Below are 57,058 nucleotides of genomic sequence, written 5' to 3'. Positions count from 1 at the left end.
GCCCGACACGCCTGCGCCGAGGATCACCACCTTGGCCCCCTTGCCGCCGCCGCCCTTGGCCAGGTCGGGCGGGGCGCCAGCGAAGGCCGTGGACGGCGCCAGCAGACCCAGGGCCTGCATGGCGGTAAAGGCGGCGCCGTAGCCGCCGGCCGCACCAACGGCGTGAATGAAGCTGCGACGGCTGACCGGCATGCGTGACCCCTCGTTTGCCTGTTGTTGCGGCTATGCGAGACGGCGACTTTCCACGGGTCAATCAAACACGACAGGGCCGCGCATTTGGGGACGCGGCGCCGCTGGAGCTTGCGGCCGGCGCCGCATTTCGCGGCGGCGGGCGCTTGTCCGTGCGCGCCCGTGCAAGGGCTGATGCGCGCACGGACAAGCGACTCGGGGATCTCAGACCGGCGGCGGATTGACCGCCTTGAAGCCGCCCTCGCGCCAATAGGGATAGTGCGGATAGGCCGGGGTCACGGCGCTGGCGGCGTCGAGACGCGCCACCTGCTCGGGCGTCAGCGCCCAGCCGACGGCGCCGAGGTTCTGGCGCAACTGCGCCTCGTTGCGGGCCCCGACGATCACGCTGGACACGGTGGGCCGGCACAGCAGCCAGTTGATGGCGATCTGCGGCAGGGTCTTGCCGGTCTCGGCGGCGACCGCGTCCAGGGCGTCGACCACCGCGTAGAGCCGCTCGTCATCGACCGGCGGGCCGAAGTCGGCGGTGTCGTGCAGGCGGCTGACCTCGGGCAGGGGCTGGTCGCGGCGAATCCTGCCGGTCAGCCTACCCCAGCCCAGCGGGCTCCAGACCATCGCCCCGACGCCTTGATCCAGGCCCAGCGGCATCAGCTCGTGCTCGTAGTCGCGGCCGACCAGCGAGTAGTAGGCCTGGTTGGCGGCGTAGCGCGGCCAGCCGTGCTTGTCGGCGACGGCCAGCGACTTCATCAGCTGCCAGCCCGAGAAGTTGGAGGCGCCGACATACAGCACCTTGCCGGCCCGCACGAGGTCGTCGAGGGCCAACAGCACCTCCTCCACCGGGGTGAAGGCGTCGAAGGCGTGCAGTTGCAGCAGGTCGACGCGGTCGGTGCGCAGGCGCTTGAGGGCCGCTTCGACGCCGCGCACCAGTCGCAGGCGCGAGGTCCCGCGATCCAGCGGCCCGTCGCCCATCGGCAGGCCCAGCTTGGTCGAGATCAGCGCCTGGTCGCGCACGCCCTGCAGGGCCGCGCCGAGGATCTCTTCCGAGGCGCCGTTGGAATAGACGTCGGCGGTGTCGAACAGGGTCACCCCGGCCTCGAGGCAGATCTCGATGAGCCGGCGGGCCTGGGCGGCGTCGGCGTCGCCCCAGGCGCTGAACAGCGGACCCTGGCCGCCGAAGGTGCCGGCGCCGAAGCTGAGGGCCGGGACACGCAGGCCCGATTTTCCGAGTTGGCGATATTCCATGGTCGGGGGGTCTTTGATCAGAGGGCGGCGACGCGCGGGGCGCGGCGTTCGAGCGAAAGGCTGAAGGCGGCCAGGGCCAGGGCCGACAGGGGCACGGCGGCGGCGACCAGCGGAACGGACGCCAGGCCCGGGCCATGGGCGATCACCGCCCCGCCCAGCCAGGCGCCGAACGCGTTGCCGAGGTTGAAGGCGGCGATGTTCAGGCTGGAGGCCAGGCCCTGCCCGACCCCGCCGGCCTGCGACAGCACCCGCATCTGCAGCGGCGCGACCGTGGCGAAGGCCGCCGCGCCCAGGCCGAAGGCGGCGACCACCGCCCCGATCCTGTCGTGGAAGCCGAACGCCGAGGCGACCAGCATCAGGGTCAAAATGGCCAGGCTTCCCAGCAGGGCCGGAGCCAGGGCTCTGTCGGCCCAGCGGCCGCCGACCAGGTTGCCGCCGACCAGGCCGGCCCCGAACACCAGCAGGATCGGCGAGACCGCCGCCTTCGAATAGCCGGCCAGCTCGGTCAGGATCGGCTGGATGTAGGTGAACACCGCGAACACGCCGCCGAAACCCAGCACGGTCATCGCCAGGCCCATCTGCACCTGCGGCCGGGCCAGGACGGCGAACTCCTCGCGCAGCGGGACGGGTTCGACGGCGTCCTTTTCGCGCGGGACCAGGACGGCCAGCACCGCGAAGGCGACCAGGCCGATCGCGCCGACGGCCCAGAAGGTCGAGCGCCAGCCGAAGGCCAGGCCCAGCCAGGAACCGAACGGCACGCCCAGCAGGGTGGCCAGGGTCAGGCCGGTGAACATGACGGCGATGGCCGAGGCCTTGCGCTGCGGCGGCACCAGGCTGACGGCGACCAGCGAACCGACGCCGAAGAAGGTGCCGTGGGCCAGGGCGGTGACGATCCGCGCGGCCATCAGCAGACCATAGGTCGGGGCCAGGGCCGCGGCGATGTTGCCGATCGTGAAGATCGCCATCAGCACCAGCAGGGTGGTCTTGCGCGGCAGGCGGCGGGTGGCGACCGTCAGGATCGGCGCGCCGACGAACACGCCCAGGGCGTAGCCGGTCATCAGCAGGCCGGCCCGCGGGATCGAGACGCCAAGGTCGGCCGAGACCTGCAGCAGCAGGCCCATGATCACGAACTCGGTGACGCCGATCCCGAAGGCGCCGACGGTCAGGGCGTAGAGGGCGAGGGGCACGGGCGGGACCTCCGGAAGGATTTCGAACCGTTGAGGTAGTCCCCGTCCGCCCCATGAATTAGACTGGCGCAAAGACATGCATCTGTGAGTTCAAGTCAAAGATGGCCAGGCTGGAGATCAACCGCTCGGGCGAGATGGAGGTGTTCGCCCGGGCCGTGGAGCTGGGCGGCTTCTCGCCGGCGGCGCGGGCGCTGAGGATGACCCCCTCGGCGGTCAGCAAGCTGGTCAGCCGGATGGAGGCGCGGCTGGGCGCGCGGCTGATCAACCGCTCGACCCGCAAGCTGACCCTGACAGCCGAGGGCGAACTGTTCCACGAACGGGCGTTGCGGGTCCTGGCCGACCTGGACGAGGCCGAAAGCGCGGTCGCCGCCAGCCAGGCGCCACGAGGCCGTGTACGGATCAATTCCAGCGTCCCGTTCGGCCTGCACCATCTGCTGCCGCTGGTCCCGCGGTTCTCGGCGCTCTATCCGAAGGTGATCCTCGACATCGTGCTCAGCGACACGGTCATCGACCTGATGGACGCCCGCACCGACCTGGCCATCCGGGTCGGTCCCCTGCGCGCCTCGCAACTGATCGCCCGCAAGCTGGGCGAAAGCCCGATGGCTGTGGTCGCCTCGCCGGCTTACCTGGCCCGCCACGGCGCCCCGGAGACGCCGCGCGACCTGGCCGCCCACAATTGCATCGGCTTCAACTTCACCCGCCATTGCGACAAGTGGCCGTTCGTCGATGGCGGCGAGCGGCTGTCCCTGCCAGTCCACGGCGACGCCACCTCGGGCGACGGCGAGACCTCGCGCCAGTTGGCCCTGGTCGGCCAGGGCCTGGCCCGGCTGGCCCACTACCACGTCGGCGGCGACATCGCGGCCGGCCGGCTGGTCCCGGTGCTGGAGACCTACAATCCCGGCGACGTCGAGGAGATCCACGCCGTCTATGTCGGCCACGGCGGCCATCTGCCCAGCCGCGTGCGGGCGCTGATCGACTTCCTGGTGGCGGAAGTGGACCTTCACGCGGCCGACGCGACCGCGATCTAAAGCGGCTTGTCCGGGAACGAGCAGGGCCTTGTCGTTGACGGCGTCCTGGTCGAAGGCCGCGAACCGCGAAAAGCCGACGCGCAGGGCGGCGGGCGACGTCCCCGCTCGCTTCTCGTCGGTCAGGCCAGGGCCTTCTTGTACAGCGCCAGCAGCTCGGCCCAGGCCTTCTCGGCGGCGGGCTCGTCATAGACCTGGCCGCCCTTGACGGTCCAACCGTGGGCCGCGCCGGCATAGACCTCGACCTTGGCCGGCCGCTTGGCGGCGGCGAAGGCGGCCTTCAGCTTGTCCTTCACGGTCGGGTCCTGCTTGTCGTCGTTGTCGGCGACGGCGATCAGGTAGTCGGCGTGGGTCCTGGGGATCAGCAGGTGCGGGCTGGTCGGCTGGTCGGTGACCAGGCCGGCGCCGTGGAAGGTGGCCACCGCCGCGATGCGGCCGGGGGCGCTGGCCGCCGTGCGGAAGGCCAGGGGACCGCCCATGCAATAGCCCTGGACGCCGACCTTCCTGCCCTTGTCGGTCTGGGGCTGGGCGTCGAGGAAGGCGACATAGGCCACCGCGTCGCGATCCGTGCCCTCGGGCGTCACCGTCGCGCGCAGCGGGGTCAGCTTGGCCCGGTCGTCGGGATTGGCGAAGTTGAACGTTCCCTCGATGACCGGCGCCTTCTTGGCCCGGTAATAGAGGTTGGGGACCAGCACCACGTAGCCGGCGGCGGCCAGCCGCCGGCCCATGTCGCGGAACACCGGCCGCAGGCTCATTACGTCGGGCCAGACCAGGACGGCCGGCCACTTGCCCTTGCGCTCGGGATAGAACAGGGCGGCGTCGGCCACGCCGTCGGGCGTCTTGATCTCGACGTCCTTCTCGACCACCGGGCTCTGGGCGCCGGCGGCGGTCGCGGCCAGCCCGCCCAGGGCGGCCGCGGCCAGGCCGAACGTCCGTCGCGACAGGCGGGGATCGTGGACCAGACCCGGGTGGATATCGTCGTCACACATGCGAGCAGTCTCCGTCAGACGGGCGCGGGCCCTTGTGGTCAGCCGCATTACCGCACCAGACCGGGGAATGTTTCAACGGCGAACCGCGCGGCTAGCCGGCGAACACCCTCCGTCCGCGTTCGACCTGAAGGCGGTGCGAACCGGCGAGGGCGGTGTCGCGAGCCTTGATCGTCCGCAGGAACAGCCACTCGCCGGTCAGGCGGTTGGGCGTCACCTCGATCATCATGTAGCCGCGCTGGCTGGTGTCGGCCCATTTCAGCTCGGGATTGGCGGCCATGAACCCCTGGGCGACCTGCTTGGGATCGACGCCGAAATCGCCCTCGGCGCCGCTGGAGGTGACGCTATGACCGGCGAACTCGACCCCGGCGGGCCGGCCGTCCTCGCACAGCGCATAGGCCCAGGCGTTGTGGCTGTCGCCCGACAGCATGACCAGGTCGGCGTCGGCGGCCTGGGCGGCCCGCAGCAGCCGCGAGCGCGCCGCCGGATAGCCGTCCCAGCGGTCCATCCACATCGGCAGGCCCAGCTTGGCGGCGCGGATGTTGTCGCGATAGCCGTTGACCTTGCGCTCGCTGACCTCCGGCCGCAGCCAGTCGAGCGCGTCTTGCGGCATCACCGTCCGTCCCAGGATCGTGCCCATGCCGACCATCTGCCAGGCCGTGGCCCGGGCGTTGGTCTTCAGCTGGTGGGCCAGCCAGCTCTCCTGGGTCGAGCCCAGCATGGTCGCCGACGGATCGCGCCAGGGGCCGTCGCGGAACGCCTTCAGCGCGGCGTCCGGATCTTCCGCCTTGAACGCCGCCCCGATGTCGGCCGGCCGGGTGCGGCCTAGGAGGCGCGATTCGGTGCGGTAGAGCGTGGCCAGCGTGCCGATCGGATAAGCCTTCCACGGTTCGTCCGAGACGGGCATCCACTCGCGATAGACCTGCATCGCCGCCGCGCGCCGGAGGTTCCAGTCGCCCTCGGTCGCCGGCTGGTGGTTCTGCGCGCCGCCCTCCCAGCTGTCGTTGGCCGACTCGTGGTCGTCCCAGAAGGCGACCATCGGCGCCATCTGGTGCAAGCGCTGGAGATCGGGATCGGCGCGATAGCAGGCGTAGCGCAGGCGGTAGTCGGCGACGGTCAGGATCTCGTTGGCCGGCTCCAACGACCGTCCAGCGGCCCAGTCGCCCTGGCGGATCGAGGCGGGCCCATACTCGTAGATGTAGTCGCCGGTATGCAGCCACAGGTCCAGGTCAGGCCGGGCGGCGGCGTGGCCATAGGCGTTGAAGAGGCCGACCGGCAGGTTCGAGCAGGAGAACACGCCCAGGCCGAAGCGGGCGACGTCGCCGACGGGAAGGGTCTTGGTGCGGCCGACCGGCGACTTGCTCCCATCGGGCGCCACGAACCGGTACCAGTGGACGGTTCCGGGTTTCAGCCCGTCGACAGTGACCTTGGCGGTCCAGTCGCGATAGGCGCCGGTGCGCACGACGCCCCCCGCGACGACCTTGGAGAAACCCGGATCGAGCGCCACCTCGACCTCCAGCCGGACCACGTCGTCGTTCGTCGCCGGCGCGTAGCGCGTCCATAGCAGCATGGAGTCGGGGCCCGGCTCGCCGCTGGCCACGCCGTGCGTGAAGCCCTTGGCGCCGACAAGCTCGGCGGCCAGCGCCCGGCCCGCGGGCAGCAGCAGCGCGCCCAGGCCGAGGCCGGCGCCCAGGACGACGCCGCGACGATCGATGTTCAGGACCATGACGGTCTCCACGATGGAATTTGGAAGGAAACGGCCGCGCGCGTCGCGCTCTTGGACGCGCGCGGCCAGCCGGATCCCGCGGCAGGGGGAGGCCGCGGGACGCCGGCGTTCGAGCCTAGAAGGAGCCCTTGACGCCGATGTTCCACATCGAGCCGTAGATGCTGTACTGCTGCACCCGGTCGCGGACGTTGGAGTAGATGACGTCGGGCGCGTTGAAGATGTTGCGGCCGGCCAGCATCACCTCGAAGTTCCTGTTGATCTTGTAGCTGGCGCTGACGTTCCAGAGCTCGCGGGCGGTGTGGTAGAGGATGCCATTGGTGGGGCTGTCGGGCTTGGCGCTAAGGGCGCTGGTGCGATATTTCCCCTGCGCATTGCCGCTCAGCTGGACATCGAACTTGCCGTAGCTGTAGCGAACGCCCCAGTTGCCCACGGTCTTGGGCATGTTCACCCGCACGCCGTCGGGGTCGATCTTGGTGATCGAGCCGCGCAGGCCTAGGCCACGCAGCGCGCCGGGCAGGAAGGTCAGCTGCTGGTCGTATTCCAGCGTCACGCCCCGGTTGATGCTGACGCCCGGCAGGTTCGTGGCGCTGCGGTATGTATAGCCCGGGTAGTCGTCGGGGCTGTAGCCGACATCCGTGGGATCCTTGTACTCGTAGCCGGTCACCTGCATGTCCTTCACCTCCAGCTGGTAGGCGGACAGGCCGATGATCCCCGACGGCTCCAGGAAGTACTGCAGGCCGGCGAAGTACTTCGTCGAATGCTCGGGCTTCAGCAGCGGGTTCGGCACGGTGACGGTCTGGTTCGTGTCGTTCACGACGGCGACGCCGCCGAGGTTGCCGTAGTCGGGACGCAGGATCGATTGGCTGAAGGCCAGTTGGCCGACCAGCTTCTTGGTGAAGTCGTACTTGGCCCCGCCGCTGAGGAACCAGTCGTCATACTCGCCGTGACGTGTGGTGTAGGTCCCGTTGCGGTATTGGTAGGTAAGACTGGCGACGGTCGCCGGCTTGGTCGTGTCGAAGCCGGCGGCCTTCATTTCGTCGGTCGTACGGACGTCGGCGACCCGGGCGTCGGTCTCGGTGTTTTCGTAACGTAGGCCGAGGTCGAATTGAGCCTTGCCGACGCGCGGCTGGACTTCGAAATAGGCGGCCTTGACCGTCTCCCCGACCTTCTTGTTGTTGTCGAGCTGGCGCTTCAGGTTGCCCGCGAGGTCGGGCAAGAAATAGTCGGGATGCTGCTTGTAGATGTCGTAGACGGCGTAGTTGCTGTCCGCGCGCCAATCCTGGGCGTTCAGATTGCCCGCATCGAAGCCCTGGATCTGAAAGTTGTAGTTCCGGGTCCACGGAATGACGGCCTCGGGGGCCATCTGGTTCTTGTCGTGCGTCGGACCGATGTACTCGAACTGCCGGTACGAGCCCTCGTCGGTCTTCCAGACGTTGGTCCGATAGGTCGCGCCCGCCAGGAATTTGAGCTGGACGGGACCGAGGTCCAGCTTCTTCTTCAGGTCCAGGTTGAGGCCGTACATCTGGTTCTGGGCGTCGGACTCGGACGTGCGGATATTATAGCCGATGTCGCTGTCGCGGTTGAAGCTGGTGGGATCGCTCCAGGAGCGGCCGGCGGTCTGCTGCAGGGTCCATTCGTTGGAGTCCTGCGACGCGCGGTCCAGCGTGAAGCCGATCTTGGTCAGATAACTGTCCGTACGCTGAAAGAATCCCTTGGAGTTGTCCCGGAAGTTGAACTCCGAGCTGGAATAGCTGCCGCGCAGCAGGGCCTCCCAGGTATCGCCGCGATATTCCAGCTTCGGCGCGAACAGCCACGACGGGGTGCCGGCGTAGCGGTGCGAGTACTGGGTGTGCAGGCGGGTGTTGGTCCCGTTCGGATTGACGACGATGTGGGTGGGCGTGGAGTCGGCCGTCGCCTGGGTCACCGCGTTCGTGCCGAAGATCAGGTAGGTGTACTGATTGAAGTACTCGACATCGTAGAACGAATAGGTGCTGCGCAGGGACAGGGCCAGCTTGTCGGTGATCTTGTAATCGACGCTGAGGTTGGCGGCCTTGCGGTGGGTCAGCTTCGGACCCGGGCGCCACATGACCTGGTAAGGCAAGATCCGGCCGCTGGTGGGATAGGACCAGTCGGTCTGGATGCGGTCCTGCTCGACGAAGTTGGCGTTGTAGCTGGCGTTGAAGGCGACCCCCAGGCGGCCGTCCAGGAAGACGTCGGCATAGCCCAGCTGGGCCGAGGGAAAGATCGAGGCGTGCTTCCGGTCGTCCGGCAGGTACTTGCGCGACAGGCCGGAGTCCGAGGTGGCGACGCCGCCCAACTGAAAGCGCAGCAGGCGGCCGTTGCGCTGGAAGGCGTACTTGCTGCGCAGGTTGATGGCGCCGCCGGGCGAGTCGGCGTCCATGCTGGCCTGCAGCGTGTTGTTCAGCTCGATGGAGTCGACGCCGGTGATCGACATCTGCTCGAACGAGTTCTGGCGGCCGTTGTTGTTGTTGGACGTCGCCGTCGCCATCCTGGCGCCGTCGGTGGTGAAGGTCGAGTATTTCGGGTCCAGGCCGCCAATGCGCACGGCGGTGGCGTCCACCTCGGTGTAGTCGAGCGAGATGCCCGGCATGTTCTTCATGAACTCGCCGACGTCGCCCATGGTCAGGGCGCCGAAGTTGTCGGCGGCGACGACGGTCTTGGCGTTGGTCGAGGCGCGGCGCTCCATGATGGCGCTGGCCTGGCCCTCGCGCCGGGCGACGATCGTGATCGCCTCCACCTCGCCGTCCTGGGCGGCGTAGGACAGCGGGTTCAGCGCCACGTCCAGGGTCGCCGCCTGGCCCGGCGCGACGGTGACCACCGCCCGGCCCTCCCGCAGGCCGGTATATTTGACCACGACCGTGACCTCGCCGGCCGGCACGCCGGTCAGGCGAAAGTCGCCGCCGTCCTCGGAGAAGGCGGCGATCGTCGTGCCCTCGACGCGGATCTCGGCGTTGCGCACATATTCGCCGGTGGCGGTGTTGAGGACCCGGCCGCGCACCACGCCGGCGCCGCTCTGGGCCAGGGCCGGGCCGCCGTTCGACGCCCCCGGGCCGGCGGCGCGCAGGGTGATGACCTGGCCGTCGTCGGAATCGATCCGCAGCGGGGTGCCGGCGATCAGCTGGCGCAGGGCGGCGCGGACATCCATCCGGCCCTTGACGGCCGGCGTCCAGACGCCCTCGAGGTTGCGGGCCGGCGCCACGATCTGCACCTGCCCCTGGCGCGCCAGTTCTGGAATGGCGCGCACCGCGGGCTGGGCGGGGATGTCGAAGATCCGGTCCTGCGCGAGAGCCGGCACGGCGGTCGCCAGCGCGATCACGGCGGCGCCGCAGGCGAGGACGGAATAGCGGGAATTCATTGGCAGGCAGCCCCCAATCGCCGCGTGGGTCGCGACGTTCGCGGTTGAGAGCCGTCAGCGGGGGGCTTCCGCTATCGTGTAACAAAAACTTCTTGGTGCGGCGGTCAGGGCGCCCCCGCGCCGCGGGGCGCGCCGCGGGTCAGGACGACCCTATCGCCGTCCTGTTCGACCCGCGCCTGGAACACGCGGGCGATGGCGCGGCTGAAGCCGGCGGGATCGTTGGCGGCGAACAGGCCGGTCACCGGCTCGCGCGCCAGGGCCGGATCGCGGATCTGGATCCGGGTGTCGCTGTAGCGGGCGAAGGCCGTCGCCGCCTGGCCCAGGGTCTCGCCCTCGAACGCCAGCTTGCCGTCGCGCCAGGCCAGGTCGCGGGTGACCGCCTCGGGCCCGACCGGCTGCGGCTCGGCGGAGCCGGACAGGACCAGCCGCGTATTGGATTTGAGCGCCACGCTGCTGGCGAAGGGGATCGCGACGTCGACCTGACCCTGGTTCACCAGGACGTCGACGGGATCCGCCTCGAGCTTGCGGACCCGAAACCCGGCCTGGGCCGTGCTCAGGCGACGGCCGTCCACTTCGACGACGAACGGCCGCGCCTCGTCGCGGGCCACGGCGAAATAGGCCTCGCCCTTGAGCAGGGTGACCCGGCGCTCGCCCCGGCTGTAGCGCACCCGGATCCGGGTCTCGGTGTTCAGCAGCACCGTCGAGCCGTCCTTGAGCGGGGCCAGGCGGATCTCGCCCCGCGCGGTGCTGATGACGGCGCCCGCCGCGGACACGCCGACGCCCAACGCCGCCACGGCGGCGGCGGCGGCCACGCCGCCCGTCCAGGTCAGCGCCTCGCGGCGGGACAGGCCGGCCGACCGCGACCGCCCGGGCGCCTCGAACGCGATGGGATCGAAGCCAGGCCCCAGCGCCTGGGCGGACTCGCTCATCAGCGACACGGCCCGGGCGCGCAGCAAGGCGCCCCGACGTCGGGGATCGCCGCGCAGCCAGGCCTGGAAGGCGTCGTCCCCGTCGGGAGTCAGCGGCCCACGATCCAGCCGCGCCGTCCAGTCGGACGCCGCCCGGTCAATGTCTCGACTGGTTTCTCGTTCGGCCATCTATCGAGGCGATCTCCGCTTCCAAAGTCCTAGAGGTTTGGGACCGCCTGTTTCCGCCACGGCCGAACCAATCAATCAAGAAGAGGACGCCTCGGGAAATATGGGTCTCGACCGTATTTTCCGAGATGCGCATGCGCGCGGCGATTTCGCGCTGCGACATGTCCCGAACACGGCGCAGGACAAAGGCCTCGCGGGTCTTGCGCGGCATGGCCGCGATCGCATGGGCCAATTGGCGCAACTCGTCCCGGTCAATCGTATGTTGCTCGGGCGAGGCGGCGTTCTCGGGCTGCTCCAGCCGTTCCAAGTCATCGACGGTGTGGATGGGCACGATTCGCGCCCGGCGGACGTGGCGCATGATCACCGAGCGCGCGACCTGGAACAGATAGGCGCGCGGATGACGAATGGCGTCCACGGTCTCCAGTTCGGCCAGGATCGTGTAGGACTCCTGGATCACGTCGTCGGGATCGACGCCCGCCGGCGCCACCCGCGAAAGCCACCCCCTGAGCGCCGCTTCGTGCGGCAGGATGGTCCGCAGGAACCATCGTGTTCTTTCCCGGTCGGCGGCGCTCATCCGTTATCCGCTGGCTGGAGATTGAGTCGCCGACCAGCGGCCCGCGTTGAACCCGCGGGACCGGTGCGTCGGCCAGCCTCCTGCCTAGGGGCCGATTGTGACATTCGAGCCTTGCCGCACGCGGCTGGAGCGCCGCGGCTAGATATTAACCTGTGGTTGCGCCTCCGGACCTCGTCCCGCTTGGCTGCTTGCCCGTTCGCCAGACTCGATCTCCGGGGAGCGACGTCGAGCGCCGGGCGTGGGCCAATGCGTCGAAGACCGAGCCTGGCGGGGAAACCCGCTTCCTGTCGCTCCACGGCCTCCGCGCCTCTCGACAGCGGCGCCCGCGGCCAAATCAGCCTTCGCTTCAGGAGACGATCGAAACACTCAAGCTCAGCGATTGGCTCGCTGTGAGGTCAGGACCCGTAGTTTTGTGTTGCCCTTGACGACGTAGGACATGCACGGCGCGCTTGTGCGCGCTATACCGAAAGCCGTGCCGTCGTCACCGTGCGGTCGAGGAGATGCTGTTTATGCCTGATGGCTCGGTCAAGGTCTTGCGCGATACGTCCGAACGCCGCCGCGAGATCACGGCCATGCTCCGGTCCCGCGGCAGCGTGCAGGTCACCCCGCTGTCCGAACAGTTCGGCGTGTCGATGCAGACCATCCGCAAGGACCTGCACTATCTGGAGGAACACGGCGTGGCCACGCGCGCCTATGGCGGCGCCATCTCCTCCGAGGTGGTCAACGCCGGCGCCGAGCCGGCGATCGAGACCAAGCGGGTCAGCCACACCGAGGAGAAGGAACGGATCGGCAGGCTGGCCGCCGGCATGGTCAAGGCCGGCGACTCCATCATGCTCGATTCCGGCACCACGACCCTGCAGATCGCGCGGTTCCTGCCGGACGAGGAAGACATCACCGTCGTCACCAACGATTTCGATGTCCTGGGCGTCCTCAACCAGAAGCGAAAGATCAAGATCGTCATGCTGGGCGGCGAGCTGCGCCGCCGGAACATGGCCTTCTACGGCGCGCAGACCGTGGCGGCGCTGGACGACCTGCTGCTGGACAAGCTGTTCCTGGGCGTGGACGGCTTCGACGTCGAACGCGGCATCACCACGCATCACGAACCCGAGGCGCAGCTGAACCGCAAGATGGTCGAGACGGCGCGCGAGGTCATCGCGGTCACCGACGCCTCCAAGTTCGGCAAGGTCTGCCTGCACCGGATCATCGATGTCGGCGACCTCGACAGCCTGATCACCGACGCCGGCGCGCCGGACTATATCGACCAGGCGGCGGAGCGCCTGGGGATCAGCCTCTACAAGGCCTGACGCCGTCAGCGGCGCAGGGCCGTATCCCCCCAGGCGACGACCAGCGGCAGGTCGCTGGCCTGGGTCTCAGATCGGGCGACGATCTCGACCAGGCGCACGCCCTTGATGTCGGCGGCCAGCAGGCGGGGCGCCTGGCCCAGGCCCATGGGCGGGGTCTGGGCCAGCAGCTTGCCGTCGCCATAGACCGCGAAGCGCACCTTGTCCCTGGTGTTGCGCGTGGAATCGTCCACCCCGACCTTCGCTTCGAAGCGCGTGTTCCCGGCGTTTCGAATCTCGATGCGCGAGTTGGCCAGCACCCCGATGCCGGTGTCGAAACCCTGGCCGCCGATCCTCAGCGCCTGGTCGTAGGGCGTCGCATCGGCCTGGGCGCCGCCCCAGCCGGCATAAACCGGGCGCTCGCCCGACCCGCGGGTCTCGCCCCAGGCGTTGCGCATGCGGTGGACCACCGGATCGGGCTCGGGCGCGACCACCCCGTCGACCGCCACGTTCACCTCGCCCGGAATTTCCGACAGATAGACGCCGTCGCGCAGCTGCCGCGTCCCCGTGGCCTCGAAGATCAGGGTCTGGCGCGGTTCCAGCGTGAAGCGGGTCTCGCCGGTGAAGGGCGGCGGGGTGGTCTTGTCCCAAAGGTTCTTCAGTTGGACCGGCGCATCGACGGCGAACTTCAGCTGCGCGGCCGTCAGGGTCACGTCGGTCTTGCCCAGGCCCCGGTTGAACAGGGCGACGGCCTTGCGGCCGCCAGCCAGGGTCTTGACGATGATCTGCACGTCGTCGGAGGCGTAAGCGATCACGCCCTGGTGGCCGCCGGGATCCTGGTTGAGCCGCACGATGTCGGCGTTGCCCCAGATGTCCATCAGGCTCGGCGGCGCCTGGCGCAGGTCGTAGCTGATCAGCAGCGGCGCGTTGATCATGGCCCACAGCACAAAGTGCGAACGCGCCTCGGTCAGGTGGTTCTGATCGAACTCGCCGTGGCCGATGAACAGGATGTCCGGATCGTTCCAGGCGCCGGGCTTGGCGTAGAGCGCACGGGTCGAAGCGCTGTCGAAATTGTGCAGCATGCGGGTCCAGGTCGGGGTGATGTCGCCGCTGGTGCGCCACAGGTGACCGACGTCCTTGCCCCAGGATCGGACGTCGGCCGAGCCCCAGTTGCAAATGGCCAGGACGTAGTCGCCGTCCGGATTGTGGGTCTTCAGCGCCTGGGCCACTTCGGCGTAGCGGGCCCGCACGGCCGGCACGTCGGTGCGGTTGATCGACGCCTGGTCGATCAACGGCGGCACGGCCCTGTAGCCGTGCTCGCGGACGATGTGGGTCCCGGGGCCGTAGACATTGATGCCGCAGGCGTCGACCTTGATGTAGTCGAAGCCCCACTCCGTGAAATAGAGGGCGATGTCCTGGTCGACATGGCCCTGGAGCCCGACCTCGCGTTCGGCCGTCGTGCCTTCGGGCAGGTTGGGCGAGTGCAGGTCATAGGCCTGCGAGCAGGCGTTGCGGCCGATGTCGGTATAGATGCCGGCCTTCAGGCCCATCCTGTGCAGGGCGTCCGTGTAGGGCCGGAAGCTGGTGTCCCCGCCCTTGACCTTGGCCGACGGGAAGATCGCCGTGCGGATCTCCAGGCGCCCTTCCGATTGCCGGCGCTTGAGCCACCAGCCGTCGTCGATATTCACGTAGGTGTAGCCCAGCTTGGCCAGGCCGCTGTCGACCAGGACCTTGGCCGCGCCCACGACCTTGGCCTCGTCGACCTCGGTGCGGAAGGCGTTCCACGAGTTCCAGCCCATCGGCGGGGTGCGGGCCTGGGCGCGCTCGGGGATGGACCATCGGCCCGTCGCCGCCAGAGGGTCAGTCCCGGGGGCGCCCTGGGCCAAGGCCGGCGTGGAGAAGGCCACGAAGCCGGAGAGCGCGGCCGAGGCCAGCAGGGAACGGACGGTCATGGAGCCCTTCTCGATCAGTGGCCGCGCCTGGCGAAGAACTCGCGCCGGGCGTTGCTGTAATAGATCTTGTCGATCACCGACTTGGGAAGGGCTAGGCCCCGCGCATCGGCGTCGATATCGTCGACGCGCTGGGTCTCGCCGGTCGCCAGATAGGTCCAGTCCGACAGCCAGTAGTCGTGCGCGATCTTCCTGAACCCCTGGGCGTCATCGCCGGGATTGAGGGTCAGGTCGGTGCCGTAGAGGATGCGGTCCTGGTACTTGACGAAGAAGGCCCGCACTTTCGCGTAGTCGCGCACCGACTGGTACTGGATCTGCGCCATGCGGGCGGCCAGTTCGATCACCGCGTTCGGATGCGCGTCCAGGAACTTGGCCGCCTCGTCGGTGCTCCATTCCAGGCTGGCCATGTGCGCGCCGACGAAGGCGAGCTTGGGGTGGTTGGCGACCATGGCGTCGCGCCGGGCCATCAGGGTTTCGTAGCGCGGCATCTCCGGGTGGAGATACATGTGATATTCCGGATGCTCGCTAAAATAGGTCCTGTCGTTCTTGGTGGTCATCTGCTCGATCGGCAGCCAGCAGTTGTACGGCTCGCCCTGGTGCGCGATCAGCGGAACGCCCTTCGCCGCCAGGTGATCGAAGACCGGATCGAAGCCCTTGTCGTCGATGAAGATGAGCCGGCCGGCCGTGTCGCGCTCGACCATGCCGACATTCTTCCAGACCTTGACCGCCAGCGCCCCCTGTTCGAATTCGGAGTCGAGATAGGCGTTGGTCCTGTCCGCCCAGCCGTCCGTCCCGAAGCCCTTCATCGAGAAGGTGGCGGCGTAGTGGAAGCGCTTCGGATCGACCTTGGAGAAGTGGTGGGCCGCGTCGGACTGAAGGGCGATCGACGGGAAGGCCGGATAGTCGACATTGATCGACAGGACCTCGAAGTTGTCGGCCGCCGCCTGGTCGAGGAAGGCCGGGTCCTTGACGTTGATATGGACGTGGGCGTCGAACTTCCGCACCCGGGCGAAATCCGCGACGCTGTAGGTCCCGGCGTCCGGGGCGGCCTGGGCCGAAAGCGGCGCGCAGGCTAGCAGCGCCAGGGGCGCGGCCAGGGTGAGCAGCAAGCGCCGGCAAAGTCTCATGGCCGTTCCCTCCAGAAGCGCATCATAAACAACGAAATCGAAACTTAATCTTTCGGTTTCGTCCCTTTTTGTTTGCCTTTTAAAAACGACCTATGCAAGATCGTTTTTGTAGGCACGGAGAGGCTGCGCGTGATCACCAAACCGCTTGTGAACAGGCGCGGCCTGCTGGCCCTTTTCGGCGGGAGCGTGCTGGCCACGGGCGCGCTCGGCGCGAGCCGGGCCTGGGCGGCGGCGGTGGCGCGAGCGGGCGACTCGGTTCTGACCCTGGAGTTCGACGCCGCCCTGAATAGCCGCCTGATCTCGAGCCTGGCCGGCCAGGCCGGACCCCTGACCGATTTCGCGCCGTCCGAAACGGTGACGCTCAAGGGCGGCCGCGTGATCGACCGCTTCCTGTTCGCCGAACACCGCCAGGCGCCCGTCAGCGACATCCACGGCCCCGGCGTCCGCCACCTCGTGCGCGGCGTTTCGGCCGAGGGGCTGGAGAAGACCGTCAGCCTGACCTTCTACGCGCGCTATCCCGGCTTTCCGCTGATGACGGTCAGCTGGCGGGCCACGGGCGGCCAGCCGCTCGACGTCGAACGCTACCGGATCGGCGCGCACACCCTGAAGTCGTCGGGCGCGGGCTTCTGGTCCTGGTCGGGCTCGACCCACGCCGACCGCCGCGACTGGGTGCAGCCGGTGAAGGACGGCTTCGAGCAGGCCAACTTCATGGGCATGAACGCCTCCGACTACGGATCGGGCACGCCGGTCGCCGACGTCTGGCGGCCGGACGCCGGCCTCGCCGTCGGCCATGTCGAGCGGACGCCGAAGCTGGTCTCGCTGCCGATCGTCGCCTCGTCGGCCGGCGCGTCGGTGGCGCTGGAGGAAGAGCGGGCGGTGACCCTGAAGCCCGGCGACACCCTGGTCTCGCTGGACGCCTTCGTCGCCGTCCATCAGCGCGATTACTACGCTACGCTCGACGCCTACCGCCGGGTGATGGCCGACCGCGGCCTGGCCGCGCCCAAGGCCCCCGAAGGCGCCTACGAGCCGATCTGGTGCGCCTGGGGCTATGATCGCGACTTCAACGTCGCCGAGATCGAGGGCACGTTCGGCAAGGTCAGGGACCTGGGCTTCAAGTGGGCCGTCCTCGACGACGGCTGGCAGACCAACGAGGGCGACTGGGCGCTGGATCCGCGCAAGTTCCGCACCGAGGCGGACATGGTCGCCTTCGTCAGGACGATCCGCGCGGCCGGCCTCAAGCCCAAGCTGTGGCTGGCGCCCCTGGCCGTCGACCCGGGCTCGGACCTGCTGCACGACCACACCGATATGCTGCTGCTCGACGCCGACGGCGCGGTGCAGAACGTGACCTGGTGGAACGCCTTCTATCTCTGCCCGGCCTACCCGCCGACGCGGGACTATACCCGCAAGCTGGTGCGGAAGATCATCGGCGAGTGGGGCTATGAAGGCCTGAAGCTGGACGGCCAGCACATGAACGGCGTCGCGCCCTGCTACAATCCGGCCCACAACCATGCGCGTCCCGAGGAGTCCGTCGAAAGGCTCCAGGACTTCTGGAAGCTGGTCTACGACACCGCGCGCGAGGCCAACCCCAACGCCGTCGTCGAGTTCTGCCCGTGCGGCACGTCCTACGCGTTCCATAACCTGCCCTACACCAACCAGGTCCCGGCCTCGGACCCCTTGTCATCCTGGCAGGTGCGCCTGAAGGGCAAGTCGCTGAAGGCGCTGATGGGCGGTGACGCGGCCTATGCCGGCGACCATGTCGAACTGAGCGACGGCGGAAATGACTTCGCCTCGAGCGTCGGCATCGGCGCGGTGATCTCGACCAAGTTCACCTGGCCCAACGAGGGCCGAGGCAAGGACGCCAATTTCCGCCTGACGCCCGAACGCGAGGCGGTGTGGCGCAGGTGGGCCGACCTCTACAGCGTCAAGATGCTGCCCAAGGGCCAGTACCGGGGCGAGCTCTACGACATCGGCTTCGACAAGCCCGAGGCCCATGCGATCGAGAAGGACGGCCGGCTCTACTACGCCTTCTACGCCCCGCGATGGGACGGACAGGTCGAGCTGCGCGGCCTGGGCGAGGGCGCCTACCGCCTGACCGACTACTACAACGACCGGGACCTGGGGTCCGTGACCGCCAAGACCGCCCGTATCCCGGCGAAGTTCGAAAAGTTCCTGCTGATCGAGGCCGTTCCGGCGAAAGGCGGCCGCGCATGACCGACGCTCCCGTCGCCGTGGGCGCCGAGCCCGCCGTCGCGCCCCGGCGCTGGCTGTCCTTTGCGTTCCTGACCGTCGTCCTGTGGGGCGTGTGGGGCGCGTTCGCCAGCGTTTCGGCCCAGCGCGGCTTTCCCGAAACGCTGGTCTATTGCGTCTGGGCCGTCACCATGACCGTGCCGGCGGTGATCGTCATGCAGCGGGAGAAATGGAAGCTGGACCGCGATCCGAAGTCGATCTTCTACGGCCTTCTGATCGGCCTGACCGGGGCCGGCGGCCAGATGATCCTGTTCTACGCCGTCTCCAAGGGGCCGGCCTATCTGATCTTCCCGATCATCTCGCTGTCGCCACTCGTCACCATTCTGATGTCCTTCGTCCTGCTCAAGGAGCGCACGACCAAGCTCGGGGCGCTGGGGGTGGTGCTGGCGCTGGCCGCCCTGCCCCTGTTCGACTTCTCGCCGCAGGGCTTTTCGTTCGCGCAGGGCTCGACCTGGTTTCCGCTGGCCCTGGTCATCATGCTCTGCTGGGGCGTGCAGGCCTATTTCATGAAGCTGGCCAATGCGCGCATGAGCGCCGAGAGCATCTTCTTCTACATGATGCTCAGCGGCCTGCTGATGGCGCCGGCGGCCCTGGCGATGACCGACTTTTCCAGGCCGATCAATTGGGGCTGGGACGGACCGTGGCTGGCGGCGGGCATCCAGGTGCTCAACGCCATCGGCGCCTTGGCCCTGGTCTACGCCTTCCGATACGGCAAGGCGATCGTCGTCGCCCCGCTCACCAACGCCGGCGGGCCGCTGGTGACGGCGGTGATCTCGCTGCTCGTCGCCGGGGTCGTGCCCGGCGAGCTCAAGATGATCGGCCTGGCTCTGGCCGTCATAGCCTCGGCGCTGCTGGCCCTCTCCTAGGGCGCGCCTCACCTCCCTCCTCCAAGCGGTCGCTGCCTGCAGCGGCCGCTCTTTTTTTGCGCGAGGCGAATCGAAGCGAAATATCCATCTTTCGTTTTCATTGCTTTCATTGCGTTGCGTTTTGGGTTGCGCTAGGTTGGACCCGTTCATCGAAAGGGTTCTTCATGAAGGCGATGCTCGATCTGGTCGCCCGGCATAAGTCCGGTCAGGCGTGCGGCATCTATTCGGTCTGCTCGGCCCACCCGCTGGTCATCGAGGCGACCTTCGTCCATGCGCTGGAGGCGGGCGTCGAGGTCGTGCTGATCGAAGCCACCTGCAACCAGGTCAACCAGGACGGCGGCTATACCGGCATGACGCCGGACCTGTTCCGCGACTTCGTCCACGCCATCGCCGACAAGGTCGGCCTGCCGCGCGAGCGCATCCTCCTGGGCGGCGACCACCTGGGGCCCAATCCGTGGACCGGCCTTCGCGCCGACGAGGCCATGACCAAGGCGGAGGTGCTGATCGAGCAGTATGTCGCCGCCGGCTTTCGCAAGATCCACGCCGACTGTTCGATGTCGTGCGCCGACGATCCGACACCCCTGCCGGAAGACACCGTCGCCCGCCGCGCCGCGCGCCTGATCGGCGTCGCCGAATCCACGCAGCGGCGGGTCGGCGGCGAGCCGTGCGTCTATGTCATCGGCACCGAGGTGCCCGTGCCCGGCGGCGCGGCCGAGGACCTGCCGGACCTCGAGGTGACGACCCCCCAGGCGGCGCTCGGGACGATCGAGGCCCACCGCGCCATCTTCGCGACCGAAGGACTCTCGCACGCCTGGCCGCGCGTCATCGCCGCGGTGGTGCAGCCGGGCGTCGAGTTCGACCACCACAAGGTCATTGACTATGACCGCGCCAAGGCCGCCGCCCTGAGCCGCGCGATCGAGGGCCAGCCGCACATCGTCTTCGAAGCCCATTCGACCGACTACCAGACACCCAGGGCGCTCAAGGCCCTGGTCGAAGACCATTTCGCCATCCTCAAGGTCGGGCCGGGCGTCACCTTCGCGCTGCGCGAGGCCTTCTGGGCCCTGGACGCCATCGAGCGCGAGTGGATCGGTGAGGATCGCGCCTCGCGCTTCCGCCAGGTCGCGGTCGAGCGCATGAAGGCCGACCCGCGTAACTGGGCGAAATATTATCACGCCACCGGCGCGGACCTGCAGTTCGACCTGCAGTACAGTCTGTCCGACCGGATACGCTACTACTGGCCCGACCCGAAGATCATCGCGGCCCAGGAGGTGATGTTCGCCAACCTGACCGACAACCGCCCGCCCCTGGCGCTGATCAGCCAGTACCTGCCGGACGCCTACGCGGCGATCCGCAACGCCGGCCTGACGCCCAGCCCGGCCAATCTGGTGATCGCCCATATCGGCGCGACGCTGGACGCCTATCGCGCCGCCTGCACCGCCGAGCCGGAGCCCGCCTATGCCTGACGTCACCTATCTGGGCCTCACCGAGTCCGCGCTAAGCCAATTGGGCGGCCTGTGGACCGCGCGCGAGATCACCCAGCAGCCGGCCATGCTGCGCGAGACCCAAGCGCTGCTGATGGCGCGCCAGGCCGAGATCGAGACCTTTCTCCAGCCGCTCCTGGCCTTGCCCACGCTGCGCGTCATCCTGACCGGCGCGGGCACCTCGGCCTTCATCGGCCAATGCCTGGCGCCGGTCCTGGCCGCGCGGCTGGGCCGCCGGGTCGAGGCGATCCCGACGACGGACCTGGTCTGCGCCCCGCAGCTCTATTTCGAAGCCGACACGCCGACCGTGCTGGTCTCGTTCGGGCGTTCGGGCAACAGCCCCGAAAGCCTGGCGGCCGTCGAGCTGGCCGACCGCCTGGTCAAGGACGTGCGTCACCTAGTCGTCACCTGCAACGCCGACGGGGCGCTGGCCGGTTATGCGCAGCGGTCCCGCGGCCTGACCCTCCAGCTGCCCGAAGCCACGCACGACCGCAGCTTCGCCATGACGTCCAGCTTCTCGTGCATGACCTATGCGGCGCTGGCGGTCTTCAGCGGCGTCACGGCGATGGACGGACGCATCGACGCCATCGCGCGCGCCACCGAGCGGATGATCGGCGACTATGCCGGCGTCATGCAGGCCGCGGCCGCCGAAGGCTACGAACGCGTCGTCTATCTGGGCAGCCACATCTTCCAGGGCCTGGCGCGGGAGGCGGGGCTCAAGCTTCTGGAGCTGACCAACGGCGCCCTGGTGACGATGTTCGATTCGCCGCTCGGCTTCCGGCATGGTCCGAAAACCATCGTCAACAGCCGCACCCTGGTCGTCGTCTTCTTCTCGAACAACACTTACACCCGCAGCTACGACCTGGACCTTCTCGGCGAGCTGCGACGCGACGACGACGCCGCGCGGGTCATCGCCATCACGGCGCAGGACGGCGTGGGCCTGGCCAAGGGCGACGAACTGAGCGCGCAGGGACTGGAGACGGCCGACGACGCCGAACTGCTGTTCCCCTATATCGTGGCGCCGCAGATCTTCGCCTTCTTCCAGTCCCTGCGCCTGGGGCTGGCGCCGGACAAGCCCAACACCTCGGGCACGGTCAACCGCGTCGTCCAGGGCGTACGCATCCACGAGCTGAGCTGACGATGGACCAGGCGAACCGGCCCGCGGGCTATTTTCTGGGCGTGGACGGCGGCGGCACCAAGACGGCCTTCGTCCTGACCGACGCCGGCGGCCGCGAGCTGGCCCGCCACGAAGGCGGGTCCAGCTATCATATCCAGGTCGGTTTCGAGGCCCTGCACGTCTTGCTCCACGAAGGCGTCCACGCCGTGCTCGACAAGGCCGGCGCCGCGCCCGACGAGGTTCTCTTCGCCTTTTTCGGCCTGCCCGCCCACGGCGAGGACTCCCAGGTCCAGCCCTTTCTCGACGTGATCCCCGAGGCGGTGCTCGGCCATTGCCGCTACGCCTGCGGCAACGACATGATCTGCGGCTGGGCGGGCTCGCTGGGCGGCGAGGACGGCATCAACATCGTCGCCGGCACCGGCTCCATCGGCTATGGCGAGCGCCAGGGCCTTACGGCGCGCGGCGGCGGATGGGGCGAGGTCTTTTCCGACGAGGGCTCGGCCTACTGGATCGCCGTGCAGGGCCTGAACGCCTTTTCGCGCATGACCGACGGCCGCCTGCCGCGCGGACCGCTGCACGACCTGCTGACCCGCGAGCTGGAGCTGAAGAACGACCTGGACGTCTGCGCCTATGTCTACGCCCGGTCGGCGCCCCAGCGCGACCGCATCGCCGGCCTGTCACGCCTGGTCGCCCGAGCGGCGGCGCAAGGCGACGAGGCCGCGCGGCGCATCTTCACGGAGGCCGGCCGCGAGCTGGCGGCGATCGTGGAAGCGATCCGCCAGCGGCTGCGGTACCCGCCCGGCGAGCCGGTGAACCTGTCCTATTCGGGCGGGGTGTTTCAGGGCGGCGAGCTCATCCTCCAGCCCTTCCGCCAGCAGCTGTCGCTGTATTCGCCCGACTACCGCCTTGTCGCGCCGCGCTTCAGTCCGGCGATCGGCGCGGCCCTCTACGCGGCGCGCCTCAGCGGGCAGGCGCCCAGAACGCCGGACCCGGTTTGGGCGGGCGGCGTGTCCAACCGAAACTGACGTTCGCACCGCCGCCAACCGAAAGGGCGTCCGCTCCGCGATCCGGTTGGTGCCGAATACGGCCCCACACAGTGAGTTATCCGGGTCCGTGATAGAAATTTCGACATTCTGGCAACGAACATGCCCTTGATACACACTTTCGTTAAGTAGCGATTTGACAGAACAACGAAAGGCTTGTTACGTTTTATATTATAAATAGGGTGCAAACCGAAACTTCGGAATTTGCGTCCAGTCAAGCGAGGAAAAGGGGTTCGCCATGTCATGTCGTCCATCACGCCGGGGGGCCGTCATGGCCGGCGCAAGCATCGTCGCCCTGCTCACCGCGGGCGCGGCCATCGCCCAGGTTCCCGCCCAAGCCCCCGACGACGGAACGGTCGAGGAGGTCGTCGTCGTCGGCGTGCGCGCCAGCGTGGCCAAGGCCGTCAAGCTCAAGCGCGACGCCACCACGGTCCAGGACTCGATCAGCGCCCTGGAGTTGGGCATGTTCCCGGACGACAACGTCGCCGACTCGCTGAGCCACATCACCGGCGTATCGATCTCGCGCACGGCCGGCGGCGAGGGCCAGAAGGTCAGCGTCCGCGGCCTTGGCCCGGAATACACCCTGTCCACCTTCAACGGGCGCATCCTGGCCACCGACGGCGCGGGGCGCGACTTCGCCTATGACGTGCTGCCCTCCGACGTCATCAGCGGCGCGGACGTGATCAAGGGCGCCGAGGCGGCCAACACCGAAGGCGCCATCGGCGGCCTGATCAACCTGCGCTCGGCCAGCCCCTTCGATCGGCGCGGCCAGCAGGGCATCGTGCGGCTGGAGGGCGATCGCAACCAGATGTCCGAACTGGACGGCCGCAAGCTGTCGGCGGTCTACAGCAACACCTTCGCCGGCGACACGCTGGGCCTGCTGCTGGGCGTGGTGCTGGAAAAGCGCGACGACCGCACGGACGTGGCCGGCAATGACGGCGGCTGGACGCGCAACGCCGATCCCAACGATGAAAGCTGGACGTCCGGCAACGCCTGGGGCGGCTCGATCGACCCGAACAACAACGGCGTTCTGGACCCCGAGGAATACGGCCTGATCGGTCCGGGCCAGTTCCGCGTCGGCTCCATCCTGGAGAAGAAGAAGCGCCACGCCTTCACCGGCAAGCTCGAATGGCGGCCGTCGGACAGCTTCAAGCTGGTCGTCGACGGACTGACCACCAAGCTGGACTCGCCGCAGGTCGGCTACCAGCAGTCGTTCTACCCGCTCTACGCGCCGGGCCGCTGGTCCAACATGGTGATCAAGAACGGCATCGTCACCAGTTTCGACATGACCAATCCCGATCCGGAAATGCGCCTCAATCCGGAACTGCTGAACCAGACCTCCTACCGCGTGGTCGAGACCCAGCTCTATGGGGCCAACGCCGAATGGCACGTCTCGGACCGGCTGACCCTGACGGGCGACGTCTATCGCTCGACCTCCAAGCGCCACTCGGGCGGCCAGGACAGCTATGTCGTCCTGCGCATGAACCAGCCCAACAGCGCCCATATCGAACTGACCGGCGAGCGCGTGCCCAATGTCACGGTCAACTTCGACGACGGCCGCGAACTGAGCAGCGGCCTGGCCAAGGGTCAGTTCAGCGAGGCCGACTTCAACACCCACTACTTCTCGCTGGCGGGCGACAATATCGACGACAAGATCACCGGCGCGTCGTTCAAGGGCGCCTGGGACGCCAAGTTCGGCTGGCTGGACAATGTGCAGTTCGGGGTCAACTACACCGACCGCAAGAAGTCGCGCGACCTAGTCAACAACGCCCTGACCGGCGGGGCCGACTACTATTCCGGCAACTACGCGATCAATGTGGGCGCGCTGGGCGGCGACGTCATTTCCGACAGCTTCTCCCTGCCCAACTTCATGAGCAAGGTGGACTCCAAGTTCCCCCGCACCTTCCTGGCCTTCGACGTTCCCAGCTACCAGGCGGCGCTGGCCGCCTATGACGGCAAGCCGCGCCCGGGCGGCGGCACGTACGACTATTCCAAGGCCGCGCCGGCCTGGAACCCGCTGCAAAGCTACCGCGTGGGGGAAGAAACCTGGGCCGGCTTCGTCCAGGCCAATCTGGAGGGTCGACGCTGGACCGGCAATGTCGGGCTTCGCGTCGTGCGCACCAAGACCAACGCCCAGGCCTGGGACGCCAAGATCCTGCAAGTGATCGAAAACGGCGCGTTCAACTACACGGCGGTCTATGCCCCGCCGACCGCCATCGAGCAGAACAACACCTACACCTACGCTCTGCCGTCGTTCAACTTCAACTACCGCTTCACGGACGAACTGCGCCTGCGCCTGGGGGCGGCCAAGACCATGGCCCGCCCGTCGGTCGCGACCCTGGCTCCGACCAGCACGACCGAAAGCGTCTCTTGGGGCGATTTCACCCAGGTCTACAGCGGCAACGCCGAGCTGAAGCCCTACCAAGCCAAGCAGGTGGACGTGTCGCTGGAGTACTACTTCCGGCCCAACTCGGTGTTCAACGTCGCCGTCTTCGGCAAGCGCATCAAGGACCAGATCACCAGCAGCTGGGAGCCGGGCCAGGACATCGGCGTCCCGGGCCATCTGTTCAACATCAGCCGTCCGATCAACGGCGACCACGCCACGGTCAAGGGTGTCGAGGTCGGTCTGCAGCACTTCCTGGACAACGGCCTGGGCGTGCGCGCGCAATACACCCGCAACTGGGCCAAGAGCTATGTCGGCGACGAGGAGCGTCCGCTGGAAGGGATTGCGCCGTCGGTCTATTCGCTGGTCGTGTTCTACGACCACGGTCCGGTGTCGCTGAGCCTCTCGGGCGACCGCACCGCGGGCTTCACGACGGCCGTCAATGTGCTCGGCGCCGGCTACAACGAAAAGGCCGATCCGATCACCTGGGTCACCGCCCATGCGTCGTACAAGATCAACGACAAGATGGACATTTCCCTCGAGGGCCAGAACCTTCTGGACAAGGCCAACACCTACAGCATCAACGGCAATCCGATGCTGCCGCAGGGCTATTATCGCTACGGCGCCAGCTACAAGCTGGGCCTGAGCTACCGCTTCTGATAGCGCGCCGCCGGGCTAGAACTTAGAAGCGGCCGGCCAACGCCAGCCGGACCAGCCGACCAAGGGGGTCGCGGTCGTCGCGCCCATAGCCAGCGACGGCGCGATTGTCGGCAAGCCGCGCGCTTGGCCGGGTATCCAGGAGGTTGTCGATCCCGAGCGTCAGGGTCAGGCCAGCGCGTCTGCGTGTCGGTGGCGCGCCCGCAAGAGGCGAGTTGAAGGAGGCGCGGCGCGGGACATCGTAGCTAAGCTCCAGGTTCGTGGTCCCCATGGCTTTCACAGCCAAGTCCCCGCCGCCATCACGCCCGACGTCGCGGCGAATGCGGTAGCCGCTTTTCCAGTCGGCGGTGGCATTGAGACCCCAGGCGCCTCTGCGGCCATCAAGCCTGAAAACCAGCTCGTGACGCGGCGTCCCGCCGCCGTCGCCCGCAAGCCTGTTCATGCGCGGCAAGCCCTGGTGAATTTGCGTCAGGTCGTCGAAACGCCAAATGTGGTTCAACGAGACCTGAACTCTTGCCGACGCGCCGCCAGGGCCCACAGGCGTCGGAAGGGCGGCGTTGAGGTTTGACTGCAGAGCCGAGGTGGCCCTGGAGCCAATATTTATCGGCCGAAGGTCTAGACCTATCAGGCGTCCCTGGTCGTCACGCTTGAACCGCTCAGGGAAGGCCGCCTCAATGTCGATCGTTGGCTCCGGCAGGCTACCGATCTCGTTAGACGACTTGCTGTGGCGATAATTGACTCGTCCAGAGATCCGCCATGTCGTGAACGGGCCCACCGCTAATCCGGCCATGGCGATGTCCTGGGTGGCGACCCGCAGCAACGAATTGCCTCCCGTAAGGGGAGAAATCTCGACGGCTCGGCTGTCGCGGAAATCGAAGACGACTGTGGGCGTCCCGTATCGGGCTGGGGCGAACCTTTGTTGGTAGGATGGTGTCTCCGTCGTTCTCGACCAAGCGCCGTTAAAGCTTACAGCCTTGGCGGGAGCCCAGTTGAGACCGGCGCTGATGGCGTGTCCCCGCCCAAGGTCGGTGAACTTGGCGCCTCCCCCCAAGCTCACGTTCAATTCGCCTGGACCACGTCTTGGCATGACGTCGTCAGAAGCCGCGGCGCTGAAGATCGGCAACGACACTTGCGCGCGGATCTCACCGGATTGGGTTTGGAAACGGCTTCGGAACACATCCTGCTCGGAGAAAAAACGACCGCGCGATGCCTGGGCGGAGAGTTCGACTGGTACGGGACCTGTAGGAAGTTCCAGCAGGTTGCGGCTGGCGGACAGGCTCAAGTTTAAGGACCTGCTTTCCGACGAGGTCGAGCTTTGACCCGCCGAGTCCGCTCGTGAGAGTTGGCCAGCCGCCGAGGCGCGCAGCGACCAGTGCGCCATCTCGCCAGTCAGCCCACCGGTCAAGTTCAGACTTCGCTGCCGAGTCCGATTCAGGAGGTCCTGTCCGTCCGGAACAGAAACGAAATGGCTGCTTTGGCTTTGCAGGTTGCCACCGAGTGAGCCACGCCATGCCCCCATCGCACGTGTGACCGAAAAGTTGGCGGCCAATCGCTCTGTCTGCGGACGAAGCGTCGTGGATCCCCTTCCCGGGTGATCGACCATGTAGTCGGACCGTTCGTCGGCGCGGAGCGCGCTGTCACGCTCGATCCAGGCGCCAAACTGGTTGATGTCCATCTCGTGGATCGACGAGCGTCGAAGATCGGCCGCAGCTATTTCCGCGCCGGCCTCTGTCGGCCGCTTAACGCTCAAAAGGGCGTCGCGCCCAACGAATTTCTGCTGCAGGACGATGTTGACCACGCGGCGCGACGGATCGACTCCGCCATATGCCGCCGAGGCTGAGGTCGGTAGAAATTCGACACGCGCCAAGGCGTCCGCGGGGAGTGACATGAACACTTCTGGATCGGCGAGGCGTTTGCCATTGACGATGACGATGGGCGATCCGCGCCCGCCCATCGTCTCGTTGAGGCGGCTAACCACCTCTCCGATATCGCCGGCGCCAAGGGCGTCGACCTCGGCTCCGTCAAATTCCAGTTCCGGGGCCTGCCGCGCCGCGCCACGTCGGGCGGCGACAACGACGCCATCCAATTGGGTCGGCGCTTCGCTCAGCGCCTGGCCCCCAAGAGGGGCAAGCGTGGCGGGCGTTGGGACGGAGGGCGTCGCGGAGAGAGCGAGCAGCCAAGGCATTGTGACGCCTATCCTTCAATCCCGACAGTTGGGGAGGTCCATGCACGCGATGGAGCGTGATCGAATGCGCCGCCCGCAAACAGAGCGGGTGTCTTCGACGCGGGCGTTTCTCGGGATCGAAGAGCTTTCCGGCTCTCGACGAAGGCCTGGCTAGAAATCCTTAAGCCGTCGCTTCGGGTCAAAACAACCTCAGCGATAACTTGACTATTGAGCGGATCAACTTCGGAGGGAATCGCGGCTGCTGATAGCACCAGCCCGCCAAGCGGCGTCGCGATAAATACTTGAGATCCGGACGGGATGTATTCTAATCTGGCAAACGATTTTTTAGTATATCTACGACGATAAGTCCGAAAACTCGCCGGCATGTCAATACGATGAAACATATAGACCTGGTTCGCTTTAACAACGCGGCGAGCCTAGCGATTTGATTTCATACATCAATAGGAAAAAACTACTCAAAATGGCAATCTAAACTCAAGATTCAGGTTGCGTGGGTAAAAAACCGCCCTAGGTTGTGGCTGGGCAATTTGTCCGCTGTTCACGGAGACCCTTATGAAGAATTTCGCGATCGCCGCGGTGGCCGCCGCCGCGCTCCTTGGCTCGGCTAGCGCCGCGCTGGCCACGCCAGACGGCAGCTATACAATCATCAATTACGGCTCGGAGGCCGTCGCTCTGGCCGCAAATTCGCTCCCCAGCCCCACGGGCTTTGGACCGATCGCAGCCGGTGGCGGGACGACAACCGGAACCGCTGTCACTTCCAGCACGGTGCTGTCCGGGACGGTGATCTACACCAATCCCACTGGCACAGCGGGCTGCGCCTATACCACGACGGTCTACCTCTCAAGCGGCAAGTACAATTTCTCGCTGACCGCCGCGCCTTATCCGGCGGGCGCCACCACGACCTGCAATGCCGTCTTTGGTTATAAGGACACCAGCCTGGGCTGGTATTCGGTGAATGCCAATATGTCGGGGTTCTAGGCGACCATCCACGATCGCCAAGAACACAATGTTAAGGTGCGAACCTTTAGGTTTGCTCAACTCATGCTGATTTTTTAGGTGCCGACGTGGAAATTCCAGCGATCACCGCCACTCCGATCCAGCCCGTTCCGACCGTCGGCGCAGCGACAGCGCCAGCGAGCGACGCCACGGCGACGACAAGCGGGACCGCGACGACTGACGCGTCGGCATCTCCCTACGAAACTAACCGCGCCTTGGTTGAGCAACTCAAGGCTACACTGAACGACAAGAGCGGCAAGTTCAGTGCCGACGAACAGTTGGCGGCCCTCTCGAGCATTCAAGATCTGTGGGTGAACGGCCAGCTTAAGGGGGCCACTCATGACGAGAGCCTCTCGGTCGGGCAGGCGCTGACCGACTCCGCGATGGGGCAGAAGGTTAAAGCACTGCAAGACAGCTACGTGGCGAAGTACCAAGCCTACCGCTTCCAGGGTGGGTCGACGGCGATCCGTGGCCAAGTGGAGGCGTTCGATAGCTTCTCTGCCGACGACCAGAAGGTCCTCTTCAACGGCGGCATCAACGCTTCGCTGATCGGCGGCAAGCCCTATGCGAATGAGGCTGACTGGCGCAACGTCAAGGCTTCGGCCTACAAGCTCAGCAAATATGTCGAAGACACTCAGGCTTCCGAGCCGGCGCCGGGGTCATCCAAAGACGTTCAAATGCAGAAAGCGCTCAAGCTTTTGCAGTCGGGTCAGCAGGATACGGCGTGGGCCAAGCAGATCTCCGACCTCTTCGGTGGTCGTGAGGAGATCAAGGATCGGGTTGATCTGTCTCCCGAGGCGCAGAAGCTGGTCGGGAATACCTCGTTCAAAGGGGGCGTCGCCGCCGGCTACGTCCAAGGGTCGATAGCAAAGACCGTAGCTTAGGTCGCCTCCATCGGGCCGAACAGATCGAGGCGGCGAGTTCTGGCCCTCCGAGCTGCATCGACCACGGTCTGCACACGCTGATCAAAGCGATGCTCTTTAAGCACCCGTTGCTGTCCAGCCCCGGCCAACCGCCAGACCGCCTCTGGATCCTCAAGCAGGGCGGCGACGCGCTCCAAACCAGCCGAGAGATCCTTCCAGCGATAGAGCATGATTTCCCCATCTTCGACGAAATGCTCCGCCCACCAGGCGCCGTGGTCGGACGCCACGGCGGCGCCCGCGAGCATCGCCGTCAATGGGCGCTCATGAGAGCCCGCACCGAAGTTTGCGTTCACGTTGAGGACGAGTTTGGCGGTCCGCATCAGTCGCGAGACGTTGGGCAAGCTAGCCGCCCCGAGCAAACGAAACGAGGGGAAATGGTCGAACCTGTCGCCATACCCGCCGCCGACGATGTGGAGGGGAAATCCCGCCGCTCCGGCAGCCTCAAGCAAAGCTAGACGGCGAACCTGACGCACCTGCTCGTGGATTGTGGTCGCGAATTTTCGCGTCCGCTGCAGATTCGGATCGCTTGGGTCCAGACCATGGGCGCGCAAGGAATGATCCATGGCGTCCAGGGCGGGGATGAACTCCGCCCCGAGCGCAATCTCCAGGGCGGTGTCAAAGAGACTGCGCACCAAGCCCTGCTCGTGTGACCATGGCGGCCGTCCAGGTCCGTAATAGGTGCCCGCGAACAAAATTGGGATGGGGCGGCCATCGCTGAACTCTTCGGCGTCAAGCTCTGGTTTGGACGCCTCGCCAACCGCGCCGTGCGGTCCAAACGCCACGTCGGCGAAGCGATCTTGTCCGAACGTGGCGTTCACCGCTTCAACGTGGGTTGGATCGACGACCAGGAGCGCGGTTTCAGAAGCGGTCTGTTCCAAGCGTTCGAGATGGCTGAGGGGGTAGTCGACATGGTGCAGCACATGCGGCGCACCGAAGATTTGACCCAGGGAGCGACCGTCTTTGTCCCGCAGTTCCCCTAGCATTCCGACGGTGTAGATGAGCTCGGTTGGGCCAGCCGCGGCTTCTCGCCGAAGGGTCTCTTGGAGGTCTGGCTCCCCAAGAGCGTCGATCACGACGGACGCGTATCCTTCACGCTCGAAAGCGCCAGCCAACTCATCAACGAACACGCGGGTGGCGTCGTAATCCGACTGGCCCTTGATAAAAACAGCCCGCACGCACTCTACTCCAAGCCACTAGCATTCGAATACAATCTTAAGCTACACGATACAAGGTTGTGCTGTTCGTGCGTATGAGTCGCGGCCGCGGGGAGTGATGCTCGGTTTCCCCTTCCTGGCGACGGCGAGCGCACGTCTTGGTGAGGTCTCGCGCGTCGTCGGTAACTCGCTCTTGGTTCTGGCCAGCACCGCACGCAGGCCCGGCGGCCTGGAGCGGAACAGGGCGATGCCCTGCAGCCAGCCACGCTCGAGAACGATAGCCGTCGCCCGTTTTCGAGTTCAGGACGTGCATGAGGAGCCGCCAGCGTCTTCGCCAGTGGCGTCAGCGAGGTGTCCGTCAGAACCTGGAGCTGCGCGAGCTTCTCGGCGATGAAATTCTGAGACCCAGGAGTCGGCTCATGCCACCGCTCCGGCGCCCGGAGATAGTCGGATTGCGGGGCACGGAGGCGGGCCTATAGACTTGGTCCCGACCCAAGCTTCGTGAGCGGCGGGTCATTCGAACCCCGTTCGAGGTGGCGGCCTCGGCGGGGCTTTTTCGTATGACCTGGAGGCTCCCCTGACCCTCGCCAGAACCCGTAACGCGAACTTTCCGCGGACTGGCGGAACGGAGGGGGATCGCTTGAAACGCTCAATCCCTTATGGGGATTGGCGCACCCGACACGATTCGAACGTGTGACCTTTGCCTTCGGAGGGCAACGCTCTATCCAGCTGAGCTACGGGTGCTTCCGCCTTGCGGAAGCGCGGTCTTAGCCGAAAGGCAGCGTCGGCGCAAACGGGTCTTTCTCAGCCTTTCGCCAGATAGACGAAGCGGACCACGAACAGCGCCGCTAGGACCAGCAGGAGCCAGTCGGCCTTGGTGATCTTGCCGGTCAGCAGGCGCAGGACCGCGTAGCTTGTGATGCCGAACGCCAGGCCGTTGGCGATCGAGAAGGTCAGGGGAATGGTGATCAGGGTCAGGAAGGCCGGGATCGCCACCGTCGGGTCGGCCCAGTCGACGTCGACGAGCGAGCCGACCATCAGGGCGCCCACCAGGATCAGAGCCGGAGCCGTGGCGGCGGCCGGGATCGCCTGGACCAGCGGGGCGAAGAACAGGGTGGCCAAGAACAGTAGGCCGACCACCACCGCCGTCAGGCCGGTGCGGCCGCCGGCGGTCACGCCCGAGGCGCTCTCGATATAGCTGACCACGGTCGAGGTGCCCGCCGCCGCGCCGATCATGGTCGCCGCCGAATCGGCCAGCAAGATGCGGTTCAGCCGCGGAATCGAGCCGTCGGGCGCCTGCAGGCCGGCCTTCTTGGTCACCGCCACCAGGGTGCCGACATTGTCGAACAGATCGACGAACAGGAAGACGAAGATGATCTCCAGCATGGCCACCGCCATGCCGCCCTTCAGGTGAAAGGCGCCAAGGACGTCCATCTTGAACGCCGTGGCGGTCAGGTCGGCCAGGCTGGAGGTTCCGGGCGCGATCTTGGCCAGGCCCAGGGCCCAGCCGGCGGCGGCGGCCAGCAGGATGCCGATCAGGATCGCCCCCTTGACCCGCCAGGCCTGCAGCACGGCGATCAGCACCAGGCCCAGGATCGCCACCGCCGCGGTCGGGGTGGTGAGGTCGCCCAGGGCCACGGTGGTGGCCGGGCTGGCGACGATGATCCCCGCCTCCTTCAGGCCGATGAAGGCGATGAACAGCCCGACCCCGGCGGCGACGGCCGAGAACAGCGGCTTGGGGATGGCCGCCACGATCATCTGGCGCACCCCGACCAGGGTCAGGACCAGGAAGGCCACGCCCGAGAGGAAGACGCAGCCCAGGGCGGTCTCCCACGGCACGCCCATGCCCTTGACCACGGTGTAGGTGAAATAGGCGTTCAGCCCCATGCCGGGGGCCAGGGCCAGCGGATAGTTGGCGATCAACCCCATCAGGATCGAGCCGAAGCCGGCCGCCAGGCAGGTGGCGGCGGCCACGGCGGCCACCGGCATGCCGGCCTCGCCCAGGATCGCCGGATTGACCACCACGATATAGGCCATGGTCATGAAGGTGGTGACGCCGGCCAGCACCTCGGTGCGGACGTCGGTTCCCTGGGCCTTGAGGCCGAAGAGGCGTTCGAGCATGGGCTTAGCGGCTCCGGCCGGTCGGGGTGGCGGTGGGAAGGGTCGTGGCGTAGCGGTCCCAGTGGGCGACGAGCTCACGGGCGACCAAGCCGCCGACCCGGAAGGTGGCGTCGAACCCGGCCTTCAGCCCCTCGCCGTGGAAGACGTGCGGCAGGCTGGCCTGGCCCAGCGGCCCGCGCGAATAGTTGCTGCCGGTGCGCAGCACCAGCACCCGGCGACGGTCGATCCTTCCGGACGCGGCGTGGGCGTCGAGCACGTCGAGGATCCCCTGGTCTTCGCAGTCGGTCATGGTGAAGGTTCCGGCCCCGTCGGTCCAGAGCTTCACCCAGTCATGGGCCCACTGGGTGCGGTGGGCGCCGTGCCAGAAACGCACCGTGCCCAGGGCGTCGCCCCGCAGCACGAACGGCGGTCGCTGGCCTTCGGGATCCCCCGCATAGGGTGCGCGCAGAGCCTGCAGGCCCGGAGAATCCGGCAGACCGACGTCGCGGGTCAGGCCGTACGCCCAGTCGACCAAGCCCTTGTCCAAGCTCCAAACCATGGCGCTGGAGCCCGGGGCCTTGCCCTTCACGTTGGGGCGTTCGGCGTTGTCGGCATAGAGGCCGTAGGGCCAGTCGGCGGGCATGTCGCGCTCGTCGAGCTCATAGATCGGGTCGGCGTCGACCACGTAGCGGGCCCAGGCGGCGCTGCCGACCGAGGCGACGGCGGGATCGACCCCGGCGATGCCGCTGACGATCCAGTAGGCCTTGGTCAGGTCGAACTGGTCCGACAGGATCAGGGCCGCCACGCTCTCCCGCGTCCGGCCGCGCATGTCGCTGACGATGGCCAGCACGCCGTCGTCGGAATAGCGGGCCACGTGGCGGACGCCGGGAATGGCGATCTCGTGCTTCAGCGGCCAGCCCTCGACCCAGGGTTGGAACTCGCCGGCCATGTCGCCGGTGTCGGCCCCGATCTCGAACGTGGTGACGATCACCACCTTGACCGGCAGGCGCTTGCCGGGTGCCGCCTGGGCCCCGGCCAGGCCGAGGCCCAGGGCGAGCGTCAGCGCCAGGACGATCCGAAACCACAAAATACGCATACAAGCCCCACCTGAAATCCGGCGGTGAACCTCCACCGATGCGGCCCGCGACGCAATCGGGGATCGCCGGGAGCGTTGGCCCCGCCCTGCGCTGCCCACCCGCGAGGCGTCGGCGCCCGATCCTTGGCTCGGCGACGCGGGAGGCCTCGCCTCATGGCCGGCGCGGCGGCTAGGGTCGCCGGCGAATCGCCTTCATCTCGAAAGCCCCCATGCGCCTCCTCCTGACCCTCTTCCTCCTGGCCAGCGCGCCCCTTTCCGCCCAGGCCGCCGAGCCTCTGGATCCCGCCCCGCGCACGGCGGTGATCAGCGCCTTCCCGCCGGAACTGGCGGCCCTGGAGGCGGCGACGGTCGACAAGCACGAATACGCCGCCGCCGGGACGCGGTTCGTCACCGGGACCCTGGAGGGCAAGCCGGTGGTGCTGTTCCTCAGCGGCATCAGCATGGTCAACGCCGCCATGACCACCCAGGGGGCCCTGGATCGGTTCAGGATCGAGCGAATCGTGTTTTCCGGCGTGGCCGGCGGCGCCGACCCGGCGCTGGAGGTCGGCGACGTGGTCGCCCCCGAGCGCTGGGTGCAGTCGTCCGAGATGGCCTATGCCCGCGAGATTCCCGGCGGCTTCGCCCCGACGCCGGGCCTGACCGACGGCCGGACCAACTTCGGCATGATGTATCCGCGCGCCGTGACCGTGACCCGCGACGACGGCAAGTCCGAGGACCTGAAGGACTTCCCGGTCGACCCGGCCCTGCTGGACCTGGCCCGCCGCAGCGTCGAGGGCCTGACCCTGAAGCGCTGCGCCGCCGACCAGTGCCTGGCCAAGCCGCCCAAGGTGGTGGTCGGCGGGGTGGGCGGCTCGGGGCCGGTGTTCGTCGACAACGCCGCCTTCCGGCAATATGCCCACGACGTGTTCGGCGCCCGGGTGCTGGACATGGAAAGCGCCGCCGTCGCCCAGGTGGCCTATGTCAACCGCACGCCGTTCATCGCCTTCCGCAGCCTGTCGGACCTGGCCGGCGGCGACCCGGCCGGCAACCAGTTCCCGGTGTTCCTGAAGTTCGCGGCCGAGAACTCGGCGACAGTGGTCCGGGCGTTCGTCAAGGCGCTGCCCTGATCCTCCCCCCGTGGGGGAGGCGATCGCGTAGCGATCGATGGGGGGAGTTGTCGGATCGTCGATCCGGGTTGTGGCCATCGGCCGAATACCCCCCCCACCGTCGGCTGCGCCGACACCTCCCCCACAGGGGGAGGACCTTTTAGGCAAGTTCAGGTCTTCAGCGGGTCCTTCGCGTTCGGATCGCCGTAGGTCAGCGACACGAACACGTCCTCCAGGTCCGGGTCTTCCGTGGCGATGTCCTTGATCTTCAGCCCCTCGGCGCGGACCGCCGCCAGCACCTGCTCGACGCTGGACTGGCCGGTGCGGTAGGAGACCGAGAAGGCGCCGGCTCCGCGCAGCCGGGTCTCGAAGCCGGGCAGCAGCGGCGCGACGGTGACGGGCTCTTCGGGCGTGACCACCACGTTGCGGCTGTCCATCCGGCGCAGCAGGGTTCCGGTCGGCTCGCAGACCACCACCTCGCCGCGGTTGACGATGGCGATCTGGTCGCACAGCTCCTGGGCCTCTTCCAGGTAGTGGGTGGTCAGGACGATGGTCACGCCCAGCTGGTTGAGGCCGGTCACATATTGCCAGAGCTGGCGGCGCAGCTCGACGTCGACCCCGGCGGTGGGCTCGTCGAGGATCAGCACCGGCGGCTGGTGGACCATGGCCTTGGCCACCATCAGGCGGCGCTTCATGCCGCCCGACAGCTGGCGGACATAGGCGTTGGCCTTGTCGCCCAGGCCCAGGGCGTTGAGCAGCTCGTCGGTGCGGCGCTCGTTCTTGGGCACGCCATAGAAGCCGGCCTGCACCTCCAGCGACTCGCGCGGGGTGAAGAACACGTCGGCGGCCAGTTCCTGCGGCACCACGCCGATGGCGGCGCGGGCGTCGCGCGGCCGCTCGTCGATGTCGCGGCCCCAGATCCGCACCTTGCCCGAGCTCTTGCGGGTCAGGCCGGCCAGGATGTTGATGAAGGTCGACTTGCCCGCGCCGTTCGGCCCCAGCAGCCCGAAGATCGAGCCGCGCGGCACCTTCAGGTCGATGCCGTTCAGGGCCCGCTTTTCCGGTGCGGTCTTGGTGGCGGGATAGGTCTTGAACAGGCCTTCGGCTTCGATCGCGTAGGCGGGCAGGTCCATGGAGCGTCCAGATGCGCCGCTTTGCAGCGGTATTGGGAAACGAAGGGGCGCGCCTTCAATTGACGACGGCGCGATGGGTCGCATAGGTATGCCTGCATCGCCGCCACGCCAAGGCCGCGTCTGATTTTCAAGGGTTTCACGAACATGGCGCGCAAGGCCAAGTCCACCGCTCCCACCGCCATGGAGCCGCCAAACACTTTGGGCGCTGTCGAGGTCGGCGCCGGCCCCGCGCCCGAAACCGTCATGGTCCGCTCGCACCGCATCGCCTGCGACGGCGTCGGCGGGGCCCTGGGCCATCCGCGGGTCTGGCTGGAGATGGGCGCGGCCGGCTTCGTCGACTGCCCCTATTGCGACCGCCGCTTCGTGGCCTCGACCGCCGCCGGCCACGACGAGGACGAGCAGCTGGCCCCGGGGGTCTACGAAGGCTCCGGCGGCCACTAGGCGACCGCCGCGATGGGCGACATCATCCCCGCGCTGCAGCGCGCCGAATCCCTGGCCAAGGCCTGGGAGGCCGCCGAGTGGCCGCGCGAGGCCCCGGTGCTGCGGGCCATCGCCATGCCGTCCGACACCAATCCCGAAGGCGACATCTTTGGCGGCTGGCTGCTGTCGCAGATGGACCTGGCGGCGGCCTCGATCGCCTTCCACCGCGCGGCCGGCCGCTGCGCCACCATCGCCGTCGACGGCATGACCTTCCTCAGCCCGGTGTTCGTCGGCGACGAGGTCAGCCTGTTCGCAAAGGTGGTTCACGTGGGCCGCACCTCGCTGAAGGTCGAGGTCGAGGCCTGGCGCCGCCGCCGCGACGGCGAGCAGGCCCACAAGGTGACCCAAGGCGTGTTCACCTTCGTGGCCATCGGCGACGATCGCAAGCCCCGGCCCCTGCCGTAGGACCCAAGCGCTCCGCCCCCTCTGGGGGCGGACAGACCGCGAAGCGGTCAGGAGGGGGCAAAGTGTTCGCCGCCTCACGCGGTCTGCCGCTGAGCTGATGGAAAGGGACGCGGAGCGCCGGACATCGTCCGGAGTTTGAAAATGAATACCGTTTTCGACGAAGCCCGATCGCTCCGCGCGGTCGTTATCCGGAAGCCCGCGGCGCTGAGCCCTGTTGGGGCCTCGCCGCCTTGAAGCCTCCGACGGGCGGGCCAGGTCAACGAACCCCGGTCCCGGACCGCGGGCGTGTCACCGCCCGCCTGTTGCTCCGCCAGCCCTCGCGCCACGCTGTATCCGTGTTCCGAGCCCAGCCGGCACCAGAGACGCGAGGTTTGGTCCCAAGGGACCGCCGACGGAGCTTCCCGCTCGATCGCCCCCCGCCGCCGCATCGGTCGCTGGCCATGCGCCCTTTCCCTGCGTCGAGGTGAGGTCAGGATAAGGGCGGTCTGGAAGGGGGAGGATCAACTTGGGTCGAGAAAGTTCAGGACGTTGGAATCCTGAGACTTTATTAGCTGAACGCCGAGCGCAAGCCGGGGACGTGCACTCACGGCAAGGCCTCGCGGATCGATCCACGACTGTCGGGTGAGTGCATGTCCCCAACCTCATCCACGGCGTCATGGGACCTAAACACCGAACTCAGCGGGTCCGCTGAGGACATGCACTCACCCCAACCGCTCCGCGAACCTGCCGGCGCCTTGCCGTGAGAGCACGTCCCCGGCGTCGCGTGGCCATAGACGAGGACAGCAAACCGCGGCCGTTGCCGTAGGGCGGAACGCCGCGCCCTAGAGGCCCGCGACGATGGCCTGCGTCGAGGTCACGGTCGCGTACTCGCCATGCAGGTTCGACAGCGCCGTCACATGCCAGTCCTCGGCGGGTCTGGCGACACCCAGGATGTCGGTCTTGTCATAGGTATAACAGGCGTCGCCTGGCAGGGTGACCTCGAACCCGAGGCAGAAGGCCGCTCGTACCGTTGCCTCCACCGAGTTGTTGGTGCTCACCCCGGCAACGACAAGGCGCGAGATATCCCGCAGCCGAAGCCACCGCTCCAGACCGCTGTTGGCGAAGGCGTCATTGACGTTCTTTTCCAGCCGATGCTCGTGCGCCTGCGGCTCGAAGCGTGGCTGGAACTCGCAGTTGGACGACCCCGGCCAGAACGATCCCCCTGGCGCGCGACCCATGTGACGCACATGGACGACCGGAAGCTTTCGCGCCCGCCACGCCTCCAGCAGCCGCGCGATGTTGTCCTCGGCGCCTGGATTGTTTCTGGGCCCGGTGTTCTCAGGCAGCATGCCGCGTTGCATGTCGATCAGGATCAGGGCGACGGGAACCGGTGCAGGATGGGCGGGCGATGAGCTCATGGGTCCAGTTTGCGCAACAGCGCCAAGCTTAGCAACGCGATTGCGCCCGGAGCGCCCCTAGACACCACCGCCCCCCAAGCGCCATATCCGCCCATGCGCGACCACGACGCCGACGTCATCATCGCCGGAGCCGGCATGGCCGGGACCACCCTGGCGCTCGCCCTGGCCTCGGCCGGGGTCAAGGCCCTGCTGGTCGATCCCCAGCCGTTCGACGCCCAGCTGGCGGAAAGCTTCGACGGCCGCTCGTCGGCCATCGCCTATTCGTCGTTCCGCCAGTGGCGGGCGATCGGGGCCGGCGAGGCCCTGGCCCCCCACGCCCAGCGCATCGAGCAGATCCTGGTCACCGACGGCAAGACGCCCGGGCCGAGCACGGGCGCCCCCTCGCCCTTCTTCCTGCGCTTCGACAGCGCCGAGATCGCCGACCGCTCCGAGGGCGAGCCCCTGGGCTACCTGATCGAGAACCGCCAGATCCGCGCCGCCCTGGCCCGGACGGTGCTCGCCAAGGGCATTACCGTGCTGGCCCCGGCGGCCGCCAAGACCCTGGAGGTCACCCCCGCCGGCGCGACCCTGACCCTGACCGACGGCCGCGCGCTGTCGGCCCCTCTGGTGGTCAGCGCCGAGGGGCGCAACGGCGTCCTGCGCAAGGCCGCCGGCATCGGCGACATCGGCTGGAGCTATGGCCAGAGCGGCGTGGTGGCCACCGTGCGCATGGAGCATCCGCACCAGGGCGTGGCCCACGAATACTTCCTGCCCGGCGGCCCGTTCGCCATTCTTCCGCTGACGGACAATCGCGCCAGCCTGGTCTGGACCGAGAGCACCGACCGCGCCGAAGCCTTGCGCTCCGCCTCGCCGCAAGCGTTCCACGCCCACCTGATGCGGCGGTTCGGCGAGTTCCTGGGCACGGTCGAGATGGCCGGTCCGACCTTCGTCTATCCGCTGTCGCTGTCGCTGGCCGAGCGGCTGGTCGCCCCGCGCCTGGCCCTGATCGGCGACGCCGCCCACGGCGTGCACCCGATCGCCGGCCAGGGCCTGAACCTGGGCCTGAAGGACGCCGCGGCCCTGGCCGAGGTGGTGGCCGAGGCGCTGCGCAACGGCGAGGACATCGGGGCCGAGGCGACGCTCGAGCGCTACGCCCGCTGGCGGCGGTTCGACAATGTGTCGAACGCCCTGGCCTTCGACGGCTTCGTGCGCCTGTTCTCCAACGACAATCCGCTGCTGCGCCTGGCGCGCGGCGTGGGCATGGCGGCGGTCAACCGCATCGCTCCGGCCCGGCGGTTCTTCATGCACGAGGCCGGCGGCGGGGTGGGCGACCTGCCCAAGCTGCTGCGGGGCGTGGCGCTTTAACGGTCCTCCCCCTGTGGGGGAGGCGATCGCGGAGCGATCGGTGGGGGGAGTGTTGATGAGGCGGGATGACTCCCCCCTCCGTCGGCTGCGCCGACACCTCCCCCACGGGGGGGGAGAATCTTCAGCGCGGCCGCTACTCTTCCAGGCTGCGGGCTTCCTCGGGCAGCATGATCGGCACGCCGTCGCGGATCGGATAGGCCAGCTTGGCCGTGTTGCTGATCAGCTCGCCCCGGGCCCGGTCGTAGAACAGCGGCGCGCGGGTGACGGGACAGACCAGCACCTCCAGCAGGCGCGGGTCCAGATCGGCGGGCGGGGGCGGGGGTGCGGCGGTCATGGGGCGTGTTGTAAGAGGTTTTTCACCGACGGCAAACGTCTTGCGTCCTTCGAGGCCCGCTGCGCGGGCGCCTCAGGATGAGGCGCGTCGTGGCTGTGAGTTCCTCATCCTGAGGTGCGCGCCGAAGGCGAGCCTCGAAGGACGCAAGGACGCCTACTGGATCATCGTCGGGTCTTCGTCGTCGCCGGCCGCCGCGTCGATCTCCAGCAGGGCCACCAGGGTCTCGCGGCGTTCGGCCAGGGTCGGGGCTTCCAGCAGGGCCTGTTTCTCGACCGGCTCGAACGGCAGGGCCATGGCCAGGCTGTTGATCAGGGCGTCGGACGGCGCGGCCTCGGCGCTGCTCCAGTCGATGGCCAGGCCGCGATGGTCCAGATAGCGGCGCAGGGCGTCCAGCAGGGACGAGGGGTCGCCGGACGCGGCGCTGTCGGGCGTCCCCTCGCGCAGGTCGGCCTCGAAGGCCGTGAAGTCGGCGCGGACCTGGCGATAGGGTCCGCGGGCCGGCAGCTCGTCGCCGACCCGGAAGCGGCAGACCCCGGTCAGGGTGACCAGGTAGCGGCCGTCGCTGGTCTCGGCGAAGCTGGTCACCCGGCCCGCGCAGCCCACCGGCGCCAGGTTGGGCCGCTCGACCTCGCCGCCCGGACGGGTCTGGACCATGCCGATGATCCGCTCGCCCGACATGGCGTCGTCGAACATGTTCAGGTAGCGCGGCTCGAAGATGTTCAGCGGCAGCTGGCCGCCCGGCAGCAGCAGGGCGCCGTCCAGCGGGAACACCGGGATCACCAGCGGCAGGTCGTCCGCCCTTCGATAGGATCCTGGCATGCGACGCTCCCTTATCCGACCAACCTGGCCTAACTGAACAGGATCGATGACAGCCGCTTGCGGCCGGCCTTGGCTGTTTCCGACGCGTAGCCGGCGGCCTCGAAGACGGTCAGCAGCTGCTTGCGGGCCGCCTCGTCGTTCCAGGCACGGTCGCGTTCGATGATGGTCAGAAGATGGTCGGAAGCGGCCTGAAGCTGGCCGGCGCCGGCCAGGGCCTTGGCCAACTCGAAGCGGGCCTCGTGGTCGTCGACATTGGCGGCCAGGCGCTTTTCGAACGGCGCGGTCTCGGACGGCGCGTCCTCGGCCAGGACCAGGGCGGCGCGGACGCTTTCCAGATCGGGGTCCTTGGCGCCGGCGGGGGCCGTGGCCGCCACTTCGCGGGCGCCTTCCAGGTCGCCGCCGGCCAGGTAGCAGCGGGCCAGGCCGCCGATCGCCTTGACGTTGGCGGGGTCCATCTGCAGCACCTGGGCGAAGGCCTGGGCCGCGCCGCCAAGGTCGCCGAGGTCCAGCGACTCCTTGGCCATGGCCAGCAGGGCATCGACGTCGCTCTCGGCCGGCGGTCCGGACAAGCGTCCGATAAACGCCTTGATCTCGCTCTCGGGCACCGCGCCCTGGAAGCCGTCGACCGGCTGGCCGTTGACGAAGGCGTAGACGGTGGGGATCGACTGCACGCGCAGCTGGCCCGAATAGCCGGGGTTCTTGTCGACGTCGATCTTGACCAGCTTGACCGCGCCGCCGGCGGCGTTGACCGCCTTCTCCAGGGCCGGGGTCAGCTGACGGCACGGGCCGCACCAGGTGGCCCAGAAGTCGACGATCACCGGCTGGGTCTTGGAGGCCTCGATGACGTCGGCCATGAAGCTGGCGTCCGTGCCGTCCTTGATGTGGGCGCTCTTGGCCCCCCCTTGCCCATTGGGGCCGCCGGCTTGGATGGGAGCGGGTTTTTCGCCGATCAGGGCCATGGGGTCTCTCTACACGCGGGTCTTGAACGCACGGGGCGCCGAATGGATCGGCGGGGGCGGGACGGAAAGGTCGCTCCTGGCGGCCAAGATGGTCTCTCGGCGCGCGGTTCGCAATCGGTCGATCGGCTTAATGAAGCACAGCCATGGCGGCGAAATCGACGATCATCGGCGTGATCCCCAGCGCCGCCAGGAACCGGCGGAAGCCCGCTTGCGAAACGGCCGTGGTGGCGTCGTTGGCCAGGGGGTGGAAGTTGACCGGGTCGGCCCTGGCCAGGGCCGCGTCGAGCACGAAGCGCACGCGACGGTCGGTGTCGTTGATCAGGCCGAAGGCGGTGACCGAGCCGGGCGTCACGCCCAGGGTCTGGAGCATCAGCGCCGGATTGCCGAACGACAGCCGGCCCGAGCCGATCACCGTGTGCAGGCGCTTGAGGTCGATCGCCGTCTCGCCCAGGGCCGAGATCAGCCACAGCTGGCCTCTGACGTCCTTGAGAAACAGGTTCTTGGTGTGGCCGCCCGGAAGGGCCGCCTTGATCTCCTGCCCTTCCTCCACCCGGAACACCGGCGGATGGTCGAGGGTGGAATGGGCGACGCCGTGGGCGTCGAGGAAGGACAGCAGGTCGGCGCGGGTCTTCATGAGGGACTTCCTAGCCGAGCCCACGCCCGCTAGACCAGACGGCAAAGCAGGCCCCACGAAAACTGGTTCGAGAAGAGACCCGCATGGAACTGGAGTGCTACCCCACCGAAGCCCGTCCGCCCGAGATCGTGCCGGGCCGGCCGCAACGGGCCTGGATGGACCATTTCGCCGACCGCCATCCCTATCGCTGCCTGCCCCTGACCATGGCCAACACCACCGGCTGGGAGATCCTGTGCCCGGTCGGCTTCACGGCCACCTGGGACGGCGGGGCGCACCAGAACTGCATCACCTTCCGGTCCGACCATCCGCATCCGGGCTTCGACGACTTCGTCAAGTCGCACTTCTCGCGCGGCACGATCACCTTCCACACCGGCTACCTGTTCCGCACGCCGCCGGGCTGGTCGATCTGGACCATGGGTCCGCCGAACCACATTAAAGACGGTGTCCAGCCGCTGGCTGGGCTGGTCGAGACCGACTGGCTGCCCTTCCCCTTCACGATGAACTGGATCTTCACCCGCCCCGGCACGGTGCGGTTCGAGAAGGGCGAGCCGTTCTGCTTCTTCATGATGATCCAGGACAAGCCGCTGGAGCAGGTGCAGCCGGTGATCCGGTCGATGAACTCCAATCCCGACCTGCGCAAGCAGTACGACACCTGGGCCGCCAAGCGCGGCGAGTTCAACGCCCGGATCTTCAAGCGCGAGCCCGAGGCGATGAAGGAGGCGTGGCAGCGCTTCTACTTCAAGGGCGAGTACCCGGAGGAGGTCGAGGCTCCGGCTCCGGCGGCCCACGTCAACAAGCGACGGCTGAAGGCGCCGAAGGTCGGGTGAGGACGCGACCGCACCGCACGCCGTTGTCGATCTGGATCGCCGTGGTCCTGTTTTCTCTCATCGCCCTGCCGTCATTCGTTCAGTTGGCCAGGATCGCGATGCCCGAAGCTCGGCCTCAGGTCGCGGTTTCGATCCTGATCGGCGTGGCGATATTGGCCTACAAGGCGATCGCCTTGGCGCGCCTCAGCCGCTGGCCAATCCTGCTGCATGTCGCCAGCGTGGGCTGGTCGCTGGTGTCGCGCCATCTTGCGCATCTCGAATGGCGGGAGCGCTTTCCCATTCTTGGGCCGTTCGTCGTCCTGATCCCCCTGACGATCTATCTGGCCCTTACCCTGCCCCACTGGCGCAAGATGAACTGGGCTCTGCTCGGACGGCCGTATCGACCGGTCGAGAACCAAGCCGAGATCTTCGCTTAGAAGAAGGATCTCAAAAGTTGTCATCCCGGAAGCCTCGCAGAGGCTGTCCGGGACCCAGGGGACTGGGCCAAGGCCGTGCAGCCGCCCCTGGATCCCGGACAAGCGCTGCGCGCTTTCCGGATGACAACTGATTTGAGCGGCCCCTACTTCAGCGCATACCCAATCACCTGATCCCCGATCGGGGTCTCCATGAAGTGGTGGCCGCCGGTCATGATGACCAGGTACTGCTTGCCGCCGACGTCGTAGGTCATCGGCGTGGCCTGGCCGTCGGCCGGCGTTGACGTCGATGGCGTAGGGCGTGCCGACCCGCGGGTCGCCCGCTCCCTTCGCGCCCTTCTTCAGGCCGCCGCCGCGGGCGTCGCCGCGCGAGGTCCAGCCCGTGGCGGATTGAACCTGTTCGACGAGCCATCGGTTCCTGGGCGGCGGCCTAAACGGGCCGAAAGGAACGAGGGCGGCAGAATACTCTGCTTGACAGAGTTACCGATTATGATAACTGTGCGTCACAGAGCGCTCTGGGCGCGAACTTCAAAGGAGGGTGCGATGGGCATTTCCAAGACCGAGGCGGCGTCGGCGCTGGCCGATATCGAGACCACGACCGGCCGCGGCCGGTTGCTGAAGAGCTACCAGGTCGGCGGGCCGATCCTGATGATCTGGGGCGTCGTGTGGGCGGCGGGCTACACCGCCATGGGCGCGCTGCCGCCCGAACGCTGGGGCGTCGCCTGGCTAGTGCTGGACGCGATCGGCATCGCGGCGAGCCTCCTGCTCGGCCGCCGCGGCGACAAGGCCGCGGCCAAGGCGGGCCAGGCCTGGAAGGTCGGGGCCGGCATCTTTGCGATCCTGGCCTTCATGGCGGCCACCTACGCCGTTTTCCAACCCACCTCTGTCCAACCGGCTATCGTCTATCCGGGCCTGGTGACCGGCCTGATCTACGCCGGCGTCGGCATCGCCTACGCGCCGCGCTATCTGTGGATCGGCGCCAGCGTGTTCGCCGCCACCCTGATCGGCTGGTTCTTCTTCCAGCCCTGGCTAGCCTTCTGGATGGCGGCGGTCGGCGGCGGTGGGCTGTTCGTGGGCGGCCTCTGGCTGCGGAGGGCCTGAGCGTGGCCGAGCTGGACGAACTGATCCACCAGCCGCTGCGGCTGAAGATCATGGCCGCGCTGCACGCCGAGCGCGACGCCGACCCGGTGGAGTTCTCGCGCCTCAAGGCCGTCACCCAGGCCACCGACGGCAACCTCGGCAGCCACCTGAACACCCTGGAAAAGGCCGGCTATGTGGCGATCGCCAAGGACTTCGTTGGCAAGAAGCCCCGCACCCGCGTCGCCCTGACCCCCGCCGGCCGCAAGGCCTTCCGCCGCCACGTCGACTATCTGCGCGCCGTGGTCGAGGGCGTGGACGACGATTAGACGCGCCCTCTCGCAACCCGCAAAAACGAGGCTCCGATGAACATTACGGTCCTGTCCCGCCTTGCCGCCGGCGTGCTCGCGCTGGGCATGGCCTTCGGCCCCGCCCAGGCGGATGAGCGCCGCTCGCCGGACACCTTCTGGGGCGGCGAAACGGCGGAAGCCGCCGCTCTGGAGGCCCGGGACCTGGCGAAGAGGGGCACGATGGGCGTGGCCGATCACGCCATGGTCGCCGCCTGTCACGACCGGTCGGTCCAGATCGGCCTGGACATCCTGCGTCGGGGCGGCACAGCGGCCGACGCGTTCATCGCCGTCACCTTCGCCGACTACGTGCAGACGCCAGGCGCCAGCAGCCTGGCCGGACCGATGGCCGCCCTGGTCTACGACGCCCGCTCCGGCCGGGTGACCAGCCTGGGCGCGCCGCTGAAGACGGTGCGCAGCCTGGACGGCCAATGGGCCGCGGGCCAGACGGCCGTCGGCAAGCAGGTGCTGGTCCCCGGCGCGGTCGCCGGACTGGAGGCCCTGCATCGGCGTGACGGGCGCCTGCCCTGGGCCGACCTGGTCCGTCCGGCCGCTCGGATGGCGCGCGAGGGCTTCGTCGTGACCCCGATCTACACCGCCATCGCCAGCGCGTACGGCGCCGCCCTGCGCGCGTCCGACTATGGTCGAGCGACCTATTTCCATCCGGACGGCGCGCCGTATCGGATCGGCGAAACCCTGAAGCTGCCGGCCATGGCCGACACCCTGGACGGCGTGGCGCTGCAGGGAGCGGCCTATGTCCAGACCGGCCCCTGGGCCAAGGCGGCCGTCGCGGCGGTGCGGGCCCACGGCGGCGACATGACCGCCGCCGACCTCGCCGACTATCGCGCCGAATGGACGCCGCCGCTGCGGATCACCTATCGCGGCCGCACGGTCTACGGCCTTTCCGGTCACGACAGCGGCGGGGCGCGGCTGCTCCTGGCGCTCAAGACGCTGGAACACGGCGACATCGTCGCTCTCGGCCATCCCTCGCAATCGCTGGACGGCCTCGAAGCCATGGTCCGCGTCAGCCGCGCGGTCACCGCCGAGCCGGCGCTGAACACCCACGCCTTTTTCGAGGATCCGGCCCAGCCGGCGGCGTTGCTGGCCGGGCCGCGAGCCGGCGAGATCTGGACCGACGTCCAGGCCAAAGTCGATCGCACGTCCCTGCCCGCCCCAGGGTCGCACAGCTACGCCGTGACCGTGGTCGACGCCCAGGGTAACGCCGTGGCCGGCACGCACACGATCGAGTCCCTGCCGTTCGGGACCAACGGGATCTTTGTCGGCGGCGTCCCGCTCAACAACACCGGCGTGCTGCATCCCTACGCGGCCGATTCCGCCTACGCCACACCGCCCGGCCGCTATCTGGTCGAACCGATGTCGGCCGTTCTGACCTTCGAAGGCGACAAGCTGGTCCTGGCCGCAAGCACGTTCTCCGCTTCGCTCTGGCCGGGCGATTTCCAGATGGTTTCCAGCATCCTGGACTTCGGCTGGGATCCCGAACGGGTGGCCCTGACCCCGCGATTTGGCGGCTACGGCCTGGACCTGGCCAAGATGAGCGCCGACCTGTCGGTCAACGTGATCGACAAGCGCTTCAAGGCCGAGGTGATCGACGCGATGAGGCAACGCGGCGTGGCCCTCTTCCAGGCCGGCTATGTCGACACCGGCATGCTGGTGATGATCAAGCGCGATCCTCGGACCGGTCGGATGACCGGGTTCACCCCCGAGGCGCTGTCGGAGGGACGCGCCGCCGGCTGGTGACGTCCTATCGAACGGAGATACGTAGCCCCCCTTAGGGGGCGTCCGGTAGGGAGCGGCCCCGAATTTCGCGCCGCATGGGCGGGGCGTATCACGGCCTCATGAGCGACCCGACGCGGGCCGGCTCGGGGACAACCACCATGACCAGCCCAGCCATTGACCTGACCGTCCACCACAAGCCCGCCGGCGCCTCGGACCGCGTCGCCTATGGCTTCGTCAAGCTGCTGCGCTTCTTCGCCGACACCTTCTTCGCCAAGCGCTACGGTCACCGGGCGGTCGTCCTGGAGACCGTGGCCGCCGTGCCCGGCATGGTCGGCGCGACGCTGAACCACCTGAAGTGCCTGCGCCGGATGGAGGACGACCGGGGCTGGATCAAGACCCTGATGGACGAGGCCGAGAACGAACGCATGCACCTGATGACCTTCATCCAGGTGGCCAGGCCGACGATGTTCGAACGCTTCGTGGTCGTGGCCGCCCAGTGGGTGTTCTACCTGTTCTTCTTCGGCCTCTATCTCGTCTCCTCCCGCACCGCCCACCGCGTGGTCGGCTATTTCGAGGAGGAGGCGGTGATCAGCTACACCCACTACCTGGCCGAGATCGACGAGGGCCGGTCCGAGAACGTGGCCGCGCCGCGGATCGCGCTGGACTACTGGAACCTGCCGACGGGCGCGACCCTGCGCGACGTGGTCGAGGTGGTGCGGGCCGACGAGGCCCACCACCGCGACGTCAACCACGGCTTCGCCAACGAACTGCGCGGCCTGCCGCATGGCCAGATCGCGCCCTGCCCGCCGCACGTGGTGCTGGAACCGAACTGGAAGACGGCGGCCTGACGCCGCCCGCCAGCTCAGGTCCGCGCGCGCCCCGAGGGTCCCCCCTCGGGGCGTTGTCATGGGCGGCGCGCCGAACGCGGCTAGATCGCCGGACCCATGCCGTAATAGGCCGCGATGTCGTCGCGCCAGTCGGGGCCGGCGCCCAGCGTCTCCAGGTCCTCCCGGGTGAGCGCGGGCGCGGCCTTGAGTTCTTCCTTGCTCAGCGACACGACGTAGCCGGCCTTATCGGGCTGGTAGTCCAGGCGATCCCACGGCAACGGATGCAGTTTGTCGCCGATGCCGAGAAACCCGCCGAACGACAGGATGGCGTGGGCCACCCGGCCGGAAACCTTGTCGATCGACAGGTTGTCGATATGGCCGATGTGCTCACCCTCGCGGTTGAACACCGGCGTGCTGGTGATCCGATTGGCCATGATCATCGGATGGCCGGTCGTGCCGGGTGAAGTCGGGCCGTCCATGGGGAACCTCCGTTGGGGTTGCCCCTCCTGAACGGTTGAAGCGGCTGCGCCGTTGCGCCTCGTCAGACCGCCCTCACGGCCGAGACGATCGACCGGACCACCTTCTTGACCAGGGCCGGGTCGTCGCCCTCGGCCATGATGCGGATCAGGGGCTCGGTGCCGGACGGGCGGACGACGATGCGGCCCGCGCCGTTCAGCTGGGCCTCGCCGTCGGCGATGGCCTCCTTGACGGTCTTGTGCTCCAGCGGCTTGCCGCCGGCGAAGCGGACGTTCTCCAGCAGCTGCGGCACCGGCTCGAACTGCCGGCCCAGGGCGCTCATCGGCTGGCCGGTCTGGATCATTACCGCCAGAACCTGCAGGGCCGCGATCAGGCCGTCGCCGGTGGTCGAGAAGTCCGACAGGATCACGTGGCCCGACTGCTCGCCGCCGATGTTGAAGCCGCCTTCGCGCATGCGGGCCATCACGTAGCGGTCGCCGACGCTGGTGCGCTCCAGCGTCAGGCCATTGTCGGTCATCAGCCGTTCGAGGCCCAGATTGGACATCACGGTGGCGACCACGCCGCCGGCCTTCAGCTTGCCGGCCTTGGCCAGGGCCAGGGCGATGATCGCCATGATCTGGTCGCCGTCGACCACCACGCCCTTCTCGTCGCAGATCACCAGCCGGTCGGCGTCGCCGTCCAGGGCGATGCCGATGTCGGCCCGGTATTCCCGGACCAGCTTGGCCATGGCTTCGGGATGGGTCGAGCCGCATTCGGCGTTGATGTTGGTCCCGTCGGGAGTGACCCCGACCTCGATCACCTCGGCGCCCAGCTCGTAGAGCGCCGTGGGCGCGACGCGATAGGCCGCGCCGTGGGCGCAGTCGATCACCACCCGCAGGCCCGACAGCGACAGGTGGCGCGGGAAGGTGGCCTTGACGATCTCGACATAGCGGGCCTGGGCGTCGTCGATGCGCTTGACCCGGCCCAGGCCGCGCGGCGGCGCCAGGCCCTCCTGCAGGCCCTCGTCCATCAGGGCCTCGATCTTCAGCTCCTGCTCGTCCGACAGCTTGTAGCCGTCGGGGCCGAACAGCTTGATGCCGTTATCGGCGAAGTCGTTGTGGCTGGCGCTGATCATCACGCCCAGGTCGGCCCGCATCGAGCGGGTCATCATCGCCACGGCCGGGGTCGGCAGCGGGCCGAACAATCGCACGTCCATGCCGACGCTGGCGAAGCCGGCCACCAGGGCCGGTTCGATCATGTAGCCCGACAGGCGGGTGTCCTTGCCGATCACCACCAGGTGGCGGCGGTCGTCCTGCGAGCGGAACAGCTTGCCGGCCGCCAAGCCGACCCGCAGGGCGACCTCGGCGGTCATCGGATGCTTGTTGGCCTGGCCGCGGATGCCGTCGGTGCCGAAATAGGCGCGCTTGCTCATGGTGGTCTGGTCTCGCCCGAGCGTGACAGCGTCACGCTCAAATTGTTTGGTTTGGATCATTCCTTCGGAATGACCCAGGGTCTAGATCGGACAGCGTAATGATCCGAAATGCAGATTTATGAGGGCTGGATCTGCACGAATGCTAAAGGCCCAGCGCGAAATAACCCGTGTCATAGCCATAGTCCCAGGCGCGGCGTTCTACAAAGGATCATGGCCCATGTGCGGCATCATCGGCATCGTCGGAAAAGAGCCCGTCGCCGGGCGCCTGGTCGACAGCCTCAAGCGGCTGGAATATCGCGGCTACGACTCGGCCGGCGTGGCGGCGGTCGTTGACGGTAAAGTCGAGCGGCGGCGGGCCCAGGGCAAGATCAAGAACCTCGAAACGGTGCTGGCCGAGCAGCCGCTGGTCGCCCGCAACGGCATCGGCCACGTGCGCTGGGCCACCCACGGCGCGCCCAACGTCACCAACGCCCACCCCCACACCGCCGGTCGCGTCACCCTGGTCCACAACGGCATCATCGAGAACTTCGCCGAGCTGAAGGCCGAGCTGAAGGCCGCCGGCCGCGCGTTCGAGAGCGACACCGACACCGAGGTCATCGCCCAGCTGATCGACGCCGAGCTGGCCACGGGCCTGGCGCCGCTGGAGGCGTTCAAGGCGACCCTGGACCGCCTGACCGGGGCCTATGCCCTGGCGGTGCTGGTCGAGGGCGCCGACGACCTGATCCTGGGCGCGCGTCGAGGAAGTCCCCTGGTGGTCGGCGAGGGCCAGGGCGAGATGTTCCTGGGCTCGGACGCCCTGGCCGTCGGCCCGTTCACCAACCGGGTGATCTATCTGGAGGAAGGCGACTACGTGGCCATCGACCACGACAGCGCCCGGATCTTCGACGCCTCGGGCGCCCCAGTCGACCGCCCGGTCAAGGTGGTCCCCGCCTCGGCGGTGATGATGGAGAAGGGTAACTACCGGCACTTCATGGAGAAGGAGATCCATGACCAGCCGGAAGGCTGCCAGCGGACGATCGCCGCCTATGTCGACGCCCTGACCGCCCGCACCGCCATGCCCGGCGACATCGACTTCAAGGCGCTGGAGCGCATCCAGATCGTCGCCTGCGGCACCTCCTACATCGCCGGGGTGATCGGCAAGTACCTGATCGAGCAGCTGGCCGACCTGCCGGTCGACGTCGAGATCGCCTCGGAGTTCCGCTACCGCCAGCCGGCCCTGCGGCCCGGCTCGCTGGTCATCGCCATGTCGCAGTCGGGCGAGACCGCCGACACCCTGGCCGCCCTGCGCTACTGCAAGGCCAAGGGCATGAAGAGCGCCGTGGTGGTCAACGCCCAGGAATCGACCATGGCCCGCGAGGTCGACGTGGTCTGGCCGATCCATTGCGGACCCGAGATCGGCGTCGCCTCGACCAAGGCCTTCACCGCCCAGGTCAGCGTGATGATCGCCCTGGCCGTGGCCGCCGCCAAGGCGCGCGGGACGATCGACGCGGCCGAGGAGCAGCGGATGGTCAAGGTGATGCTGGAGGCCCCGCGCCTGATCGCCGAGGCCATCGGCCTGGAGGACGCCCTCAAGGAGATCGCCGTCGACATCGCCAAGGCCCGCGACGTGCTGTTCCTGGGCCGCGGCCCGATGTCGGCCCTGGCCCTGGAAGGCGCTCTGAAGCTGAAGGAGATCAGCTACATCCACGCCGAGGGCTACGCCGCCGGCGAGCTGAAGCACGGCCCGATCGCCCTGGTCGACGACCAGACCCCGATCATCATCCTGGCCCCCTATGACAGCTATTTCGAGAAGTCGGCCTCGAACATGAGCGAGGTCATGGCGCGCGGCGGCCAGGTGGTGTTCATCACCGACCCCGAAGGCGCCAAGCACGCCCCGGCCGGCGCCCGGGTGGTGGTCACCGCCCCGGCCAGCGACCCGCTGGTCTCGACCCTGGTGATGTCGGCCCCGATCCAGCTGCTGGCCTATCACGTGGCCGTGGTGAAGGGCGCCGACGTCGACCAGCCGCGCAACCTCGCCAAGTCCGTCACCGTGGAATAGTCCGTGCCGGCCGCCCCGCGCCGGGTCGAGTCTTCCGGCGGCGGCGGGAATGGCTGGCCGTCGCCGGCCCCCGGCCATAGAGTGCGCCGAACGGTGGCGATGGATCGCTGACGATTTGAAAGCCCCTGACTTGATCAGACAGTACGGATGGTCCGATCTGCTGGCGCGGGCCTTCGAAGGTCACGCGCGGGCTGGCCACGCGCCGGGACGCGTCGTCGTCCAGCAGCGGAACGGCTATGGGGTGATCACCGAGGAGGGTGAGCTGCGCGCCAAGCTTTCCGGCCGCCTGCGTCACCAGGCCCAGGAGGCCGGTCACCCCGCCGTGGGAGACTGGGTGGCGCTGTCGACGAACCTCGCGGAACGCACGGCCACCATCCACGCCGTCCTGCCCCGCCGCACCGCCTTCGTGCGCCGGGCCGCCGACAGCGTGCAGACGCCGCAGGTCATCGCGGCCAACATCGATCTGGCCTTCGTCGTCACCTCGATGAACGCCGACCTCAATCCTCGCCGGATCGAACGCTATCTGGCCGCCGCCTGGCAGAGCGGCGCGCGCCCCGTGGTGGTGCTGACCAAGTCGGACCTCTGCATCGAGTCGGGCCCGCAGGCCGCCGAGATCGCGGCCCTTGCGCCGGGCTGCCCGGTGGTCATGGTTTCGGCTCGGCAAGGCCTCGGCCTCGACGCCCTGCTGGCCCATCTGGCGCCGGGCGAGACCTGCGTGCTGATCGGTTCGTCCGGCGTCGGAAAGTCCACCCTCCTCAACGTGCTCCTGGGCGAACAACGCATGGCGACCCAGGCGATCCGGGAATCCGACGACCAGGGACGCCACACCACCAGCCACCGCCAGCTGGTCCTGCTTCCCGGCGGAAGCATGATCGTCGACACCCCCGGCGTGCGGGAGGTCGGGCTGATCGACGCCGAAGACGGGGTCGGAATGGTGTTCGACGACATCGAGCGCCTGGCCGAAACCTGTCGATTCAACGACTGCGGCCACGCCAACGAACCCGGCTGCGCGGTTCGCGACGCCCTGCAAAGCGGGACTCTCGATGCGGACCGCTGGGCGCACTTCCAGAAGCTCGGCCTCGAATTGGCGGCGGTGGAGGAGAAGGCCGAACGCACCGCCAGGGACGCCGAACGCCGCCGGCAGGGCGGGCTGCAAAAAGTCTACCGCGCCACCAAGAGGAACGACCGGGGTCCCCACTGAAGTTTTTTCGGAATCCGGACCACGCCCGCGAGCGAACCGGGCTAGGTGAGGGTTCCAGATTCACGAGAGATGACCATGCCCGCCTATACCATCGTCACGACCAGTGCGACCCAAGGCAGCGATGCGGCGGAAGTCAGCACGCTGACGGACGAATTCGCCAACGAGAGCGAGGTCCTGGGCTATTCGCGCCGGATGGCCGAAGAGATGGCGGGATTCGCTCATCAGCTCTCGTTGGACTTCGACTACAGCACCATCGGTCTCTACGACGGCGACCTGATCGACGAGGATCTCGATCCGGACCATCCCGCGTTCGTCGGGGCGTGGGTGCTGGACGAAAACGGCGCGGTCTTCGTCCCGGCGGCTGAATTCCGCGACGAGGCCGCGGAGCCCGACAGCGCCGTATAAAGGCGAACCTGCCGCGAACGTCGCGGACGCTGCGGCAACTCGCGGTCGTCAGGCCGTGTCCCGCCGGACGAGCACGGGGATCATCTGGACCGACACGGCGTCCTCGCCCGCGATGCGGGCGAACAGGGCGTCGGCCATCGCCTTGGCGCCGGTGGCGATGTCCTGCCGGACGGTGGTGAGGCGCGGCACGGTCTGGGCGGCCAGCGGGATGTCGTCGTAGCCGACCACCCGGACCTGGTCCGGAACGGCCAGGCCCCGGTCGGTCAGCACGCGCAGCGCCGTCATGGCGATCACATCGGACGCCGCGAACACCCCGTCGATGTCCTCGCCGGCCTGGGCGATATGGGCGGAGATCTCCTGCTCCATGACGTCGGACGCCAGGTGCACGTCGAACTGCTGCGGGGCGGGCAGGCCCCGCGCTTGCAAGGCCGCGCACAGGCCGGCGTGGCGCTGGCCGATTTCCGGCGTGCGGACCTCGCCCAGGAAGGCGATGCGGCGCGCCCCGGCCGCCGCCAGGCGTTCGCCGGCCAGCCGCCCGCCGGCGAAATTGTCGGTGCCGACCGAGCAGTGCCTCTGGCCGGACCAATGGCTGCCCCAGGCGACCAGGGGCCGATAGTGGGCCGCCGCGCGCTCGATGGCCTCGAACTGGTCCGACTGGCCGATCAGCAGCACGCCATCCAGCATGCCCGAGCCGATGATCGCTTCCAGCCAGTCGGCGGTGTCGGGGACGACCCGCGACAGCATGATGTCGTAGCCGTTCTCGGTCAGGGCGTCGGCCAGATGACCCAGCATCGTCATGAAGAACGGGTCGGACAGGTGCTGGCGCTTCTCGCGACCCAGCGGCACCACGACGCCGATGACGCCCGTGCGCTGGGCCCGCAGCCGCCGGGCCATCTGGTTGGGGCGGAAGCCATGCGCCTGAGCCAGCGCCTGGATGCGGGCCTTGGTGTCGGTCTTGACCAGCGGACTGTCGGCCAGGGCGCGCGAGACGGTCGCGGTGTTCACGCCGGCGATCTTGGCCAAGTCGGCAAGCGTGCGGATGCGAACCGGCTTTTCCAGAGACCTTCCCCTTCTTTGATCGACGCTCGTGGCGAGAGCCCGCGCGCCTGCCCGGCCCAGCGAAGCTGTAGGGCAATCCGATTCACCCGCCTAGCCCAGGGGGCTTTCAGCCCGGGCGGCCGTCGCAATCCATGTTGCCTTTCATACAAACGATTGCAATATGGCGCTCAAAAATGGGGAGCCGGGAATGAACCGCGTTGAGCGTCTGGTGATCCTGGGCGGCGGCACGGCCGGCTGGATGGCGGCCACCGCCCTGGCCAAGACCTTCGGGTCCCGACTGAAGATCGATCTTCTGGAGTCCGAGGCGATCGGCACGGTCGGGGTCGGCGAGGCGACCATCCCGACGATCCAGTGGTTCAACGATCTGATCGGCCTGGACGAAGCCGCGTTCGTTCGCGCCACCAAGGCCACCTACAAGCTGGGCATCGCCTTCGTCGACTGGGCCCGTCCGGGCAGCCGCTATTTCCATCCGTTCGGACGCTACGGCGTCGACCTGGGGCCCGTTCCCTTTCACCAGCGCTGGCTGAAGGCCCGCGCCGAGGGGTTCGACGGTCCGCTGTCGGCCTTCTCGCTGGCCACCCAGCTGGCGGCCGCCAACCGGTTCGCCAAGCCGGGCGACGAGGCGCGGTCGATCCTGTCGACGCTGGGCTACGCCTACCAGTTCGACGCCACGCTCTATGCGCAATACCTGCGCGGCCTGTCCGAAGCCGCCGGCGTCACGCGGCACGAGGGCAAGCTGGAGACGGTCGAGCGGGCGCCCGACACCGGCTTCGTCACCGCCCTCACCACCGATCGCGGCGAGCGGATCGAGGGCGAGCTGTTCCTCGACTGCTCGGGCTTTCGCGCCCTGCTGATCGACGGGGTGATGGAGGCCGGCTTCGAGGATTGGTCGCACTGGCTGCCCTGCGACCGCGCCGTCGCCGCGCCCTGCGCCCGGGTGGCCGAGACCACGCCCTACACGCGCGCCACCCTGCGCCCGGCCGGCTGGCAATGGCGGATCCCGCTGCAGCACCGCACCGGCAACGGCTACGTCTATTCCAGCGCCTTCCTTTCGGACGACGAGGCCGCGGCGACCCTGCTGGGCGGCCTGGACGGCGCGGCGCTGGACGCGCCGCGCTTCCTGCGGTTCAAGGCCGGCTTCCGGCGCGAGACCTGGCGCAAGAACGTGGTGGCCATAGGCCTGTCGTCCGGCTTCCTGGAGCCGCTGGAGTCGACCAGCATCCACCTGATCCAGAGCGCCATCGCCAAGCTGATCACGCTGTTTCCCGACCAAGACTGCGACCCGGGCCTGGCGCGGCAGTTCAACACGCTGTTCGGCCGCGACATGGACGGGATCAAGGATTTCCTGATCCTGCACTATCACGCCACCGAGGGGCACGAGTCGCCGCTTTGGCGGCATACGCGCCACATGGCGCTGCCTGACAGCCTGGTCGCCAAGGAAGAGCAGTATCGGCGCGCCGGACGGCTGATGCTGACGCCCGACGAGCTGTTCCGTGAGGCCAGCTGGCTGGCCGTGCTCGAAGGTCAGGGGGTGCGCGCCGAGGGCTACAGTCCGCTGGCCGATACGCTGGATCCGGCTCTCAACCGCCAGCAGCTGGAGCAGATCGCGGCGGTGATCGCGCGCGCCACGCCCACCCTGCCGAAGCACGACGACGCTATCGCCGCCCTGATCGGCGGCTCGACCTAGCCCGGGCAGCGGTTCCATTCGGGCGCCGCGCCCACGCCGATGACGGGTTGGCTCGTCTTCGCGGCCTTCGCCGGAGGTCCCGGCTCGGCCGGGGGCCGCACCGCCAGATAGACCGTGCTCCACAGCTGCGCCGCGTTGGACTCGTCGACATCGGCCTTGCCCGCGCCGAACGGCACGACCTCGTAGCGACCGTTCCGGAAGGCCCAGGACCAGAGTTCGGAGCTCTGCACCGGGCGGGTGGCGCGGATCGCCCGCCACAGCTCGGCCTGGGCCGCGACCAGCTTGGCGCGCAGCGACGCGGGCAGGTCGCACCGGGCCAGTTGTCGCTCGAGCCCGGCGGCCAGCAGCGCCTGCTGCCAGGACCAGACCACCGCGCCATGATAGGCGGCCGGGGTGAAACGGGCCTGCGCCTCGCGATCGGTGAAGGCGGCGTTGGCGACCACCAGGCCGACATCGGTCATCAATCCCGCCGGGAAGGGACGCATCGTCGCGGTGACATAGGTGTCCAGATCCACCGCCGAGGGATGGCCGAACAGCAGGGCGAAACCCTCGTCCGAGTTGACGATCGGCACGGGCTTGCCCGTGGCGTCCAGCGACAGGGCGTGGAACACCAGCGCTCGCCCGTCCAGGGCCTTCAGGGCCGGGGCGGCGGGAACGCCCAGGCTGTCGGCGTAGGACCGGATCGACGCGCCCGCCTCGGCAGCCGGCAACTCGACCCGGAACAGCGGCGACGCCTGGGCGCGCCAGACCTGGGCCATCCGGCCGGCGTCGGCGAACAGCGCGCGGTCCTCGGCCGAAAGATACGGGTCCAGCAGGCCGGCGCGGAACAGGCGGTCGGCCGCCTCGATCGCGGCCGGCACGAGGGCGGCGTTGACGTTGTAGGGATAGATCCCGCGGCCCAGCCCCTCGTTGCTGTCGCGCCACTCCCCGGTCATCCGGCCGGGCTTGATCGCGACCAGCGT

At 68.1% G+C, this 57,058-nt stretch carries 48 protein-coding genes and 1 tRNA gene (2 of these 49 cut by a window edge); 24 read left to right on the top strand and 25 right to left on the bottom strand.

Translation table 11 applies throughout. From position 1 onward, the window contains the following. From ACSQ2G_RS09225 to ACSQ2G_RS09215, 3 genes are all read right to left on the bottom strand, one after another. Positions 1-192, bottom strand: the start of a protein-coding gene (locus tag ACSQ2G_RS09225; RefSeq protein WP_436030183.1) for a flavin monoamine oxidase family protein. Its footprint begins 1,404 nt before the window's first position; the window shows 192 of its 1,596 coding nt (coding positions 1-192); its start codon is at positions 190-192; its stop codon lies off the left edge, out of view. 201 nt (positions 193-393) lie between these two features. Next, positions 394-1,428, bottom strand: coding sequence for an aldo/keto reductase (locus ACSQ2G_RS09220; protein ID WP_436030182.1), 1,035 nt, complete (start codon positions 1,426-1,428; stop codon positions 394-396). A 17-nt stretch (positions 1,429-1,445) separates the two neighbouring features. Then, the gene (locus ACSQ2G_RS09215; RefSeq protein WP_436030180.1) at positions 1,446-2,615 is read right to left on the bottom strand and encodes an MFS transporter; all 1,170 of its coding nucleotides are present in this window, start codon (positions 2,613-2,615) and stop codon (positions 1,446-1,448) included. Between the two features lie 101 nt (positions 2,616-2,716). On the opposite strand from ACSQ2G_RS09215, the gene ACSQ2G_RS09210 reads away from it, so the two are divergent. After that, on the top strand, positions 2,717-3,643 hold the full coding sequence (locus ACSQ2G_RS09210; RefSeq protein ID WP_436030178.1) for a LysR family transcriptional regulator: 927 nt from the start codon (positions 2,717-2,719) through the stop codon (positions 3,641-3,643). Positions 3,644-3,762: 119 nt separating this feature from the next. Here ACSQ2G_RS09210 and ACSQ2G_RS09205 read toward each other — a convergent pair whose 3' ends face one another. The 5 genes from ACSQ2G_RS09205 to ACSQ2G_RS09185 form a co-directional block, all read right to left on the bottom strand. Next, positions 3,763-4,629 (bottom strand): dienelactone hydrolase family protein, encoded by an 867-nt coding sequence (locus ACSQ2G_RS09205; RefSeq protein WP_436030176.1) that lies wholly within the window; start codon positions 4,627-4,629, stop codon positions 3,763-3,765. Positions 4,630-4,720: 91 nt separating this feature from the next. Further along, complete coding sequence (locus tag ACSQ2G_RS09200) at positions 4,721-6,352, bottom strand: alkaline phosphatase D family protein (protein WP_436030174.1); 1,632 nt, start codon at positions 6,350-6,352, stop codon at positions 4,721-4,723. Between the two features lie 115 nt (positions 6,353-6,467). Continuing rightward, positions 6,468-9,728 (bottom strand): TonB-dependent receptor domain-containing protein, encoded by a 3,261-nt coding sequence (locus tag ACSQ2G_RS09195; RefSeq protein WP_436030172.1) that lies wholly within the window; start codon positions 9,726-9,728, stop codon positions 6,468-6,470. Between the two features lie 104 nt (positions 9,729-9,832). Then, the gene (locus ACSQ2G_RS09190; RefSeq protein WP_436030170.1) at positions 9,833-10,825 is read right to left on the bottom strand and encodes a FecR family protein; all 993 of its coding nucleotides are present in this window, start codon (positions 10,823-10,825) and stop codon (positions 9,833-9,835) included. Continuing rightward, positions 10,794-11,396, bottom strand: coding sequence for an RNA polymerase sigma factor (locus tag ACSQ2G_RS09185; RefSeq protein ID WP_436030168.1), 603 nt, complete (start codon positions 11,394-11,396; stop codon positions 10,794-10,796). The genes ACSQ2G_RS09190 and ACSQ2G_RS09185 overlap by 32 nt, the downstream gene beginning before the upstream one ends. Before the next feature lie 500 nt (positions 11,397-11,896). Here ACSQ2G_RS09185 and agaR point away from each other — a divergent pair, with 500 nt between their 5' ends. Then, positions 11,897-12,700, top strand: a complete 804-nt coding sequence (agaR, locus tag ACSQ2G_RS09180) for a transcriptional repressor AgaR (protein ID WP_436030166.1) — start codon at positions 11,897-11,899, stop codon at positions 12,698-12,700. Positions 12,701-12,705: 5 nt separating this feature from the next. On the opposite strand, the gene ACSQ2G_RS09175 is transcribed toward agaR, so the two are convergent. Both ACSQ2G_RS09175 and ACSQ2G_RS09170 read right to left on the bottom strand, forming a co-directional pair. Next, positions 12,706-14,628 carry an NPCBM/NEW2 domain-containing protein gene (locus ACSQ2G_RS09175; RefSeq protein WP_436030165.1) on the bottom strand — a complete coding sequence of 641 codons (1,923 nt, stop codon included), beginning with the start codon at positions 14,626-14,628 and terminating at the stop codon, positions 12,706-12,708. 14 nt (positions 14,629-14,642) lie between these two features. Then, positions 14,643-15,752, bottom strand: coding sequence for an amidohydrolase family protein (locus ACSQ2G_RS09170; RefSeq protein ID WP_436030163.1), 1,110 nt, complete (start codon positions 15,750-15,752; stop codon positions 14,643-14,645). Between the two features lie 129 nt (positions 15,753-15,881). On the opposite strand from ACSQ2G_RS09170, the gene ACSQ2G_RS09165 reads away from it, so the two are divergent. The 6 genes from ACSQ2G_RS09165 to ACSQ2G_RS09140 all read left to right on the top strand — a co-directional run bounded on the left by ACSQ2G_RS09165 (position 15,882) and on the right by ACSQ2G_RS09140 (position 25,549). Further along, positions 15,882-17,963: a glycoside hydrolase family 36 protein gene (locus ACSQ2G_RS09165; RefSeq protein ID WP_436030161.1), complete on the top strand. Its 2,082-nt coding sequence runs from the start codon at positions 15,882-15,884 to the stop codon at positions 17,961-17,963. Continuing rightward, positions 17,960-18,865 carry an EamA family transporter gene (locus ACSQ2G_RS09160; RefSeq protein ID WP_436030160.1) on the top strand — a complete coding sequence of 302 codons (906 nt, stop codon included), beginning with the start codon at positions 17,960-17,962 and terminating at the stop codon, positions 18,863-18,865. Before ACSQ2G_RS09165 ends, ACSQ2G_RS09160 begins: the two co-directional genes overlap by 4 nt. Positions 18,866-19,029: 164 nt before the next feature. After that, complete coding sequence (locus ACSQ2G_RS09155; protein ID WP_436030158.1) at positions 19,030-20,328, top strand: D-tagatose-bisphosphate aldolase, class II, non-catalytic subunit; 1,299 nt, start codon at positions 19,030-19,032, stop codon at positions 20,326-20,328. Continuing rightward, a complete protein-coding gene (locus ACSQ2G_RS09150) occupies positions 20,321-21,484 on the top strand; it encodes an SIS domain-containing protein (RefSeq protein ID WP_436030157.1) in 1,164 nt (387 codons plus the stop codon). Before ACSQ2G_RS09155 ends, ACSQ2G_RS09150 begins: the two co-directional genes overlap by 8 nt. Before the next feature lie 2 nt (positions 21,485-21,486). After that, the gene (locus ACSQ2G_RS09145; RefSeq protein WP_436030155.1) at positions 21,487-22,488 is read left to right on the top strand and encodes an N-acetylglucosamine kinase; all 1,002 of its coding nucleotides are present in this window, start codon (positions 21,487-21,489) and stop codon (positions 22,486-22,488) included. Positions 22,489-22,777: 289 nt separating this feature from the next. Then, positions 22,778-25,549, top strand: a complete 2,772-nt coding sequence (locus ACSQ2G_RS09140) for a TonB-dependent receptor (RefSeq protein WP_436030153.1) — start codon at positions 22,778-22,780, stop codon at positions 25,547-25,549. Positions 25,550-25,571: 22 nt separating this feature from the next. On the opposite strand, the gene ACSQ2G_RS09135 is transcribed toward ACSQ2G_RS09140, so the two are convergent. Then, entirely contained in the window at positions 25,572-27,731 is a 2,160-nt protein-coding gene (locus tag ACSQ2G_RS09135; RefSeq protein ID WP_436030151.1) for a TonB-dependent receptor, read from the bottom strand. A gap of 552 nt (positions 27,732-28,283) precedes the next feature. Between ACSQ2G_RS09135 and ACSQ2G_RS09130 the strand changes: the two genes are divergently transcribed. Further along, the gene (locus tag ACSQ2G_RS09130) at positions 28,284-28,709 is read left to right on the top strand and encodes a hypothetical protein (RefSeq protein ID WP_436030149.1); all 426 of its coding nucleotides are present in this window, start codon (positions 28,284-28,286) and stop codon (positions 28,707-28,709) included. Positions 28,710-28,795: 86 nt separating this feature from the next. Further along, entirely contained in the window at positions 28,796-29,611 is an 816-nt protein-coding gene (locus ACSQ2G_RS09125) for a hypothetical protein (RefSeq protein WP_436030147.1), read from the top strand. Here ACSQ2G_RS09125 and ACSQ2G_RS09120 read toward each other — a convergent pair. The 4 genes from ACSQ2G_RS09120 to ACSQ2G_RS09105 all read right to left on the bottom strand — a co-directional run bounded on the left by ACSQ2G_RS09120 (position 29,608) and on the right by ACSQ2G_RS09105 (position 34,000). Next, positions 29,608-30,825, bottom strand: a complete 1,218-nt coding sequence (locus tag ACSQ2G_RS09120) for a glycosyltransferase family protein (protein ID WP_436030145.1) — start codon at positions 30,823-30,825, stop codon at positions 29,608-29,610. The two genes, ACSQ2G_RS09125 and ACSQ2G_RS09120, sit on opposite strands and share 4 nt — an antisense overlap. Positions 30,826-31,471: 646 nt before the next feature. Beyond that, positions 31,472-31,548 (bottom strand) — tRNA-Arg (locus tag ACSQ2G_RS09115). Positions 31,549-31,608: 60 nt separating this feature from the next. After that, positions 31,609-32,925: an NCS2 family permease gene (locus tag ACSQ2G_RS09110; RefSeq protein ID WP_436030143.1), complete on the bottom strand. Its 1,317-nt coding sequence runs from the start codon at positions 32,923-32,925 to the stop codon at positions 31,609-31,611. A gap of 4 nt (positions 32,926-32,929) precedes the next feature. Next, positions 32,930-34,000, bottom strand: a complete 1,071-nt coding sequence (locus tag ACSQ2G_RS09105; RefSeq protein WP_436030142.1) for a purine nucleoside permease — start codon at positions 33,998-34,000, stop codon at positions 32,930-32,932. Positions 34,001-34,209: 209 nt separating this feature from the next. Between ACSQ2G_RS09105 and ACSQ2G_RS09100 the strand changes: the two genes are divergently transcribed. Next, positions 34,210-35,106 (top strand): 5'-methylthioadenosine/S-adenosylhomocysteine nucleosidase, encoded by an 897-nt coding sequence (locus tag ACSQ2G_RS09100; RefSeq protein ID WP_436030140.1) that lies wholly within the window; start codon positions 34,210-34,212, stop codon positions 35,104-35,106. 149 nt (positions 35,107-35,255) lie between these two features. Here ACSQ2G_RS09100 and ACSQ2G_RS09095 read toward each other — a convergent pair whose 3' ends face one another. Beyond that, on the bottom strand, positions 35,256-36,218 hold the full coding sequence (locus ACSQ2G_RS09095) for an ABC transporter ATP-binding protein (RefSeq protein ID WP_056755775.1): 963 nt from the start codon (positions 36,216-36,218) through the stop codon (positions 35,256-35,258). A 144-nt stretch (positions 36,219-36,362) separates the two neighbouring features. On the opposite strand from ACSQ2G_RS09095, the gene ACSQ2G_RS09090 reads away from it, so the two are divergent. Together ACSQ2G_RS09090 and ACSQ2G_RS09085 are read left to right on the top strand one after the other, a co-directional pair. After that, positions 36,363-36,659 (top strand): zinc-finger domain-containing protein, encoded by a 297-nt coding sequence (locus ACSQ2G_RS09090; RefSeq protein ID WP_436030139.1) that lies wholly within the window; start codon positions 36,363-36,365, stop codon positions 36,657-36,659. Positions 36,660-36,671: 12 nt separating this feature from the next. Then, a complete protein-coding gene (locus tag ACSQ2G_RS09085) occupies positions 36,672-37,103 on the top strand; it encodes an acyl-CoA thioesterase (protein WP_436030137.1) in 432 nt (143 codons plus the stop codon). 821 nt (positions 37,104-37,924) lie between these two features. On the opposite strand, the gene ACSQ2G_RS09080 is transcribed toward ACSQ2G_RS09085, so the two are convergent. Next, on the bottom strand, positions 37,925-38,500 hold the full coding sequence (locus ACSQ2G_RS09080; RefSeq protein ID WP_436030135.1) for a cysteine hydrolase family protein: 576 nt from the start codon (positions 38,498-38,500) through the stop codon (positions 37,925-37,927). A 93-nt stretch (positions 38,501-38,593) separates the two neighbouring features. Between ACSQ2G_RS09080 and ACSQ2G_RS09075 the strand changes: the two genes are divergently transcribed. Beyond that, complete coding sequence (locus ACSQ2G_RS09075; RefSeq protein WP_436030133.1) at positions 38,594-39,844, top strand: UbiH/UbiF/VisC/COQ6 family ubiquinone biosynthesis hydroxylase; 1,251 nt, start codon at positions 38,594-38,596, stop codon at positions 39,842-39,844. A gap of 133 nt (positions 39,845-39,977) precedes the next feature. Here ACSQ2G_RS09075 and ACSQ2G_RS09070 read toward each other — a convergent pair whose 3' ends face one another. The 4 genes from ACSQ2G_RS09070 to ACSQ2G_RS09055 all read right to left on the bottom strand — a co-directional run bounded on the left by ACSQ2G_RS09070 (position 39,978) and on the right by ACSQ2G_RS09055 (position 42,590). Further along, a complete protein-coding gene (locus ACSQ2G_RS09070) occupies positions 39,978-40,178 on the bottom strand; it encodes a Trm112 family protein (protein WP_310080282.1) in 201 nt (66 codons plus the stop codon). A 153-nt stretch (positions 40,179-40,331) separates the two neighbouring features. Beyond that, the gene (locus ACSQ2G_RS09065; RefSeq protein ID WP_436030131.1) at positions 40,332-40,997 is read right to left on the bottom strand and encodes an LON peptidase substrate-binding domain-containing protein; all 666 of its coding nucleotides are present in this window, start codon (positions 40,995-40,997) and stop codon (positions 40,332-40,334) included. 29 nt (positions 40,998-41,026) lie between these two features. Beyond that, positions 41,027-41,956 carry a tetratricopeptide repeat protein gene (locus ACSQ2G_RS09060; protein ID WP_436030129.1) on the bottom strand — a complete coding sequence of 310 codons (930 nt, stop codon included), beginning with the start codon at positions 41,954-41,956 and terminating at the stop codon, positions 41,027-41,029. 127 nt (positions 41,957-42,083) lie between these two features. Next, positions 42,084-42,590, bottom strand: a complete 507-nt coding sequence (locus ACSQ2G_RS09055; protein WP_436030127.1) for a prolyl-tRNA synthetase associated domain-containing protein — start codon at positions 42,588-42,590, stop codon at positions 42,084-42,086. Between the two features lie 83 nt (positions 42,591-42,673). Here ACSQ2G_RS09055 and ACSQ2G_RS09050 point away from each other — a divergent pair, with 83 nt between their 5' ends. The 6 genes from ACSQ2G_RS09050 to ACSQ2G_RS09025 all read left to right on the top strand — a co-directional run bounded on the left by ACSQ2G_RS09050 (position 42,674) and on the right by ACSQ2G_RS09025 (position 47,839). Next, positions 42,674-43,417 (top strand): DUF6065 family protein, encoded by a 744-nt coding sequence (locus ACSQ2G_RS09050; RefSeq protein ID WP_436030125.1) that lies wholly within the window; start codon positions 42,674-42,676, stop codon positions 43,415-43,417. Positions 43,418-43,440: 23 nt separating this feature from the next. Beyond that, positions 43,441-43,833, top strand: coding sequence for a hypothetical protein (locus ACSQ2G_RS09045; RefSeq protein ID WP_436030123.1), 393 nt, complete (start codon positions 43,441-43,443; stop codon positions 43,831-43,833). A 540-nt stretch (positions 43,834-44,373) separates the two neighbouring features. Continuing rightward, a complete protein-coding gene (locus ACSQ2G_RS09040; RefSeq protein ID WP_436030121.1) occupies positions 44,374-44,931 on the top strand; it encodes a hypothetical protein in 558 nt (185 codons plus the stop codon). Between the two features lie 2 nt (positions 44,932-44,933). Further along, a complete protein-coding gene (locus ACSQ2G_RS09035; RefSeq protein ID WP_028040149.1) occupies positions 44,934-45,236 on the top strand; it encodes a winged helix-turn-helix domain-containing protein in 303 nt (100 codons plus the stop codon). Between the two features lie 36 nt (positions 45,237-45,272). After that, positions 45,273-47,012 carry a gamma-glutamyltransferase gene (locus ACSQ2G_RS09030; RefSeq protein ID WP_436030120.1) on the top strand — a complete coding sequence of 580 codons (1,740 nt, stop codon included), beginning with the start codon at positions 45,273-45,275 and terminating at the stop codon, positions 47,010-47,012. Between the two features lie 137 nt (positions 47,013-47,149). Continuing rightward, complete coding sequence (locus ACSQ2G_RS09025) at positions 47,150-47,839, top strand: alternative oxidase (protein WP_436030119.1); 690 nt, start codon at positions 47,150-47,152, stop codon at positions 47,837-47,839. Positions 47,840-47,919: 80 nt separating this feature from the next. On the opposite strand, the gene ACSQ2G_RS09020 is transcribed toward ACSQ2G_RS09025, so the two are convergent. Beyond that, positions 47,920-48,297 (bottom strand): PRC-barrel domain-containing protein, encoded by a 378-nt coding sequence (locus tag ACSQ2G_RS09020; protein WP_436030117.1) that lies wholly within the window; start codon positions 48,295-48,297, stop codon positions 47,920-47,922. A gap of 62 nt (positions 48,298-48,359) precedes the next feature. Further along, complete coding sequence (gene glmM, locus ACSQ2G_RS09015; RefSeq protein WP_436030115.1) at positions 48,360-49,706, bottom strand: phosphoglucosamine mutase; 1,347 nt, start codon at positions 49,704-49,706, stop codon at positions 48,360-48,362. A gap of 217 nt (positions 49,707-49,923) precedes the next feature. On the opposite strand from glmM, the gene glmS reads away from it, so the two are divergent. The 3 genes from glmS (at position 49,924) to ACSQ2G_RS09000 (ending at position 53,350) form a co-directional block, all read left to right on the top strand. Beyond that, entirely contained in the window at positions 49,924-51,744 is a 1,821-nt protein-coding gene (glmS, locus tag ACSQ2G_RS09010) for a glutamine--fructose-6-phosphate transaminase (isomerizing) (protein WP_436030113.1), read from the top strand. A 130-nt stretch (positions 51,745-51,874) separates the two neighbouring features. Continuing rightward, positions 51,875-52,945: a ribosome small subunit-dependent GTPase A gene (rsgA, locus tag ACSQ2G_RS09005; protein WP_436030111.1), complete on the top strand. Its 1,071-nt coding sequence runs from the start codon at positions 51,875-51,877 to the stop codon at positions 52,943-52,945. A gap of 75 nt (positions 52,946-53,020) precedes the next feature. Beyond that, positions 53,021-53,350: a hypothetical protein gene (locus ACSQ2G_RS09000; RefSeq protein WP_436030109.1), complete on the top strand. Its 330-nt coding sequence runs from the start codon at positions 53,021-53,023 to the stop codon at positions 53,348-53,350. A 48-nt stretch (positions 53,351-53,398) separates the two neighbouring features. On the opposite strand, the gene ACSQ2G_RS08995 is transcribed toward ACSQ2G_RS09000, so the two are convergent. Continuing rightward, positions 53,399-54,373, bottom strand: coding sequence for a LacI family DNA-binding transcriptional regulator (locus ACSQ2G_RS08995; RefSeq protein ID WP_436030107.1), 975 nt, complete (start codon positions 54,371-54,373; stop codon positions 53,399-53,401). A gap of 223 nt (positions 54,374-54,596) precedes the next feature. On the opposite strand from ACSQ2G_RS08995, the gene ACSQ2G_RS08990 reads away from it, so the two are divergent. After that, on the top strand, positions 54,597-56,096 hold the full coding sequence (locus ACSQ2G_RS08990; RefSeq protein ID WP_436030106.1) for a tryptophan halogenase family protein: 1,500 nt from the start codon (positions 54,597-54,599) through the stop codon (positions 56,094-56,096). Here the strand turns inward: ACSQ2G_RS08990 and ACSQ2G_RS08985 are convergent. Next, a protein-coding gene (locus ACSQ2G_RS08985; protein ID WP_436030104.1) for a hypothetical protein crosses the window boundary here: on the bottom strand, positions 56,093-57,058 show its final stretch. Its footprint extends 1,134 nt past the window's final position; the window shows 966 of its 2,100 coding nt (coding positions 1,135-2,100); its start codon lies beyond the right edge, outside the window — the gene reads right to left on this strand; the stop codon is at positions 56,093-56,095. The two genes, ACSQ2G_RS08990 and ACSQ2G_RS08985, sit on opposite strands and share 4 nt — an antisense overlap.

The sequence above is a fragment of the Caulobacter sp. LjRoot300 genome (assembly GCF_964253875.1).
Classification (GTDB): domain Bacteria; phylum Pseudomonadota; class Alphaproteobacteria; order Caulobacterales; family Caulobacteraceae; genus Caulobacter.
Note: the sequence above shows the minus strand (reverse complement) of the source record. Positions and strands in the feature narration are given on the sequence as shown.

Coding starts and splice junctions, on each gene's coding strand:
- ACSQ2G_RS09205 (WP_436030176.1), bottom strand. CDS start 4,629: ATGTGTGACGACGATATCCACCCGGGTCTGGTCCACGATCCCCGCCTG.
- agaR (WP_436030166.1), top strand. CDS start 11,897: ATGCTGTTTATGCCTGATGGCTCGGTCAAGGTCTTGCGCGATACGTCC.
- ACSQ2G_RS09135 (WP_436030151.1), bottom strand. CDS start 27,731: ATGCCTTGGCTGCTCGCTCTCTCCGCGACGCCCTCCGTCCCAACGCCC.
- ACSQ2G_RS09170 (WP_436030163.1), bottom strand. CDS start 15,752: ATGAGACTTTGCCGGCGCTTGCTGCTCACCCTGGCCGCGCCCCTGGCG.
- ACSQ2G_RS09095 (WP_056755775.1), bottom strand. CDS start 36,218: ATGGACCTGCCCGCCTACGCGATCGAAGCCGAAGGCCTGTTCAAGACC.
- ACSQ2G_RS09130 (WP_436030149.1), top strand. CDS start 28,284: ATGAAGAATTTCGCGATCGCCGCGGTGGCCGCCGCCGCGCTCCTTGGC.
- ACSQ2G_RS09145 (WP_436030155.1), top strand. CDS start 21,487: ATGGACCAGGCGAACCGGCCCGCGGGCTATTTTCTGGGCGTGGACGGC.
- ACSQ2G_RS09055 (WP_436030127.1), bottom strand. CDS start 42,590: ATGAAGACCCGCGCCGACCTGCTGTCCTTCCTCGACGCCCACGGCGTC.
- ACSQ2G_RS09070 (WP_310080282.1), bottom strand. CDS start 40,178: ATGACCGCCGCACCCCCGCCCCCGCCCGCCGATCTGGACCCGCGCCTG.
- ACSQ2G_RS09080 (WP_436030135.1), bottom strand. CDS start 38,500: ATGAGCTCATCGCCCGCCCATCCTGCACCGGTTCCCGTCGCCCTGATC.
- ACSQ2G_RS09160 (WP_436030160.1), top strand. CDS start 17,960: ATGACCGACGCTCCCGTCGCCGTGGGCGCCGAGCCCGCCGTCGCGCCC.
- ACSQ2G_RS09195 (WP_436030172.1), bottom strand. CDS start 9,728: ATGAATTCCCGCTATTCCGTCCTCGCCTGCGGCGCCGCCGTGATCGCG.
- ACSQ2G_RS09150 (WP_436030157.1), top strand. CDS start 20,321: ATGCCTGACGTCACCTATCTGGGCCTCACCGAGTCCGCGCTAAGCCAA.
- ACSQ2G_RS09020 (WP_436030117.1), bottom strand. CDS start 48,297: ATGGACGGCCCGACTTCACCCGGCACGACCGGCCATCCGATGATCATG.
- ACSQ2G_RS09200 (WP_436030174.1), bottom strand. CDS start 6,352: ATGGTCCTGAACATCGATCGTCGCGGCGTCGTCCTGGGCGCCGGCCTC.
- ACSQ2G_RS09060 (WP_436030129.1), bottom strand. CDS start 41,956: ATGGCCCTGATCGGCGAAAAACCCGCTCCCATCCAAGCCGGCGGCCCC.
- glmM (WP_436030115.1), bottom strand. CDS start 49,706: ATGAGCAAGCGCGCCTATTTCGGCACCGACGGCATCCGCGGCCAGGCC.
- ACSQ2G_RS09100 (WP_436030140.1), top strand. CDS start 34,210: ATGCGCCTCCTCCTGACCCTCTTCCTCCTGGCCAGCGCGCCCCTTTCC.
- ACSQ2G_RS09190 (WP_436030170.1), bottom strand. CDS start 10,825: ATGGCCGAACGAGAAACCAGTCGAGACATTGACCGGGCGGCGTCCGAC.
- ACSQ2G_RS09110 (WP_436030143.1), bottom strand. CDS start 32,925: ATGCTCGAACGCCTCTTCGGCCTCAAGGCCCAGGGAACCGACGTCCGC.
- ACSQ2G_RS09075 (WP_436030133.1), top strand. CDS start 38,594: ATGCGCGACCACGACGCCGACGTCATCATCGCCGGAGCCGGCATGGCC.
- ACSQ2G_RS09210 (WP_436030178.1), top strand. CDS start 2,717: ATGGCCAGGCTGGAGATCAACCGCTCGGGCGAGATGGAGGTGTTCGCC.
- ACSQ2G_RS09000 (WP_436030109.1), top strand. CDS start 53,021: ATGCCCGCCTATACCATCGTCACGACCAGTGCGACCCAAGGCAGCGAT.
- ACSQ2G_RS09175 (WP_436030165.1), bottom strand. CDS start 14,628: ATGACCGTCCGTTCCCTGCTGGCCTCGGCCGCGCTCTCCGGCTTCGTG.
- ACSQ2G_RS09090 (WP_436030139.1), top strand. CDS start 36,363: ATGGCGCGCAAGGCCAAGTCCACCGCTCCCACCGCCATGGAGCCGCCA.
- ACSQ2G_RS09065 (WP_436030131.1), bottom strand. CDS start 40,997: ATGCCAGGATCCTATCGAAGGGCGGACGACCTGCCGCTGGTGATCCCG.
- ACSQ2G_RS09155 (WP_436030158.1), top strand. CDS start 19,030: ATGAAGGCGATGCTCGATCTGGTCGCCCGGCATAAGTCCGGTCAGGCG.
- ACSQ2G_RS09140 (WP_436030153.1), top strand. CDS start 22,778: ATGGCCGGCGCAAGCATCGTCGCCCTGCTCACCGCGGGCGCGGCCATC.
- ACSQ2G_RS09025 (WP_436030119.1), top strand. CDS start 47,150: ATGACCAGCCCAGCCATTGACCTGACCGTCCACCACAAGCCCGCCGGC.
- ACSQ2G_RS09050 (WP_436030125.1), top strand. CDS start 42,674: ATGGAACTGGAGTGCTACCCCACCGAAGCCCGTCCGCCCGAGATCGTG.
- glmS (WP_436030113.1), top strand. CDS start 49,924: ATGTGCGGCATCATCGGCATCGTCGGAAAAGAGCCCGTCGCCGGGCGC.
- ACSQ2G_RS09185 (WP_436030168.1), bottom strand. CDS start 11,396: ATGAGCGCCGCCGACCGGGAAAGAACACGATGGTTCCTGCGGACCATC.
- ACSQ2G_RS09105 (WP_436030142.1), bottom strand. CDS start 34,000: ATGCGTATTTTGTGGTTTCGGATCGTCCTGGCGCTGACGCTCGCCCTG.
- ACSQ2G_RS09030 (WP_436030120.1), top strand. CDS start 45,273: ATGAACATTACGGTCCTGTCCCGCCTTGCCGCCGGCGTGCTCGCGCTG.
- ACSQ2G_RS08990 (WP_436030106.1), top strand. CDS start 54,597: ATGAACCGCGTTGAGCGTCTGGTGATCCTGGGCGGCGGCACGGCCGGC.
- ACSQ2G_RS09085 (WP_436030137.1), top strand. CDS start 36,672: ATGGGCGACATCATCCCCGCGCTGCAGCGCGCCGAATCCCTGGCCAAG.
- ACSQ2G_RS09040 (WP_436030121.1), top strand. CDS start 44,374: ATGGGCATTTCCAAGACCGAGGCGGCGTCGGCGCTGGCCGATATCGAG.
- ACSQ2G_RS09220 (WP_436030182.1), bottom strand. CDS start 1,428: ATGGAATATCGCCAACTCGGAAAATCGGGCCTGCGTGTCCCGGCCCTC.